General features: G+C 57.7%; 51 protein-coding genes and 6 pseudogenes (2 of these 57 only partly in view). 19 read left to right on the forward strand and 38 right to left on the reverse strand.

Annotation, left to right across the window (positions count from 1 at the left end):
- On the forward strand, positions 1-394 hold the 3' portion of the coding sequence (locus FHT28_RS08375; RefSeq protein WP_037191226.1) for a GNAT family N-acetyltransferase. The gene continues 44 nt to the left of window position 1, outside the view; the window shows 394 of its 438 coding nt (coding positions 45-438); its start codon lies beyond the left edge, outside the window; its stop codon occupies positions 392-394.
- Positions 391-1050: a 4'-phosphopantetheinyl transferase superfamily protein gene (locus FHT28_RS08380; protein WP_168595985.1), complete on the forward strand. Its 660-nt coding sequence runs from the start codon at positions 391-393 to the stop codon at positions 1048-1050. The genes FHT28_RS08375 and FHT28_RS08380 overlap by 4 nt, the downstream gene beginning before the upstream one ends.
- A 485-nt stretch (positions 1051-1535) precedes the next feature.
- On the opposite strand, the gene FHT28_RS08390 is transcribed toward FHT28_RS08380, so the two are convergent.
- The 3 genes from FHT28_RS08390 to FHT28_RS08400 all read right to left on the reverse strand — a co-directional run bounded on the left by FHT28_RS08390 (position 1536) and on the right by FHT28_RS08400 (position 5430).
- On the reverse strand, positions 1536-1895 hold the full coding sequence (locus tag FHT28_RS08390) for an SPW repeat protein (RefSeq protein WP_168595987.1): 360 nt from the start codon (positions 1893-1895) through the stop codon (positions 1536-1538).
- 171 nt (positions 1896-2066) lie between these two features.
- Entirely contained in the window at positions 2067-4160 is a 2094-nt protein-coding gene (locus tag FHT28_RS08395; RefSeq protein ID WP_092575253.1) for an ABC transporter permease, read from the reverse strand.
- 13 nt (positions 4161-4173) lie between these two features.
- A complete protein-coding gene (locus FHT28_RS08400; protein WP_246704814.1) occupies positions 4174-5430 on the reverse strand; it encodes an efflux RND transporter periplasmic adaptor subunit in 1257 nt (418 codons plus the stop codon).
- A gap of 507 nt (positions 5431-5937) precedes the next feature.
- On the opposite strand from FHT28_RS08400, the gene FHT28_RS08405 reads away from it, so the two are divergent.
- The gene (locus FHT28_RS08405; RefSeq protein ID WP_113134399.1) at positions 5938-6558 is read left to right on the forward strand and encodes a GAF domain-containing protein; all 621 of its coding nucleotides are present in this window, start codon (positions 5938-5940) and stop codon (positions 6556-6558) included.
- Between the two features lie 294 nt (positions 6559-6852).
- Here FHT28_RS08405 and FHT28_RS08410 read toward each other — a convergent pair whose 3' ends face one another.
- The 9 genes and pseudogenes from FHT28_RS08410 to FHT28_RS08445 form a co-directional block, all read right to left on the reverse strand.
- A complete protein-coding gene (locus FHT28_RS08410) occupies positions 6853-7644 on the reverse strand; it encodes an SDR family NAD(P)-dependent oxidoreductase (protein ID WP_168595988.1) in 792 nt (263 codons plus the stop codon).
- 211 nt (positions 7645-7855) lie between these two features.
- The gene (locus FHT28_RS36655; protein WP_281408431.1) at positions 7856-7981 is read right to left on the reverse strand and encodes a hypothetical protein; all 126 of its coding nucleotides are present in this window, start codon (positions 7979-7981) and stop codon (positions 7856-7858) included.
- A gap of 8 nt (positions 7982-7989) precedes the next feature.
- The gene (locus tag FHT28_RS08415; RefSeq protein WP_246704829.1) at positions 7990-9729 is read right to left on the reverse strand and encodes an alpha/beta fold hydrolase; all 1740 of its coding nucleotides are present in this window, start codon (positions 9727-9729) and stop codon (positions 7990-7992) included.
- A gap of 216 nt (positions 9730-9945) precedes the next feature.
- Positions 9946-10668 carry an acetoacetyl-CoA reductase gene (gene phbB / locus FHT28_RS08420; RefSeq protein WP_168595989.1) on the reverse strand — a complete coding sequence of 241 codons (723 nt, stop codon included), beginning with the start codon at positions 10666-10668 and terminating at the stop codon, positions 9946-9948.
- A gap of 188 nt (positions 10669-10856) precedes the next feature.
- Positions 10857-11288, reverse strand: coding sequence for a hypothetical protein (locus FHT28_RS08425; RefSeq protein ID WP_141694117.1), 432 nt, complete (start codon positions 11286-11288; stop codon positions 10857-10859).
- 277 nt (positions 11289-11565) lie between these two features.
- Positions 11566-11925: a hypothetical protein gene (locus FHT28_RS08430; RefSeq protein ID WP_246704815.1), complete on the reverse strand. Its 360-nt coding sequence runs from the start codon at positions 11923-11925 to the stop codon at positions 11566-11568.
- Positions 11926-12121: 196 nt separating this feature from the next.
- Positions 12122-12273 (reverse strand): annotated as a pseudogene (locus FHT28_RS08435) (IS6 family transposase); the annotation flags it as partial.
- A gap of 1030 nt (positions 12274-13303) precedes the next feature.
- Positions 13304-13465, reverse strand: a complete 162-nt coding sequence (locus FHT28_RS08440) for a hypothetical protein (protein WP_173411603.1) — start codon at positions 13463-13465, stop codon at positions 13304-13306.
- A gap of 320 nt (positions 13466-13785) precedes the next feature.
- Positions 13786-14658 carry a LysR family transcriptional regulator gene (locus FHT28_RS08445; RefSeq protein ID WP_047555620.1) on the reverse strand — a complete coding sequence of 291 codons (873 nt, stop codon included), beginning with the start codon at positions 14656-14658 and terminating at the stop codon, positions 13786-13788.
- 201 nt (positions 14659-14859) lie between these two features.
- Here FHT28_RS08445 and FHT28_RS08450 point away from each other — a divergent pair, with 201 nt between their 5' ends.
- The 7 genes and pseudogenes from FHT28_RS08450 to FHT28_RS08480 all read left to right on the forward strand — a co-directional run.
- On the forward strand, positions 14860-15810 hold the full coding sequence (locus tag FHT28_RS08450; RefSeq protein ID WP_202032860.1) for a TRAP transporter substrate-binding protein: 951 nt from the start codon (positions 14860-14862) through the stop codon (positions 15808-15810).
- Between the two features lie 56 nt (positions 15811-15866).
- Positions 15867-16331 (forward strand): TRAP transporter small permease subunit, encoded by a 465-nt coding sequence (locus FHT28_RS08455; RefSeq protein WP_246704816.1) that lies wholly within the window; start codon positions 15867-15869, stop codon positions 16329-16331.
- Positions 16328-17614 (forward strand): TRAP transporter large permease, encoded by a 1287-nt coding sequence (locus tag FHT28_RS08460; protein WP_037191200.1) that lies wholly within the window; start codon positions 16328-16330, stop codon positions 17612-17614. The genes FHT28_RS08455 and FHT28_RS08460 overlap by 4 nt, the downstream gene beginning before the upstream one ends.
- A 2-nt stretch (positions 17615-17616) precedes the next feature.
- The gene (locus FHT28_RS08465; protein WP_047555622.1) at positions 17617-18849 is read left to right on the forward strand and encodes an aminotransferase class III-fold pyridoxal phosphate-dependent enzyme; all 1233 of its coding nucleotides are present in this window, start codon (positions 17617-17619) and stop codon (positions 18847-18849) included.
- Between the two features lie 50 nt (positions 18850-18899).
- Positions 18900-19352: a type II 3-dehydroquinate dehydratase gene (gene aroQ, locus FHT28_RS08470; protein WP_037191196.1), complete on the forward strand. Its 453-nt coding sequence runs from the start codon at positions 18900-18902 to the stop codon at positions 19350-19352.
- The gene (locus tag FHT28_RS08475) at positions 19349-21271 is read left to right on the forward strand and encodes a sugar phosphate isomerase/epimerase and 4-hydroxyphenylpyruvate domain-containing protein (protein ID WP_168595990.1); all 1923 of its coding nucleotides are present in this window, start codon (positions 19349-19351) and stop codon (positions 21269-21271) included. The genes aroQ and FHT28_RS08475 overlap by 4 nt, the downstream gene beginning before the upstream one ends.
- A gap of 129 nt (positions 21272-21400) precedes the next feature.
- Positions 21401-21869 (forward strand): annotated as a pseudogene (locus FHT28_RS08480) (GSU2403 family nucleotidyltransferase fold protein); the annotation flags it as partial.
- Between the two features lie 139 nt (positions 21870-22008).
- On the opposite strand, the gene FHT28_RS08485 reads toward FHT28_RS08480, so the two are convergent.
- From FHT28_RS08485 to FHT28_RS08505, 5 genes are all read right to left on the reverse strand, one after another.
- Entirely contained in the window at positions 22009-22779 is a 771-nt protein-coding gene (locus FHT28_RS08485; RefSeq protein ID WP_047639821.1) for an ABC transporter permease, read from the reverse strand.
- Between the two features lie 4 nt (positions 22780-22783).
- Positions 22784-23566 (reverse strand): ABC transporter ATP-binding protein, encoded by a 783-nt coding sequence (locus FHT28_RS08490; RefSeq protein ID WP_168595991.1) that lies wholly within the window; start codon positions 23564-23566, stop codon positions 22784-22786.
- 7 nt (positions 23567-23573) lie between these two features.
- Complete coding sequence (locus FHT28_RS08495) at positions 23574-24620, reverse strand: ABC transporter substrate-binding protein (RefSeq protein WP_047555627.1); 1047 nt, start codon at positions 24618-24620, stop codon at positions 23574-23576.
- A gap of 49 nt (positions 24621-24669) precedes the next feature.
- Positions 24670-25110 (reverse strand): VOC family protein, encoded by a 441-nt coding sequence (locus FHT28_RS08500; protein WP_047555629.1) that lies wholly within the window; start codon positions 25108-25110, stop codon positions 24670-24672.
- A gap of 105 nt (positions 25111-25215) precedes the next feature.
- Complete coding sequence (locus FHT28_RS08505) at positions 25216-26079, reverse strand: AraC family transcriptional regulator (protein WP_168595992.1); 864 nt, start codon at positions 26077-26079, stop codon at positions 25216-25218.
- A gap of 359 nt (positions 26080-26438) precedes the next feature.
- On the opposite strand from FHT28_RS08505, the pseudogene FHT28_RS08510 reads away from it, so the two are divergent.
- Positions 26439-26695: pseudogene (locus tag FHT28_RS08510) on the forward strand (DDE-type integrase/transposase/recombinase); the annotation flags it as partial.
- Between the two features lie 180 nt (positions 26696-26875).
- Here FHT28_RS08510 and FHT28_RS08515 read toward each other — a convergent pair.
- The 4 genes from FHT28_RS08515 to FHT28_RS08530 all read right to left on the reverse strand — a co-directional run bounded on the left by FHT28_RS08515 (position 26876) and on the right by FHT28_RS08530 (position 30883).
- The gene (locus FHT28_RS08515; protein ID WP_047640945.1) at positions 26876-27898 is read right to left on the reverse strand and encodes an ABC transporter permease; all 1023 of its coding nucleotides are present in this window, start codon (positions 27896-27898) and stop codon (positions 26876-26878) included.
- On the reverse strand, positions 27882-29417 hold the full coding sequence (locus FHT28_RS08520; protein ID WP_037191175.1) for a sugar ABC transporter ATP-binding protein: 1536 nt from the start codon (positions 29415-29417) through the stop codon (positions 27882-27884). Before FHT28_RS08520 ends, FHT28_RS08515 begins: the two co-directional genes overlap by 17 nt.
- 156 nt (positions 29418-29573) lie before the next feature.
- On the reverse strand, positions 29574-30560 hold the full coding sequence (locus tag FHT28_RS08525) for a sugar ABC transporter substrate-binding protein (protein ID WP_037191174.1): 987 nt from the start codon (positions 30558-30560) through the stop codon (positions 29574-29576).
- Between the two features lie 107 nt (positions 30561-30667).
- Positions 30668-30883 carry a hypothetical protein gene (locus FHT28_RS08530; protein ID WP_168595993.1) on the reverse strand — a complete coding sequence of 72 codons (216 nt, stop codon included), beginning with the start codon at positions 30881-30883 and terminating at the stop codon, positions 30668-30670.
- Between the two features lie 11 nt (positions 30884-30894).
- Between FHT28_RS08530 and FHT28_RS08535 the strand changes: the two genes are divergently transcribed.
- On the forward strand, positions 30895-31905 hold the full coding sequence (locus tag FHT28_RS08535; protein WP_168595994.1) for a LacI family DNA-binding transcriptional regulator: 1011 nt from the start codon (positions 30895-30897) through the stop codon (positions 31903-31905).
- A 334-nt stretch (positions 31906-32239) separates the two neighbouring features.
- Here the strand turns inward: FHT28_RS08535 and FHT28_RS08540 are convergent, their stop codons facing one another.
- The 7 genes from FHT28_RS08540 to FHT28_RS08570 form a co-directional block, all read right to left on the reverse strand.
- Positions 32240-32974 (reverse strand): NYN domain-containing protein, encoded by a 735-nt coding sequence (locus FHT28_RS08540; RefSeq protein ID WP_037191166.1) that lies wholly within the window; start codon positions 32972-32974, stop codon positions 32240-32242.
- 225 nt (positions 32975-33199) lie between these two features.
- Complete coding sequence (locus FHT28_RS08545; RefSeq protein ID WP_037191163.1) at positions 33200-33949, reverse strand: ribonuclease activity regulator RraA; 750 nt, start codon at positions 33947-33949, stop codon at positions 33200-33202.
- A 21-nt stretch (positions 33950-33970) separates the two neighbouring features.
- Positions 33971-35134 carry a mandelate racemase/muconate lactonizing enzyme family protein gene (locus FHT28_RS08550; RefSeq protein ID WP_037191160.1) on the reverse strand — a complete coding sequence of 388 codons (1164 nt, stop codon included), beginning with the start codon at positions 35132-35134 and terminating at the stop codon, positions 33971-33973.
- A gap of 33 nt (positions 35135-35167) precedes the next feature.
- On the reverse strand, positions 35168-36265 hold the full coding sequence (locus FHT28_RS08555; RefSeq protein ID WP_037191157.1) for an ABC transporter ATP-binding protein: 1098 nt from the start codon (positions 36263-36265) through the stop codon (positions 35168-35170).
- A gap of 11 nt (positions 36266-36276) precedes the next feature.
- Positions 36277-37167 (reverse strand): carbohydrate ABC transporter permease, encoded by an 891-nt coding sequence (locus tag FHT28_RS08560; protein WP_168595995.1) that lies wholly within the window; start codon positions 37165-37167, stop codon positions 36277-36279.
- Positions 37164-38123, reverse strand: a complete 960-nt coding sequence (locus FHT28_RS08565) for a sugar ABC transporter permease (RefSeq protein WP_037191152.1) — start codon at positions 38121-38123, stop codon at positions 37164-37166. Before FHT28_RS08565 ends, FHT28_RS08560 begins: the two co-directional genes overlap by 4 nt.
- 74 nt (positions 38124-38197) lie before the next feature.
- On the reverse strand, positions 38198-39676 hold the full coding sequence (locus tag FHT28_RS08570) for a sugar ABC transporter substrate-binding protein (protein ID WP_037191149.1): 1479 nt from the start codon (positions 39674-39676) through the stop codon (positions 38198-38200).
- A 208-nt stretch (positions 39677-39884) separates the two neighbouring features.
- Here FHT28_RS08570 and FHT28_RS08575 point away from each other — a divergent pair, with 208 nt between their 5' ends.
- From FHT28_RS08575 to FHT28_RS08595, 5 genes and pseudogenes are all read left to right on the forward strand, one after another.
- Complete coding sequence (locus FHT28_RS08575; RefSeq protein ID WP_037191147.1) at positions 39885-40595, forward strand: GntR family transcriptional regulator; 711 nt, start codon at positions 39885-39887, stop codon at positions 40593-40595.
- A 52-nt stretch (positions 40596-40647) separates the two neighbouring features.
- Positions 40648-41814, forward strand: a complete 1167-nt coding sequence (locus FHT28_RS08580) for a mandelate racemase/muconate lactonizing enzyme family protein (protein ID WP_112441984.1) — start codon at positions 40648-40650, stop codon at positions 41812-41814.
- A gap of 67 nt (positions 41815-41881) precedes the next feature.
- Positions 41882-43243, forward strand: coding sequence for a mandelate racemase/muconate lactonizing enzyme family protein (locus tag FHT28_RS08585; protein WP_037191143.1), 1362 nt, complete (start codon positions 41882-41884; stop codon positions 43241-43243).
- Between the two features lie 17 nt (positions 43244-43260).
- Positions 43261-44460, forward strand: a complete 1200-nt coding sequence (locus FHT28_RS08590) for a mandelate racemase/muconate lactonizing enzyme family protein (protein WP_037191140.1) — start codon at positions 43261-43263, stop codon at positions 44458-44460.
- Between the two features lie 180 nt (positions 44461-44640).
- A pseudogene (locus FHT28_RS08595) lies at positions 44641-45069 on the forward strand (transposase); the annotation flags it as partial.
- Between the two features lie 478 nt (positions 45070-45547).
- Here the strand turns inward: FHT28_RS08595 and FHT28_RS08605 are convergent.
- A complete protein-coding gene (locus tag FHT28_RS08605; protein ID WP_156143616.1) occupies positions 45548-45706 on the reverse strand; it encodes a hypothetical protein in 159 nt (52 codons plus the stop codon).
- A gap of 325 nt (positions 45707-46031) precedes the next feature.
- On the opposite strand from FHT28_RS08605, the pseudogene FHT28_RS36075 reads away from it, so the two are divergent.
- A pseudogene (locus FHT28_RS36075) lies at positions 46032-46173 on the forward strand (histidine/lysine/arginine/ornithine ABC transporter ATP-binding protein); the annotation flags it as partial.
- Positions 46174-46316: 143 nt separating this feature from the next.
- On the opposite strand, the gene FHT28_RS08615 reads toward FHT28_RS36075, so the two are convergent.
- From FHT28_RS08615 to FHT28_RS08645, 7 genes and pseudogenes are all read right to left on the reverse strand, one after another.
- A complete protein-coding gene (locus FHT28_RS08615) occupies positions 46317-46778 on the reverse strand; it encodes a MarR family winged helix-turn-helix transcriptional regulator (protein WP_037191137.1) in 462 nt (153 codons plus the stop codon).
- A 110-nt stretch (positions 46779-46888) separates the two neighbouring features.
- A complete protein-coding gene (locus tag FHT28_RS08620; RefSeq protein ID WP_037191134.1) occupies positions 46889-47605 on the reverse strand; it encodes an SDR family oxidoreductase in 717 nt (238 codons plus the stop codon).
- Between the two features lie 68 nt (positions 47606-47673).
- The gene (locus tag FHT28_RS08625; protein WP_037191132.1) at positions 47674-48048 is read right to left on the reverse strand and encodes a hypothetical protein; all 375 of its coding nucleotides are present in this window, start codon (positions 48046-48048) and stop codon (positions 47674-47676) included.
- Between the two features lie 27 nt (positions 48049-48075).
- The gene (locus FHT28_RS08630; RefSeq protein ID WP_037191129.1) at positions 48076-48957 is read right to left on the reverse strand and encodes an NmrA family NAD(P)-binding protein; all 882 of its coding nucleotides are present in this window, start codon (positions 48955-48957) and stop codon (positions 48076-48078) included.
- Positions 48958-49312: 355 nt separating this feature from the next.
- Positions 49313-49429, reverse strand: a pseudogene (locus FHT28_RS08635) (transposase); the annotation flags it as partial.
- A 37-nt stretch (positions 49430-49466) separates the two neighbouring features.
- The gene (locus FHT28_RS08640) at positions 49467-50501 is read right to left on the reverse strand and encodes an aldehyde reductase (RefSeq protein ID WP_112441987.1); all 1035 of its coding nucleotides are present in this window, start codon (positions 50499-50501) and stop codon (positions 49467-49469) included.
- A gap of 28 nt (positions 50502-50529) precedes the next feature.
- On the reverse strand, positions 50530-51525 hold the full coding sequence (locus FHT28_RS08645; RefSeq protein WP_037191124.1) for an aldo/keto reductase: 996 nt from the start codon (positions 51523-51525) through the stop codon (positions 50530-50532).
- 100 nt (positions 51526-51625) lie between these two features.
- Here FHT28_RS08645 and FHT28_RS08650 point away from each other — a divergent pair, with 100 nt between their 5' ends.
- Positions 51626-52573, forward strand: a complete 948-nt coding sequence (locus FHT28_RS08650; protein WP_037191974.1) for an AraC family transcriptional regulator — start codon at positions 51626-51628, stop codon at positions 52571-52573.
- Positions 52574-52878: 305 nt separating this feature from the next.
- On the opposite strand, the gene FHT28_RS08655 is transcribed toward FHT28_RS08650, so the two are convergent.
- Positions 52879-53517 carry a glutathione S-transferase family protein gene (locus FHT28_RS08655; protein WP_168595997.1) on the reverse strand — a complete coding sequence of 213 codons (639 nt, stop codon included), beginning with the start codon at positions 53515-53517 and terminating at the stop codon, positions 52879-52881.
- A 260-nt stretch (positions 53518-53777) separates the two neighbouring features.
- Positions 53778-56841: the 3' portion of an efflux RND transporter permease subunit gene (locus FHT28_RS08660; RefSeq protein WP_112441993.1), read on the reverse strand. 74 nt of this gene lie beyond the right edge of the window; the window shows 3064 of its 3138 coding nt (coding positions 75-3138); its start codon lies beyond the right edge, outside the window; it ends in the stop codon at positions 53778-53780.

Here is a 56841-nt window from a genome sequence, read left to right on the forward strand (position 1 = left end):
TCAAGAGCAGGTGGATTTCGTCGCGAGCAATTCGGACTCTCTGGAAGAAGCCGATGACGATGTGGACGCGCAGCCGCGCGCTATCATGTTGGGGGATCGTATTGTCGGGTTTCTGATGTACGAGGCGCCGGCGGACGATTACGAGGCGCGAATCTACCGCTTCATGATCGACCGCGTCTACCAGGGTAGAGGTTACGGCAAGGCCGCGTTGCGCGAAGTGCTGGCGGAAATCGGGAGGCTCGGCCACATCAGGCACGTTTCGATCTGCTATGACCCTGAGAATAAAGGCGCGCGACACCTCTATCGCGCTGCCGGCTTCGTTGAAGAGGGACTCGACGAGGACGGGGAGATGATCGCCGACCTGGTCCTACCTGCACGGGCGGACAATCCATGACACGCCCGCCCTACGCTCCGCCAACCTTGCCCGAGGAAATAGCACTTTTGGAGGCGATGGCTGCCATTGCACCGAAAGGCGTTCGGATTGGATGCCGGAAGATACGCGATGAGGATGAGGCCCACTTGCTGCCGGAGGAAGCACGTGCCATCCCGGCACGCCACCCGGCCATCCGGCGGGCCAGCGGCGCGGCCCGGTGGATCGCACACGGTCTGCTGTGGGACATTGGCTTAAACGACTTCGCTGTCCTGCGTACGTCATCGGGCGCGCCGGTCTGGCCCGACGGGATGACGGGTTCGTTGGCTCACGACAACGAAATGGCCGTAGCGGCGGTGGCGCCTGTTTCCCACATCGGCTCTCTCGGTATCGATGTCGAGCCCGCCCAACCCCTCCCACATGACATTTTCGCGCTAGTTGCAACCCCTGCGGATACGACAGAAGCACTAAATCAAGACCTTACCGGTCGTATTCTCTTTTCAGCCAAGGAAGCAGTCTATAAGGCGGTGTATCCGCTTGATCGCGAGATATTGGGCTATGAGGATATCGCCGTGGACCTCAAAGCAGGTCTTGCAGTGACGACGACAGGCCATCGGGTCAAGCTCTTATACTGTGTTGCTCCACGCGTGGTCGTTGTGGCGTTTGTTCGCGGCAATTAGTTCCGGCATTCTGCGGGCACAAGTATCAGGAGCGCAACGGTGCCGACCACTGCGAAAACTGCTCCACAGATGAACACGGACTGATGGCCAAGGTGATCCCAAAGCAGACCGGCGATGACACTGGCAATGAGTTGAGCGAGCCCAACCAGGGAATTGTACCAGCCGATGCCGCCGGCACGCAGTTCCGGGGTACGAGGCTGGAAGCGAGCGCCTTTCTAGCGGCACGGAAGGTCCCCCGATAGGCGCCATAGCAGACGAACACTACGGCCACGATGACGACATTGACCGTGAGCGCAACCCCCGCATAAGCGGCAAAGAACACGGCGAACGCCGCGAGTAGAACATCACGGCGGCTGATCCGATCAGACAAGAAGCCCATGGGATAGGAGACTAGGGCAGCGACGAGATTGAACCCCGAATAGATGAGAATCGTGTCCTCGATCGAGGCACCTGCGGCCTGCGGTTCGAGGACCAGAAATGCGAGATTATGGTAATGGAGTTGGGGAGTGCCTGCCGAGCAATACCCATGCTGCAAGTATGATGAGCAGCAGGCCTGAGATAAGAGCATTCCATGTAAAGAGGGGATTCTCAGTATATCGAAGAGCCCAGGGGGAGACGATAAGCCAGCCGCCGAGCAGGATATCGGCTCGATCCTCCCAAAGATGGTATGACGCGTAGGCCGCTCCTCCCAGAACTGCGACGACGAGGCCGCAGACAAGAAAATTCCAAGCGGGCGCGCCAACGGGAAAGGAATCGGGGCCGTAGCTCCCGAATACCCATGGCGAGGCAATTAGCCACATGCCAATGATGAACACAATATGGTCCTGCCAGCGACGCTGTTTCATATCGCTTCTCCTTCATGCAACAAATAAAACTTATCGTGTCTTCAGGAGCCAATCATTGCGTTTGGTCAAATCCAATCGGTGTCTGCTTCAGCGATAAGCCGGCTGCGTACGGAACAGATGCCATAAGCTGCGAGATAGCGTGACGAACGATGCCCCCTGCTCGCAACACGCTCATTCGTACCGGAGCGCCTCGATGGGATCGAGATTGGCTGCCTTATGGGCCGGATAATAACCAAAGAAGACCCCGACCATTGCCGAGAACAGAAAACCTCCTGTCATTGCGGCCACCGAAAGTGGCGCCGGCCAGTTGAAGACCTGTGAAATCACCAGGGAAACAGCAATGCCCATGACAATTCCGGCAATGCCGCCACTGACGCTGAGAAAGATCGCTTCGGCCAGAAACTGCAATAGAACATGTAGGCGCCGGGCACCGATCGCCATGCGCAGACCAATCTCCCGAGTTCGTTCCGTCACCGATACCAGCAGAATATTCATAATGCCGATTCCGCCGACAAGAAGAGAGATCGATGCGACGACCGCAAGCAGGAGGGCCATAATCCGGCTGCTGCTTTTAGCCGCCTCCGCGAATTGGCTGAGGTTACGGACATCGAAATCCTTGTTTTGGGTCGCCTTGATATTGTGGCGTCGCGTCAGAATATCGTTAATGTCTTTGACCGCCTCGGGTACCTGGTCGGCGCTCTTTGCCTGAACGAACAGCATATTGGCAAATCCCGTCAGGCGGGGTTGCAGATTGTAGGGATTCGGTGCCGGCAAATAGACCCAGTTGTTGGGCGTTTGCACCTGGCTCGGTGCTGCAACACCCAGTACGCGTCGTTCGGCGGTCGTAAACGGGATCATGACAACATCGTCTTGATCTTGTCCCATTGCCGACTGGCCTTTGCCCGCCAGCAGGCCAACGACTCGCATCGGAACATTCCGAATTCTGATCGTCGCTCCGATCGGATTTTCGGTCGTAGCGAACAGCTGACGATAAACCGTCTGACCGATGACGGCGACCAGATCGCCATTGCGTTCGTCTTCGCCGCTTATCGGCGCGCCGGCGGCGATATGCCAATTGGTGATGGCCGGATAGGCTTCGCTGACCCCCTGAATATTCGTTGTCCAATTTTTGCTGCCATATTCGGCCTGGCCCTGCTGGCGGATGAGATAGCCGATATTCGCGACAGCTGTATCCTCTCCGATCGCCCTGGCATCCGCAACGGTCAGCGTGCTTGCGCTGCCATATCCTATCCGCGCGCCACCGCTTGTGAGCGCTCCTGGCAGAACCACCACGACGTTCGTTCCAAGGCTTTCGATTTGTCTCGCAACGGCGTTGTTTGCACCTTGTCCAACTGCCACCATCACGATAAGCGCCGCCACACCGATGAAAACGCCCAGCATCGTCAGTATCGATCGCATCTTGTTGCGACGGATAGCCTGCCCGGCTGCACCGAGCGCCATAAGCCCGAAGGCGAGGCCGCCACTGGATTCCGATCGCACTCTGCCATCATTGTCGGCGCTCGCCACTGGAGACACATTGGCCCGGTTGCGTTCGATCTTTCGTTCATCCGCAACGATCTGGCCGTCGCGCATGGTTACGATACGATCGGCATAGGCGGCGATGTCCGCTTCGTGCGTGATCAGCACTATGGTTACGCCTTGGTGGCGATTGAGAGCGACAAGGACTTCCATGATCTCATGCGAGGTCTTCGTGTCGAGGTTTCCCGTTGGTTCGTCCGCCAGAAGCAGATGAGGAGAGTTGATCAAAGCGCGCGCTATGGCGACCCGCTGCTGTTGGCCGCCGGATAGCTGACCGGGCGTGTTGCGTTCGCGATCTCCAAGCCCCAAGCGAGCAAGCGAAGCGCGCGCATGTTCTACCGCACCGGCACCGTCGACCGTGCCAGCTTTGGCATAGTAGAGCGGCAGGCGAACATTTTCGAGGGCACTCGTACGCGGCAACAGGTTGAAGCTCTGAAAGACGAAACCCAGTCGTTCGCTTCGAATAGCGGCAAGAGCCGGTTCTGTAAGTTTCGCGACATCGACGCCCTCAAAAAGATAGCTACCGCTGCTTGGGCGATCGAGACAGCCGAGAATCGATATCAATGTGGATTTTCCTGAACCTGACGACCCTACGATCGCAATGAATTCGCCCCGCTCGACCTTGATATTGACCCCGCGGATCGCCTTGACCTCCGTGCCGCCGACCACAAAAGTTCTTGTGACATCCTTCAATTCTATAACGGGCTGAGTTTCCTGAAATGTCATGGCAGAACCGCCTTTACAATCTGAGGAGGCGGGAGAGAGCCGACGAATTCGATGATTTGCTTTGTCCGACGATGACCTTGTCACCGACGGACAGGTCGCCCGCCTCGATCGCGGTGAAGGACTGGTCGCTTATACCTGTTCTTACGGGCACCAGGGTCAGCACACCGCTGCGCTGCACCCACACATGTGCCGCTTTCATATCTGCGGAGTAGGGTGTTATGGACGGAATCGAGCCCTCTCTTGGCTGGAACCGCAGAGCCTGGTTGGGAACGCGAAGGACGCTCGTCTGATGATCGGTAACAATGCTCAGTGACGCGGTCATACCCGGTTTCAGGGCAAGATCCGCGTTGTCGACGCCGAAGACCGCATCGAAAGTGACGATATTTTGAACGGTTTGCGGCGATTGCCGAACTTGTTTGACTTTACCTTCAAAGGCTCGTGCCGGAAAGGCATCGACACTGAAAGTGACCGGCTCGCCCTCTCGGATAGCCCCGATATCGCTTTCGCTGATGTTGGTATCCACCTGCATTCTGGTTAGATCGGTGGCGATAAGGAAAAGTGTGGGGGTCTGGAAGCTCGCGGCCACAGTCTGGCCCTGGCTCACATTGCGGGAAACTACGACGCCATTAACGGGTGAGCGTATGTTCGTATAGTCGAGATTGATCTGCGCGGCGGCAAGCTCGGCTTTGCGCTGCTCGATTACCGCCTGGTCAAGGGCCACCTGCGCTTCGGCCTGCTCGGCAAGGTTTTTGGCGATATCGACGGTGTCCTGAGAGACTGCTTGAGGCTCTATGAGACGGCGGCTCCTTTCATAGTTCAATTGCGCATAATCTAAATTGGCCTTATCTTTGCTCATCTGAGCATTGGCGACCGACAGATTTGCAGAGTCCTGATTGACCGTGGTCTGGTAGGGGCGTGGGTCGATAGTCGCACACACCTGTCCCGCCTTGACCACGGTATTGTAGTCGCAGCGGATCTCCGTGATCGGGCCGGATACATAGCTGCCGACGATGATGGTGAGTTCCGGATTGACTGTTCCGGTTGCTGTCACCTGCCGTACCACGTCACCTTTAGTCACGAGGGCGATCTCGAAGGACTGCGTTATAGGTTTTCCAATGCGCTGCCAGACAACGATGAACGCAAACGCCGACACGACCGTCATGCTTGCCAGCAACCAAGGCCAAAGCATCCGGCGTTTTCGCGCCTTCGGTATTGTCGCCGGCGCGGATACCTCACGCAGTAGCGGTCGCGCTTCGATTGAGCCATCCATGCGCCATACTCCTTCTGTGCTCCAACTCTGCCATCGCGAGACAGTCTGGACATTGATCTGGCGCAAAGGTCATAGAGTGGACGTGGCGGCTATCGCCCCTAAAACGTCGTGAGATCGATCTCATCTCCAAGAGCGATGCATCTACTGCACGCCGGCTGGGTATCCCCGGTTACGAAGGCTGTGCCAGAATGGCTGTGCTCCGCTGCGCCGCAGTAACTCCGCGCCGGCGGGCCACGATTATGTGGCGTGAGAGCCTCCGGTCGGCCAATCTGGAAGCGATGGCGTATCCGATATCGATTGATACGGCCATCCAGCCATCGATCGATCATTATGACGATATCCAGACGCATAAGCGCTAGATTTTGGTATTCACATTCCTCTTGCTGAAACAAGCAAAAGTAGAAATCCCTCCAATGATTCCGAAATCAAAAGCTGTTCTCAGCTGTACATGCGAAGATTTGGAGGTTAAGCTAATTTAGCCTTCTGCAAAGACTATGTGAGGGGCGGATGCGACGCTTCATCGTTCGGCAGAATATCGAGCGCTTCGAGCGCCTGCTTAGCGAAGGCTTGGACGATCATGAGCGCTCGATGTTTGAGCAACTGCTCGCTCAAGCGCGCAATGAATTATACTGGCTGGAGAATATTTGGTCACAAACCTGTCCGCATCTCGGTATTTCGGATTCCGTCGGGGCTAACGCCGAAAGATGTCTCGATCGCGTTGTCATGGCCCGGGGCGCCAACTTTGGAAGTTTGCAGCTGTTGGATATCGACACGGCTCATCTCTGCCTTATTGCCCACCACAATTTTGATCGCTCTTCCGTCGAACAGTTTGCAAGGGTGCGGAACGGAGAGGCGACGACCTGCGATGCCGCTCGCATTTTACAAGCATCCGTCTTCGTTGAAGATATCGAGAGTGCCGATGGGTTTGCTTCTTTAAGAGACTGGACTCGCAGGATCGGTATTCGAGCGATCCAGACAACACCGATATTCGGCCATTCCGGAAAGTTCATTGGCGCGTTTTCCACGCACTATGCGAGTCCACGTTCCTTTTCGAGCGAGGAAAGGGAAATGAATTCTGTCAGTTCTGAACAGTTTAGACGCTTGTTCGCTGACATGGGACGAACATAGGTTGCGAACCGGCATTAGTTTCCGATGCCGATGAGAGCGACGAATAGTTGTTGGCTGACGTGGCCAAAACGGCTGTTTTTGGAGATCCGTTCTGGTAGTGCGACTGCTATTTTCTAAAGGATTCCTAGAAATTGAACGCCCTCAGCGCTGCTCATCCGCAGTTTGTTCTTCTGAGGCAACGGAGTGATCGCCGTTTCAAATCCCAAGAGCCTCACCTGCGTTTATAGCCACGCAGGCATGGCGCGGATAGAGTTAAGGCTTCGGATGCAAGGACGGCGTTCTCTCCCGTGACAATCAGAACGCGCTCTTCACAACCCCGCCATCGACCCGCAGTGCCGCGCCATTGGTGGCCGAGGATAGCGGGCTTGCCACATAGGCAACCATGGTTGCGATTTCCTCAGGCGTCGTGAAGCGTTTGATCAGTGAAGTTGGTCGGATTTTCTCGAAGAACTCGGTCTCGAATTGCGCGAAAGTCTTCCCTTCGGACCCGGGCAACGCGGCGACAAAATCGATGACGCCGCGCGACTTCGTTGGGCCTGGCAACACGCTGTTGACCGTGATCGCGGTGCCAGCAACCGATTCGGCGATACCGCGCGCCGCTGCGATCTGGGCCGCCTTGGTCACGCCGTAGTGCACCATCTCGGCGGGAATATGTACGCCGCTTTCGCTCGATATAAAGATGATGCGGCCCCAGTTACGCTGGCGCATCGCGGGCAGATAAAGACGGGCGAGACGAACACCTGAAAGCACGTTGACATCGAAGAAATGCCGCCAGTCAGCATCCGGGATCTCTTCGAACGGCTTGGGTTCGAAGATGCCGAGATTGTTGATCAGGATCTCGACATTTGGAAAGCGTTTCGTAATCGCATCGGCGGCTGCTTCAGTTCCGAGATCGCCGGCAAATCCGTCAACGCGACCGCTTCCAATCGCGACAAGTTCGGCGACCGTGCAATCGACGGCATCTTGGGTCCGTCCATTGACGATGACATGGGCGCCCTCGCGAACAAGAGTTGCCGCGATTGCATGACCGATGCCGGCGGTGCTGCCCGTAACGAGAGCCAGTTTACCGTTGAGTTCGAGGTTCATGAGAATTCTCCGATGAGAGACACAACAGATCGATTGAGCATGAAAAGCGCGTTACCCGAGAGGAGGCGGCGTCGCATTGAGCTTCGCCACCCTACGGCAGATCCGGTTGGTAGACCAGTTTGCCTTCCTTGGTAACGATAGTCGATCCACAGGGCTCGCGAGACGCGACTGCCAGCGCATCATCGGAGTTCATTGCTGTGTAGACGACCTTTCATCCGCGCATCGACCTTACCTTGCGCTGCAAGTTCGACTGCTCGCGCGGCAGCGGCACGGCAGGCGCGGCCCGGCCCCTGGCGATGAAGTGTTCGTAACGGTTATATGGGAGGAAATCGGTCATGGGCCGGATCATCGCTGCATCACGTAGCTACCAGGCGCATCGCAAAGCGGAGGGTAGCCCTTGATCGGAGCGCCCATGGTGGGCGGCGTGACGGGTTCGCTATTTGTCTGCGCCGACAGCCACGCCTCCCAGGCAGGCCACCAAGATCCGTCACGAACCGGCGCAACCGAGTACCATTCATCCGCGCTAAGGCAGGGGTCGTCTGGCTTTTTCTCCAGCATTCGGAAATGCCGACCGCGATGGCCTGGCTCGCTGACAATACCCGCGTTGTGACCACCGCTGGTCAAAACGAAGGTTACGTCGGTATCGGTGAGATAGTGGATCTTATGGACCGAGCGCCAAGGGGCGACATGGTCACGTTCCGTGCCCACGGCGAAGATTGGAACACGAATGTTCTGGATGACGGCAGGTTGGCCATCAACCATATAGCGGCCGGAAGCAAGGTCGTTATGAAGAAAAAGGTTGCGCAGATAGTCGGACTGCATTTGGTAGGGCATGCGGGTGGCGTCGGCATTCCACGCCATCAGATCGTTCAGCGGCTCGCGTTCACCCATCAGATATTCGTGGATCATGCGGGACCAGATCAGGTCGTTGGACCGGAGCATCTGGAAAGCGCTAGACATTTGCGAGGCCTCGAGTGTGCCATGCTGCCACATCATGGCCTCTATAAAGGCGATTTGACTGTCGTCGATGAAAAGTTGCAATTCACCCGGCTCGGTGAAGTCGGTCTGTGCGGCAAAGAGCGTCACCGAGGCAAGACGATGGTCGCCGTCCTGCGCCATGGCGGCTGCCGCTAACGTCAGTATCGTTCCGCCCAAACAGTAGCCGGCTGCATGAATCTTACGATCCGGGACGATAGCCGCGACTGCGTCGAGTGCCGCCATCACCCCGAACCTGCGATAATCATCGAGCGAGAGATCGCGATCTTCCGCCGTCACATTGCGCCAGGAAATGCAAAAAACGGTGTGGCCGCGTTCCACGAGGAAGCGGATCAGGGAGTTGGCCGGCGAAAGATCGAGGATGTAATATTTCATGATCCAGGCCGGCACGATGAGTACTGGCTCGGCTTGAACGGCGTTTGTCGCTGGTGCATATTGTATTAATTCGATCAGATGGTTGCGGAAGACGATTTTTCCAGGCGTCACCGCGACGTTCCGCCCGACCACGAAATCTTCCGTCCCGACTGGAGGCTGTCCCATCAGGAGGTGGTGGCAATCTTCGGCCAAGTTTCGGGCGCCAAACAATAGATTTAGACCGCCGGTCCCCATTGTGCGCTGGATCGTTTCAGGATTGGCCCATAGCATATTGGCCGGCGATGCCATGTCGAGCCATTGCCGTATCGCAAACGACACGACGTCCTCATGATGCTGGGAGACGCCCGTGACATCGTGCGTGGCGTTGTGCCACCATTGCTGGGTCAAAAGGAACGCCTGCGCCCAGAAGCGATGGGGCCAACGCTGCCAGGCTTCATCCTGAAAACGCTCGTCGCCCGGGAGTGGCTCGATGCACCAGGGTGTGTCGGGATCTAGGATGGACTGTAGCATGTGAGTGAGGAGACGCATCGACTTCTGGTCCGCCTTTACGGCGAGTTCCGTTTGCTTACCGGGCGCCGCGGCGAGATGCGCCCCCCAATCGGCGAAGGCGAGCCAGAAAGCGGTCGGTGAAAACCCAAATGTCGCGCGGGCGATCGACGCACTTGTCATAAGATCGATTGCGCGGAAGCTTTCACCCAGGAACGAATTACTCATGTCGGGTTCCGACGGCGCGAGGAGCTGAGCTTCCGTGGCTTTCATTGGGAGTGTGTCCATAGCAACATTTCCTTTCGCGGCGAATGAACCATCTTCCTTCGTTCTCACGCGGTTTCGTCGCAAAGTGTGGGGCAGGTTTCCCAATCTGAGTCTGTTACCTCTCGGAAAGGGGCGAGTAGTCGGGCAATCCTGGGAGATGAGATTTCCCGCGTTAAGCTACGACATATATCTACCGCCGTTGATCGACAGTGTTTCGCCGGTAATGAAGCCGGCTTTGTCCGACACGAGAAAAATGGCGCCGCGCGCGATTTCCTCGGGTAGAGCCAACCGTTTGGCTGGAACCGCATCGACGATCATCTTCAGGATATCGGGCCGCACGGTCGCGACCATGTCGGTCTTCGTGTAGCCCGGTGCAATCGCGTTGACCGTGATACCGCGCGGGGCACTCTCAAGCGCCAGTGCTTTGGTGAAGCCGATCATCCCTGCTTTGGCCGCTGCGTAATTGGTCTGCCCCGCCTGGCCCATGAGGCCGTTGACCGAACTGATGTTCACAATACGTCCAAAATTTCGCTCGCGCATGCTCTCGATCACGGCTCGGCACATGTTGAAGCATCCACCCAGATCGATATCGATGACAGAACGCCATTGCTCCTTAGTCATCTTGTGCAGCATGGAATCTCGCGTAATTCCCGCATTGTTGACGAGTATTTCGACCGGACCCAGCTTGGCGGCAACCTCAGCAACGCCGTGTGCGCAGGCATCGAAATCGGCGACATCCCAGGCGAATGTCGGAATTCCGTTTGACCGACCGAAGGCCTCGGCCCCTGCTTCATTGCCGAGATAGTTGACACAAACCCGATAGCCGGCCGCCTTCAGCGCCAGGCTGGTGGCGGCACCTATTCCTGTGACACCCCCCGTGACAAGTGCGATACGATTCATCGATGCCTCTAATCTTGTTGATCCAGCCGAGCCGCAAATACCAAGCGCTCACGTCGCCTTTGCTTGTTTGTTCTGGACCAGCATCAATCCGGCTGCGGGTCAGACACCATTGGAATCCGACCACGAGCACCGGTTTCATCCAGCTTCCTTGCGTGCGTGGCGCGAGAAAATGCAATCCAGGAGGTTGTTTATTTCAGCGTTACAACAATGCCGCTTGCGGCAAGGTTGAGCTTCAGGCCCGACGTTTTTGAATGAAAATGGACGATGACCCCGTTTTGGTTTTCGAGCACCGCCACCGAGCCACCGCCGGCGATCGTCGCGCCGGCGCCAGCGGCGAAATAAGTGCCCGCGGCGTCGGCGGGATTCTTCAGATTGTAGACTGTTCCGGCGCCATCAATGCGATCAATGCCGATGTCAACAACACTCAGTCCCGAAACGGTGAAGGGATAGGGCTTGCCTTTGAACAACAGAGTTCCGTTGCCCCAGGTATATCCAACGCCAGCGGCGACACTGCCACCGGAGAATGCAATCGTAGCCGATGGGGCTTCTTGAGCGAAGCTGACAGCCGGTGACGCCAGAAGTGCGATGGTCATCAGACAAGTAGTTGACAAGCGTGACATGCGAACGTTCCTTCTTTGAGATAGAAATTTGGGAAATCAAGAAAACCGGCGTGGGCGCAAAACCGGCCTCGAAAAGCGCGACAATCTCGGAGCCATCGGTGGATGCTGAGTTGAGCGTGCCGCCCGCCAATTTCGTGATCGACCAAACCTCGGGTACTTTCCATTGGCATCTCGCTGCTATCTTCTAGCCATCAGCGGGCAAGAAGATTGCGGAATCACCGATGGTTAAGGAGGCGAGGGCACTCCCTTGCGCGTGACCGTGCTTACGGCTGCAGTGTTAAGCGTTTTTGGCCTCTTCTCGCACGATGCCGGCGGTATCGGACGCAAATCGCGCGTTGATCGCCAGGGTTTTGCTGATTTCTTTCGCATAGTCCGAAACCGCATCGCGCCAATAGTCGCCGATGACATCCAGGGTATCATTGGTTTTTTCCGCAGCTATGACGTCATCCATCAGCTTGATGTCGCGCTGAAAACGGTGCTGAAGGAATGATAGGCCTTCGACCTGATAGCGAAGCAATGTTTTCGCTATCGTTGTCGGTATCTTCAATACGGACCCAGTCGGGTTGTTGTCATCGCTCAAGGCCAGGAATGACGCCATCGGAAGCTCGAAAGCAGACTTTAGAACTTGTTTCTGCATGACACGTTTTCTCCATTGAACACGCAGAAGGCTACCGCGCCGAGAAGGAAGCCACTTTGATCGAAGTCAAGAACCGATCTTCAGTGTCATCGGAAGCCGGACCACGGTCGCACGATATCGGATATCGGATTTCCGGCAGCTCACATCGGTGGAAAGGTTTGTCTCTCGCGGAGATGAGCGTAATAACCATGGATCGGCGGACGACCCAGCGATGAACCGTGGAGTGGTCGACGTGAATCCGCGCTCGGCCATCATCTCTTCCAGATCACGCAGGCTGAGATTGTAAGCCAGACACCAACGTGCGCACAGCGGGATTACAGATCGGTCGAAGTGACGGCCATTGAACATCGACGAGCTCCCTGAAATGGAAGAGCCTATGCTCCAGCCAACGTTACCGTGCGGTTTGCGACAGAGCAGACGCAGGTGCCCCAGGTTCCGGCGGGTGAAACTTTCCGCAAGCGTACCGGTTCGAAAGAATGTGATCTTCCGGCTTTCGCTCATCTGCATTAAACACGCGTCGCAGCTCTAATATTTCCCGGAGCAGCATCAATTTAGCCTCACTCCGGTGGGGCTTTTCTTTGACTTCAATCGTGGCGGTCGTTTCGCAAATGGCGTCCTTGCGCGACATCTTGCAATGTCAGCGCCTTCGTCCTCTGGTCTGATGAAAATCGCTTGGGACTGCATGATGGAAACGTCCCGAGTCGAATCGATGACTTCGGTCGTCCCCGTCCTGTACAGCAATGCATGCTCAACCCCCGAGGTTGGCAATTTTGCAACACCGACTATGTCCGCTAAATTTCGAAGTTCTTATAGATGGACAACGGGAGAGGTTAGCGCTGATATGAAGTCGCAGGGTCCGGTCTTGGTTCGAAAGCAATGCAATGGGCTTTTTAAGCTGTTGGCACATGGGAATGATCAGATTGCGCAGCCGGCTCGATACTCGCGCCGTTGCCGGATCATACGAGCCGTGGGCCTGCGATGCGATTGATCGCTTCGAGCGTGAGATCGAGGCTTTCTGTCGACGATCGGGATTTTTCGTCGTGATGTGAGGGTCGAAACTTGCGCAGGCAGCAAATGTTTCAACCCAGACAATAAGTCGGTTGGAACGAGGAGACCAATTACGAAATGGCACTCTGGACGGCATAAGGCAGGTGCATCGAAGATGCTGGTATAGAATTCAGTCTGGAAGACGCCGATGGCTATGGAATCCGGATCAAGAAGCCGCAATTGCCGCCATCATAGGCTCGACTGCAAACAAGCTCGCGCGGCATGGGGACATATGTAGCGAGCATCATTGTCGTATGGCGGACCGCTTTAAAGCAGAGGATGGGGCAACTAGATCTCTTTTGATTGGGGGACAAAGACGCAAAAGCGGTGGTCAGGCCCGGTCTTGCTCGAATGCGTCGGCATCGAGCGCCTCGATCCGTTCGACATCGACGTCGTCCAATGCAGTGAACTCCTTCGTGCGTGCCGTCTGCGACAGCCGGCCGTCGATCCGTTCGAGGAATTTGTGCAGCAGTTCGACTTGAGCTGTTGGCATGTCGACGATCATTGCCAGGGCGCTGAAAAATGTCGCAATCAGGCTGGGCGAGCTATTTGGCCCATTGGATAATCTCCAGTGTCGCGACGACCTTCCTCAGACAACCATCGTCTTCGACCCTGCAGACCACACCATGCGATTGGCCAATTACAGCAATTGTACTTGTAATGCATCACGCTAGCACAGACGACCACCTTTCGTCTGTGCCCACCGTTAACGTTCATTCCTATCGAACGACGCGCTTTCCGGCGAAAAATCCGAAATGACGCTCTTAATGGAAGCAGGACCGCCGACCACGCCGTCACTTCGGGGCTGCCAGCCTAAGATGCCTGGAGCCGTTCAGCAGTGAGTTGAAATTCCGACCTTAGGAATGATGCAAGCTGGCGAACAGGAAGACGCGGTTGCATCGGCAGAATCATGGCAAGGCGCAGCAGAGGGAGTGTGGGCAGGCCGTCTCCTTCGCCGAGGCGGCGCCAATCGACCGGAACCGCGCTTTCCGGCAGCACTGTCAGAACATCTCCCGAAGCAACTGCCAAGCGAATGCCTGCGATGTCCGATGAGGAGTAAACGATACGCCAGTTTCGGGCCTGCTGGTCCAATGCCGCAAGTATCTGGGGTCGCGCGCGGCAGCCATCGGGAAAAAGTGCAAGGTGAAGATTGGTGGCCGTCTCCGGCGACCGGTTTGGGCCGCAACACCAGACCTGGCGCTCCTCGCGAATGATCTCCCCCTTGGGCTCGGAAACGCTCTGCGTCACGATCGCGACATCTAGGTCGCGCGATTCCACCATCTGTTCCAGCCGATGCGAAAAATCGTGCCGAAGATCGAGGCTGACATTGGGATGGCGAGGCACGAAACGATCCAAAAGGGCTGTGCCGAAAAGCGTGAGGTAGTCGTCCGGCATGCCGAGCCGAACCCGGCTTTCGTTTCGTCCTTCGAGGAGCATCGCGAGCGCCTCGTCCTCGATCGCGCGGATCCTGCGCGCATAGCCTAAGAGCCGCTGTCCCGTCGGGGTTAGTGAAACACGTCGATGCGCGCGCTCAAAGAGGCGCAGATCGAGCCGCTCCTCCCACTTCGCGACGGCCATGCTGACGGCAGCCTGCGTGCGGCCAAGCCTCTCGGCTGCGGCAGTGAAGCTCCCGGTTTCCGCTACGGCAAGAAACGCAGCCAAGGCATCGCTATCGAGGTTTCTCATGATCTATCGCACCAGTTTGATAGCGTTTCTATACGCCTGATGCAGCCTTTGTGAAAGATCAGTGACGCTTATGGATCAATAAGAAATCTCTGCTTTCGCCTCCGGCTGGCGCGATTATGGTTTCATCCCGTGCTTACCAATCCTAAGAAAAAGGGGAACAACGTGAAACACAAATTCCATGCCACGCTCATCTCGGCACTCCTGTCTGGCGCTGTACTTTCATGCGCCTTTGCCTTTCCGGCCGCAGCGGAAACTACATTGCGGCTCGCGCATGCATCGTCGCCGGACAGCCTGATCAACAAGGCGGTTGAAAAATTTGCGGCGGAGGTGAAGGAGGAGAGCAAGGGATCAGTCGTGATCCAGATCTTCCCGAACGGCCAGCTTGGCGACGAAGGCCCGATCGCGGACGGCGTCGGCGCCGGCGCGATCGACATCGGCCTGGGTGGATCGATCGACGCGATCGATCCGCGTCTCAACGTGCTCTCGCTGCCGTTCCTCTTCAAGGACGCCGCGAATGTGCACAAGTTCCTGGATAGCGAACAGGGGCAGGCAGTGCAGCATTTCGGTGAAAAACGCGGCTATCTCATGCTCGGCGCACTGGATTCAGGCTTCCGCCAGTTTGCCACCAGCAAAGCCATCGAAAAGCCCGCAGACCTCTCCGGCGTCAAGATCCGCACTCCGCCGAACCCGGTCATTCTCGCAACCATGAAGCAGTTCGGTGCTCTTGCCGAGTCCATTCCCTTCGGTCAGGTCTACACCGCCCTGCAGTCGCATGTCGTTGCCGCGGTGGAGCCCGAGATGCGCGATTACTACGATTCCAAGTGGTATGAAGTCGCAAAGCATCTGACCATATCCAACTATATCTGGACCGCGAATTGGTGGTTCATGAACAAGGACCGCTTCGACGCTCTGACACCTGATGAGCAGGCGGCCGTTAAGAAGTCGGCGACCGATACAGTTGCCTGGTACCGAAGCGAACTCGACAAAGCTTACGCCGACACCCAGGCATCTCTCGAATCCAAAGGCGTGACGGTAACGAAGGTCGACACAGCTCCATTCGCCGAGATGGTCAAGCCGGTTTATGCCCAGTTCGCTAAAGAATGGGGCGCCGATCTCGTTTCCGCGGTCGAAAAGTCCGCGGCCTCGAACTGAGGTCTAAGCCAATGGAACGAGTTCACAATTCTGCCTCGCCGCTGCGGCGGGGTCCGTTGACGCGCGCACTGGAGCTTCTGGGCGTTATCGCGTTCGTCGTGATGTTCTTTTCGACCTTGCTGGGCGTGATTGCGCGTTTCTTCGAATTCGGCGGCGTCGAGTGGTCGTTCGAGGTGGCAGGCATCGCCTTCATCTGGATCACCTTCATCGGACTGCTCAATGCAGAACTGCGGGGAGAAAACGTCGCATTTGAAGCGCTCAATCAGTCGGCGCCTCCCGCTTTGAAGCGGGTATTCGACCTGATCTCGATCCTTGCCCTTGTGACCATGGGCGGTGCATTCCTGATCAGTGGCTGGGCCGTCTGGCAGCGTTCCGCGATGGTTCCAACTGCCGTTCTGCGCATGCCGACGGGTGTCATCACAGCAACGGTGCTGATCCTCGGCCTCGGTGCGCTGGTGATTGGCATTAGACGCCTGCTTGTCCTCACTGGTTTCAAGCAACGGCAGGAGGAGCCGGTATGACCGTCGCTGTTCTCATCATCAGCTTTTCCTTTTTGCTCCTGATCGGCGTTCCGATCGCCTGGTGCATGGGCATCGCAAGTCTCATCACAATCTATGTCGGCGGTCTGCATCTTCCGACTGCATGGTTCGCACAGCAGACGCTGCGTGGCGCTGACGCGATCACGCTTGCCGCAATCCCGCTCTTCCTCTTTGCCGGTGAGTTGATGAACCGTGGAGGGTTGACGACACGCATCATGAGGGTCGCCGAGCATATTTTCGGCCGCATCACCGGAGGCCTCGGTCTCGTCAATGTCGCAACCGCTCTCGTCTATGGCGGCATCAGCGGTTCGGCGACGGCCGACACCGGCGCGGTAGGATCGATCATGATCCCCGCGATGGCGCAGCGTGGCTACCCTAAGGCCTTTGCGGCTGCAGTGACGGCCGCCTCCGGTACCCTCGGCATCATCGGCCCGCAGAGTGTGATTCTGATCCTTTACGGAGTCCTGACCAACACCTCGATCGGCGGTCTGCTGGTGGCGGCTCTCATTCCCGGCGCTTTCATCGCCGCAACTTTCATGATCACGTCCTACATCGTGGCGCGACGCCACAATTTTCCGAGAAACGAGGCCCCTGCGGTCTGGGGCGAGATCGGGCGTGACGTTATTGGCGCCCTGCCGGCACTTCTGATGCCGGTGCTCGTGCTCGGTTCGATCATCGGCGGCATTGCTACCGCGACGGAAGCCTCTGCATTGGCGGTGGTCTATTCCTTCCTGGTCGGTATCCTCGTCTATCGCGAGCTACCGCTTCGTTCCCTCTACGCTGCGGCATCCGCGGCAGTCGCAACAACCGGCGTCATTATGATGATCATGGCGTTGGCAACCCCATTCGGTTGGATTTTGACCGTTGAACAGGTTCCGGCCAACGCCGCGGCCTGGATCACAGGGCTCCATACGGGACCGATTGTAACGATCATTCTCGTTCTGGTCCTCCTAAAGGTCGTTGGCTTCTGGCTCGACCTCGGGCCGGCCCTGATCATTCTCGCGCCGATCCTGGTTCCGATTGCGCTGGCCGCTGGCATGACGCCCTACCAGACGGGGATCGTCTTCACCATGACGCTCGGCATTGGCCTTTTCACGCCGCCGATCGGCACAAACATCTTCGTGGTCTGCAACGTGGCCAAGCTCGACATGTGGTCGGTTTCTGTTTGGCTCGTCCCCTATTGGATCGCAAGCATCGTCTGCGTGGCGGGTCTCGTCGCGTTCCCGTCATTGACAGAATGGCTCCCGAAGCTTTTTGGAGTTTAAAAATGCAACATCTCGTCTGTGGGATATCCAGCGCGGGTCGGGTCGTGCCCGATGTGGATGGAGAGCCGTTTCTGGTCGAAAAAGCTCAGGGTCCCTACGTCTGGGACCAGAAGGGCCGAAGGTACGCAGATACGGCTCTCGGTTTCGGCGCGACGTTCTTAGGTCATACCGATCCGGACGTGACCGAGGCCGTGCGGGTTGCCATGGAACGTGGCTCGATGCCGGCCTACGCTCACGCTCTCGAGGAAGAAGCCGCCTCTAGTCTTGCCGCTCATACGAAAGACCTCAGTAAGGTGATCTTTCTAAATTCCGGCAGCGAAGCGGTTCATCTCGCCTGTCGTACCGCCCGTGCAGTCACGGGGCGGCGCAAGATCGTCAAGATGGCGGCTGGATACGACGGCTGGTTCGACGATGTTGCGTTCGGCAACGCCGGATCACAAGAAGCTCTGATGGGATCCAACGTCCGACCGAGCAACGGAGACACACTTCTGCTCCGCTTCAACGACGTTGCGGATGCGGAGCTTCTCTTTTCTGAATGCAACGACGTTGCAGCCATTGTCCTGGAGCCCATGATGGCGAATGCCGGGTGCGTCGTGGCCAAGCCCGGCTACCTCGAACACGTCGTATCGCTTGCGCGCAAGCGCGGTGCCTTGGTCATCATGGACGAAGTGCTCATGGGCTTCCGTCTCCATCCGGGCCTAGCCTCGCACCATCTTGGCATTTCTCCTGATCTTGCAACTGTCGGCAAAGCGATCGGTAACGGCTACGCAGTCGCAGCCTTGGTTGGCCATCCGGACATCATGTCCGCCTTCGAGGACAAGCGCGTCGCGCGCGCCGGGACCTACAACGGCAATCCGGTAGCCTGCGCTGCTGTAAACGCATCGATGAAGGTCGTCGATACGATCGATTACACTGCCTTGCGTCAGGCCGGCGACGCCTTGCGAGAGACCATCCGCGTGTCGTTTGAAGAAAACGGCGCAGATGTTGTTACCAGCGGATACGGCACTGTCTTCACCCTCTGGAGCTCGCGCAGCGCCCCAATCGACTATCGGGAGGCGGTCCAGAAGGCCGACCCGTCGTTTTCCGCCAACATGCATATCGCACTTCGCCGCGCCGGGGTGATGTCGATGTTCGGCACTTATGGCAGGCACTACATCTCTGCACGAAATAGCGCACCTGTCATGCAGCAGCTGGCGGAAGGTTTCGCCTCCGCCGCCCAGCAACTTGCAGTCTGAAGTTGTCGGCCGGAGCAGTTCCGGCCGTCTTTTGCTTTAAGGGAGAGAGAATGCCTGTGATCTATGTCCTCAACGGACCAAACCTCAACCTTCTCGGAAAGAGGCAGCCACACATCTATGGCGGCAAGACCCTGGCCGACGTCGAAACCGAAGTTCGCGGCCTTGCAAGCGAGCTCGGATTCGATATTCGCTTTCATCAGAGCAACCGGGAATATGAGATAATCGACTGGATCCACGAGGCCCGGGAGGACGGGGCCGCGGTCGTGATCAATCCGGCCGCATTCACGCATACTTCGGTCGCAATTCTCGACGCCCTTAACGCCTTTGAGGGGCCAGTCATCGAGATACATATTTCGAATGTGCACCAACGCGAGAGCTTCCGACATCATTCGTTCGTGTCGCTGCGCGCCGACGGCATCATCGTCGGAATGGGGACCGATGGCTACCTGCTGGCTTTGCGCGGCGCGATTTCAAGACTGAATGCGCAGCGTAGCAAGAAATGAAGACGTCGATCGCAACAGTCTCGATCAGCGGCGAGTTTCCGGAGAAGCTCGCGGCGATCGCCAAGGCGGGCTTCACGGGCGTCGAAATCTTTGAGAACGATTTTCTAACCTATGACGCATCGCCGCGTCAGGTCGCAGCCCAGGTCCGTGATCATGGGCTTGAGGTCACACTGTTCCAGCCATTTCGCGACTTCGAAGGCATGCCTGAGCCGATGCGCGCACGCGGCTTCGAGCGCGCCAAGCGGAAATTCGACGTCATGGGCGAACTTGGCACCGATCTGATGCTGATCTGCTCGAACGTGTCTCCGTTCGCGTTCGGCGGAATTGACCGTGCTGCTTCGGATTTTCAGCAGTTGGGAGAACTCGCTGCGGCACACGCGGTCAGGGTTGGCTTTGAGGCGCTCGCCTGGGGACGGCATGTCAACGACCATCGCGACGCTTGGGAAATTGTTCGACGGGCGGATCATGTAAACGTCGGCTTGATCCTCGACAGCTTTCATACGCTTGCCCGCAAGATCGACCCCAACACGATTAGATCGATACCAGGCGACAAGATCTTCATCGTCCAGCTTGCCGACGCGCCGTTGATCGATATGGATCTTTTGTACTGGAGCCGTCACTTCAGAAACATGCCAGGCGAAGGCGATCTCCCTGTTGTCGACTTCATGCGCGCCGTGGCGGCAACCGGATACGACGGTCCGTTGTCTCTGGAAATCTTCAACGATCAATTCCGAGGCGGCTCTCCGCGAGCGATCGCAGAGGACGGCCATCGTTCGCTGATCTATCTGATGGATTGCGTTGCGAGGCTAGAACCAGATCTGCGCACTGACGTCCCCGCTATGCCCAATCGGGTTCGTGCCGCAGGCGTCGAGTTTCTTGAATTCACGACGGACGAAGAGCAGAAACTTGAGCTCGAAGCACTGCTGTCGACGCTTGGATTTGCAAAAACCGGAAAGCACGTCAATCGCTCGGTCGACCTTTTTACACAGGGCGATATCCGGATCGTAATCAATACAGATACGAAAGGAGACACTTTCGCAAGTTCGTCATATGCGGTGCATGGTACCAACGCCTATGCGTATGGAATGAAAGTCGATGATGCGCGAGTGGCCGGCGACCGCGCCCGAAGCCTGGGCGCCGCTACGTTCTCAGAACCGCGATTTGGGGGAGAAGTCGCAGTGCCGGCGATCCAAGGGGTCGGCAATAGTGTGATTTATTTCCTGGATGATTCCGACGATCTGAAAACCATCTGGGATCGGGAGTTTGTTCGGGTACCCGTTGCTGATCCGGCAGACGATGCCCGCCTCACGCGGGTCGATCATATTGCCCAGACCACTCACTATGACGAGATGCTGACGTGGCTCTTGTTCTACACGTCGATCTTCGAGACCAGACGAGCGCCGATGATCGACGTGATCGATCCAGGCGGCCTTGTCAGGAGCCAAGCAATCGAGAGCCTGACCCAGCCGGGCTTCCGACTGACTATGAACGGTGTCGACAATCGCAAGACGTTCGCCGGCAAGTTCCTGGCCGAAGGCTTCGGAACGAGCATTCAGCACATTGCATTTGCGACTCAGGATATATTCGCAACGGCAGCTGCATTGCAGGCGCGCGGATTTCAGCCGCTGCCGATCTCTCGCAATTATTACGACGACCTCGAAGCACGTTTCGGGTTGTCGCCAGAGTTCTCCGACAGGCTTCGAGCGCACAGCATCCTCTATGACCGTGACGAGGCCGGCGAGTACTTTCAAATTTACAGCCGTACTTTGGGCCAGGGCTTCTTCTTTGAGATCGTTGAGAGAAGGGTCGGATACGCCGGCTACGGCGCTATGAACGCGCCGTTTCGCATTGCGGCACAACGCCGTCTATCTCGACCGGATGGTGTGCCAAAGGTGGGAGTGGGAAAAATGCGCGGGTAAGAGTCTTCCGGTACCCGCATGCGACGACCGGATGCTGCCGGCCTGGCGATGGACAGCTGATTTGCACGGCCCGGATCGAACTCAGGGATGCGTTACGTGACAGCAAGCCAGATGGAAATTAACCCGGTGGGTCGGTTCACCCCGGCGAACATCAAAGGGCGCAAATATTGGTACTTCGACATCCCGGACGGACACGGCGGTACGAAACGTCGTTACGTCGGTCCTGCTGAAGATCCGGTTATCGCGCAGCGCGTAGCTGATCATAAGCGGGACAAGGGTGACCTACGCGCTCGCAGGCGCTTGCCGATGGCGGTCTCTTTCGACTCTGGGGTGTTCTCATCGGGACGGTGACCTTTCAGTGCTATTCGGGACTACTTGGCGTCCGCCTTCCCATGGCGCGGATCCGTTACGCTTTCTCGACTTCCTCATAAGGGAGCCCGTCAGGACAATGCTGCTCCACCGAGGCGGTGTCCCAGTCGTCGTCCCTGACCCATCCCGGTATGCGGTCCACAAGCTCATCGTCGCCAGCCGCCGAAACAATGACGGGCAGGGGCCAGCGAAGCGAGAGAAGGACGTTCGTCAAGCTGCACTGCTCTTTGGGAACGGTCTATACCTCATAAGCTCAACGATCATTCGACGCTGCGGACTTGCGCAACCTGCTACGCAAAGTTTGGGACTGGTTGAGCGACGATAGTCGCCAAAGGCGTGAACGGCTGTCGCCACATTCAGCAGCCGGTTCAACCACTCTGTCCCTGTCGTCGATGGAAAATTCGCTCGATCTGGGCGACAGCTGTGAAGAATACGATACCCGATAACGACGCAAGGAGCACCGCAGCGAAGAGCCTCTCCGCCTGATAGTTGAATGTCGACTGGATGATGACGGCGCCAAGCCCTTCGTTCGAGCCGATCCATTCCCCGACGATCGCGCCAATGACGCATGTCGTCGCGGAGATGCGCAGCGAAGCAAAGAGGAGAGGGGTTGCGCGGGGCGCACGCAGGCGCCAGAACGTCTCCCAATCACTAGCCGAAAGCACATGCATCAGCTCGAGTTCGTTGGCAGTTGCCAAATTGAGGCCCCGCGTTGTGTTTACCAATGTGGGGAAGAAGCAGAGCAGAGCCGCGATAATAACCTTGGGGAGAATTCCGAGACCGAAGACGAGGATGATGATCGGCGCAAGCGCAAGCACCGGGATCGTGTTGAACAACAAAACGACCGGGAAATACGCCGTCCGAAGGCGAGGGTTGTAAACGAAAACAATGGCCAAAAGCACAGCGAGGATATTGCCGAGCAGGAAGCCAAGCAGCGCTTCGTACCAAGTCGGAACTGCGTTCAACAACAGAAAACGCCATTCCGTTGCGAAGGTACGCACTACCGCAGCCGGCGTCGGCAGGATGTAGGCCGGAACACCAAGCGCTGGGATTAGCCATTGCCAAGCAGCCAATAGCGAACCGGCACCGATAGCAGGAAGGCCGGTCATTTCGACGATAGAGAGACGGTGCTTTATCATCCGGTCAAGCTCCTCCATCCCGCAACAACTGGCGCAGATGGGTTGCCGTTTCCTGAACCTCGGGGCTTTCACGGCGACAGAACCCATTATCGTCCTTCATCGGCATCAGATCGATCAATGCCTGGACGCGTCCGGGATTGGCAGCAAGCACGAGCACCCGCCCGCCAAGATAGATGGCTTCGGTAATGCTGTGTGTCACGAAGAGGATGGTTGTTCCGGTGCGGTGCCAGATCGCCAGCAACTCATCGTTCAGGCGGTCGCGCGTGATCTCGTCGAGTGCGCCAAAGGGTTCATCCATAAGCAGGATGTCCGGCTCGCACTGCAGCGCCCGCGCGATGGCAACCCGCTGGCGCTGGCCTCCGGAGAGCTGATGCGGATAACGGCTGCCAAGATCCGAGAGGCCGACGAGGTCGAGCCAGTGGCTTGGCTTCGAATCCACCGATCGTGAAATGCTTTTCTTTCCGACCTGAAGCGGCAGTTCGACGTTTTGTCTGACCGTGCGCCAAGGTAGCAGGGTCGCTTCCTGGAAAACGAAGGCGACTTCCCTGCGCCGGCGCGCATCCGATGCCGTCTTGCCAAGCACGGTCAGCTGACCGCCAACAGGTGGGAGCAGGTCCGCCACTGCACGCAGGAAGGTCGACTTGCCGCAACCGGATGGGCCGAGAATTGTCAGGAATTCGCCCTTGCGGACAACCAGGTCGACGCCGGAGAGAACGCGGACTGTCTCGGTCGATCCTGCATATCCCAGATGCAATCTCTCCGCTTCGATAGCTATCGTGTCCCCCAACCTGTCCTCACGCAATCTTCGGACGGTCCGCAGCCGTCATCTCGAGAATCTTGGTTGAATAACAGTCCTCCAGCTTCGGAGCGCCAGACTTGAATTGACCGATTTTGTCATAGACGGTGATCTGTTCGGCAATTGCTGCCGGATCGAAGTCACCCCAGCCATCCCTGCCGGTCGCCGCGTCGAAGCTGAGCGACAGTATGCGCGACACCGTCTTCAGTTCGACGGCGAGATCGAGCTGCGGATAGGCCTCCACCGCGAGCTTGACTGCCTCGTCGGGATGTTGATGCGTCCATGCCCAACCCCTGGCAATCGCTCGTAGCACTTTTGCCAACGTATCGGCATGGTTTTCCAGGGCGTCGTCGGTCGCAAAATATACGTTGGCGTAGGAGGGCAATCCCGTATCTTTCATCATGAGATCGATCCTATCTGGTCCGATCACCGAAAGAGCCTGCGTGTTGGTGATCCAGCCGGTTACGGCATCGACCTGACCGGTGGTCAGAGGCGTCATATCGAAGCCAATGTTCGTAATGGTCAGGCTCGCAGGGTCGATGTTGTTCTTGAGAAGAATGGCATCCAGAACATAGCGCGCGGTTGGTTGAATGCCGATACGCTTGCCCACAAGGTCTTGGACTGTACGGATGGGGGACTTGGGAAGGGAGTAGAAGGCAAAAGGCGCCATACGGAAGCCGCAGGCGAAAATTTTGATCGGAACGCCAGATGCACGGGCGAGCAGGAGCTGAGCCGAGTCCGAGAACTGGCCGAGCTGCGCCTGGCCAGTCACAACCGGCGGTACTGTCGCCGAATTGGGGCCGCCGGGAGAAAATTCCACTTCCAGGTCTTCCGCTTGGAACAGTCCCTGTTTGACGGCGACGATGTCGCCGATTTGTCCGTTGCTCATTAGCCAATCATATTTGATGACGACCTTGGCCGGATCTGCCTTTGAAATACGTGGGGTGAAGATGCTAATGCCTGCTGTTGCTGCAGCAAGGGCAAAAGCGCCCCCCTTCAGGACCGAGCGTCTGTCCAGGATCGTTCGCGTTCCATGTTCTGTCATGGCTTTGCCTTTCTCCTCTTATGTTCGGATGGTTTGACGGCATGGCATGTCAGTCGCTCTGGTCGATGTCTCCGACCGGGCCGCCATCGGCCCATGCGTAGATTTCCCAGAGATTGTCGTCCAGGTCAGCAAAATAACAGCACCGTGCGTTCCAGTTGTAGTTCTGCGGCGGTGCCTGGAAGATCACGCCGGCGGCCTTGAGCTCCGCGTAGGCGGCGTCGACCTTTTCCGGGGAGGGGACTTCAATAGCTGCACAAGCCTTGTGCACACCGGGCGGTGCTTTGCGACCGGAGACGCCTGTATTCTCGGCAATATGGCCGATCTCCCAAAGCGCCAGCGTGATGCCCGCTCCTTTGAAATCGGCGAAGCCCGGAGCGCGACGGCGCGGTTTGAAACCGAGGCGATCGACGTAGAAGGCAGAGGCTCTTTCGACATCCTCGACCAGAAAGCAGATGTCCGTAATCGGATTGATTTGCGCAAAAGCAGCCATATGAACTCTCCTGATGCGAAGAGTGTTGCAGGCCGCCGCCGCCAGAGATTTCAAATTCTTGCGATGCTCTTACGCAAAACTGCTAAGTTTGTTTCGCTCATTGGATCAAGGGCGGACCGAGCGCCGATACTCTTTTGGTGTCATTCCCATCAAGCGGCGGAAAACGCTGGAAAAATGTGCTTGGCTGGAAAAGCCGGTCGCGTAGGCTATTCCGGAAAGCGTTTCCTTTCCATCGGCGAGATAGAGCCGGGCCCGCTCGATTCTGCGCTCAAGGATGAAACGATGGGGGGCCATACTGGCAGCCTTCTTGAACTCCCTGCTGAAGTGGAAGGGGCTCATATTTGCCACACCGGCGAGTTCTTCGACGCTGAGATCGGCTCGTCCCAGCAGGCTCTCGATGTAATCGATCACGTGTCTGAGATTTTGCGAGGTCATTGGACGATCGCTCGGCGGAGACGCCGCCCCCAAAAGCTTCACGACGCAGCAGGCGAGCGCCATGCCGAGATGTTCTATCAGCAACGGATCGCTGCGGTCTCTCTGCTCGATGGCGAGGGCGAGGGATAGCGCGACCTGCAATGTCGTTGGGTCCGTTGTCGCGCTAAGTGCGTCGCCGTCCATATGTTCGGGATCGAAATCTCCGTTGACGAGACTGCTATAGAGCTTCGGCGATTGAAAGATGGAGATATAGTCGGCTTCGTCGCCGTCCACTTCAAGAGAAATGGTTGCGGGCTGAAAGCCCAAGGTAAAAGGTGCCCTAGTGATCCTGTGGAAGCTTCCTGTGCCAAGGCGATAGGCATATCTGCCGTGGGCTGTGCGGTTGATGGAGATGCGGTGGAGCGAACCTCTTGAAATCATCTGACCCGCTGAGCTGCGATAGGTCTCGACGATCATGTCGTGCTGAATGAACGCCCGATAGTTCTCAAGCGACGGCCGGCTTATCGAAAATATCTGCGGATCGATGTCGAGCATTCTGTGTTCTCCATCGAGGAGAGAAGCAAATTTCGCGCCAAACTTCCAGCTCGGCTATGTCAGGCTGATTGGACAGTACTACGGGCGCGATGCGGTTTGCCTAGCCCAGCGAGTGTTGGCGCAGAATTCAACGTTGGAATATCGGAGCGATTGCGTAGGTTTATTTTCGATATCACTGCAGCGCATACAAGTTAGTGAGACTAACTCTTGGCGGAGCGAAGGTTGGCGGGAGTTTGATAAATCGTTGGGCATCGTAACGTTAACCTGTCGGCGATCGGCCCCTGCGATTTTGTGGCATGCACCGACGCTCTCGTGATCGCCTTTATCGCCGCCACCGTTTCCGAGCTGAAGTGATTGGCCACGCCGTCTGGCTGGCTGTCGATCAGGGTGGCTTCGTTCTCCACGTGCCGGTGCAAAGCCGCCGCAATACCAAGGCCGCCAAGCGTCTGATGCGAAAGCTTATCAAAGGCAGGGCCACTCGCCGCGTGTGATGATTACCGATAAGCTGCCTTGCTACGGTGCGGCAAAGCGCAACATTACGCCCGGCGTCGAGCATCGCTCGTACAAAGAACTAAATAACCGTGCGGCGAATTTCCATCAACCCACACGACGGCGAGCGCGGCCGGCAAGATGTCTTACCCGAGGTCGGTTAACTTTACGATGCCGGGCCGAATGTTCAAATCCGCTCAAGGTACAAATCGGCTCAGAAGTTTCGCCCCGTTACTATCCGCGACAGCCATAGAGCCAGCCAGTAGTTCGGCAATGGCTTGATATGGCGTTGACGCGACGTTGCCAATCACCGCGTCTCGAGCATCCGCATTAAGCGGCCTCGATAGCTGTCGAGGATAACGGCCAGCACGATGACGGCGCCAATGACGATCGGCTTGATGTTGTCGTCGGCGCCCAACAGCTGCAAGCCCGTCGACAGCACCTGTAGGATACAGGCTCCCACCAGCGTTCCGACAATCGAGCCCTTGCCGCCCGAAAGGCTGGTGCCGCCGATAATGACCGCTGCGATGGCATTAAGCTCATAGCCAACGCCTGCAACCGGGCTGCCGACATTGAGCCGAAGCAGATAAACCATGGCTGCGATACCCGCCGTCAGCCCGGAAATCGTGAAGACCGCGATTTTGATCTTTTTTGGCTCATGCCCCGACAGCCGGACCGCCTCCTCATTGGTGCCGACCGCGAAAACAAATCGGCCGAACACCGTGTAGCGCAGGACAAACCAGCCGATGAGGACAACGACGATCGCAATCAGGAAGATCGATGGGAGTATGTCCCAGAAGATAAGGTTGCCGAAATCGACGAAAGGCTGCGGCAGGCCAGTGATGGTGGAGTTATCGCTGACGACGCGCGCCAGGCCGCTTGCAACATTTAGCATGCCGAGCGTGACGATGAAGGAGGGAAGCTTCCACTTCTCGCATACCCACCCGTTGACGGCTCCAAGGACCGCACCGGTGCCCATCGAAGCTAGCGACGCCAGCACGATCGCCTGCCAGGGGGAAAATCTGGGGTCGACCATGATCGTCGCACCGATGACGGTGCAAAGGGCAAGCAGCGAGCCGACCGAGAGATCGATGCCTCCAACGAGAATGACGAAGGTCATGCCCGAGGCAAGCACCGTGTTGATGGCGATCTGCACGAAGATCTTCAGAAAGTTCTCCGGCGTTGCGAAATATGGCGCCGTCACCGAGAAGAATATCAGGATCAGAACGAGAGCGATGGCAACGCCCGCTTCCTTCATCGAAATCCGGATGAGCTTGTCCCAGACGGTGCTCTCTTTCGCCTCGGCCTTGTTTTCAATGTTGCCGGACACGACTGTACTCCTTGTAGGCGAGTGAGAGGATCCTGCTCTCTTCGAATTGGTCCCGGGCGATCTCGCCGGCTATCTTGCCGTCCGAGAAAACGATGATGCGATGACAAATGCTAATGAGCTCGGGAAGGTCGGAGGAAACGACCAAGACACCCTTTCCTTCAGCGGCAAATTTCCACAGAAGATCGTAGATCTCAGCCTTTGCGCCCACGTCGATCCCCCGGGTAGGCTCATCGAAGATCAGCACCTTTGGGCCGCGGAACAGCCATTTGGCAATAACCACCTTTTGCTGATTGCCGCCGGAAAACGTCCGGACTACCTGATGAACGGACGGCGTTTTTATATGCAGTTCCCGCACGAGGCGTTGCGAATGCTCGTCCTCGATCGTTCGACTGATCAAGCCTCTGCGAGAAACTTTGCCAATATCCGTGATGGTGGTGTTTTCGGCACAGCTCATGTCGAGCATCAAGCCCTGCATCTTGCGGTCTTCGGTTGCCAGGCACAGCCCTGCCGCAACCGCATCCTTAGGCGAATTGATCTGGACCGGCTCGCCATCTATGCGAATTTCCCCGGCCGCTTTCACATCGGCTCCGAATATGGCGCGAACTGCCTCCGTTCGACCACTGCCCACCAGCCCCGCAATGCCGACGATTTCACCCTTGGCGACGGAAAATGACAGTCTCGGGCCGTTTCGTGTCACCTTCAAGCCGGAGACACCGAGCGCTTCGCCCGATACGACGCTGTCGCCGCGAAAAGCACTATGATGCGAGAGCGTTCGTCCGACCATAAGTTCAACGATCTGCGGAATGGCTAGTCCTGCGAGTGACCGTGTAATCACATGCTGGCCGTCGCGCAGGATAGTGACATCGTCACCCACCTCGAAAATCTCCTCGAGCCTATGGGAGATGTAAAGCGTCGTGACACCCCGCGCTTTCAACCGCTTCAGAATTTCGAACAGGCGATCGACCTCCTTGGAGGTCAAGGTCGCCGTCGGTTCGTCAAGAACCAGAAGCTTGCTTTCGTAGCAGAGCGCCTTGGCTATCTCGAGCAACTGCAACTGCGCGATGCTCAAGCGACTGGCAGGCGTCGTCGGGGCTACGTCGAGACCGACTTCTGCCAGGAGTTCCGCCGCCCTGGTGTTCATTTGCGTGTAGTTCACCAGGCCGTATCGGCGAGGCAGATGTTCAAAGAGCAGGTTTTCGGCAACGCTAAGATTGGAAAGAGGATGCAGTTCCTGGTGAATGACGCGGATGCCTGCCTTGAATGCCTCCAACGGAGAGGCTGGATCATAGCGCTCGCCGTCAAATAGGATTTGACCGTCATCAGGCCTGAAGACACCGCCGAGCAGGTTGATAAGGGTGGACTTGCCCGCGCCGTTTTCACCCAGAAGAACATGTCCCTTGCCGCGACCGATGCGTATCGAAACATCCCTGAGCGCCACGACGCCCGGGAATCGCTTGCCTATCCCTTCCAGCTTCAAGATGTAGTCATCTGCCGCGTCTGACACGTCCACCTCATGCATGGTCTATTGAAATGGGAAATGGCCGCCCGCCCGTTACTACGCCAAGGCGGCTCGAAAACCAGCTTTACCCGGCATTCCACGGGAAAGCGATCCGGCAGCGGATAGCGCCGGCCGAGCAGCCGGCGCTTTGTTTAGCCACTAAGCCAATGGCTCGGACTACTTGATGTCCTTGGCGGTAATGAGCGTGACGTCCGTCTTGACCCAGCCGCTGAATTTTTCGCCGGCGTATTCGCGAAGACCATACTTGATACCCAAGGCCGCCATCTCGGCACCGTATTGCTCAACAGTGGCAAGCATTTTTCCGTCCTTGATCAACGGCTTGACAGATGGAATATTGTCGAAGCCGACGACCTTGATTTTGCCGCTCTGGCCGGACGCATCGAGAGCCTTGACGACGCCGAGCGCCATGGAGTCATTTGCGGCCATGACGCCCTGAATATCCTTATACTTGGTCAGGAAATTCGTCATGACGGTGTTGGCTTCTTCCGTCTCCCAATGGGCCGTCTTGCTGTCGAGAAGTTCGAGCTTGCCGTTCTTGATGGAGTCCATGAAGCCCACCTTGCGCTCCTTGGCGTTGTCGGCCTCAGGATTGCCTTCCAGGATTACGACCTTCGCGCCCGGCCCCAGCTCCTTGGCAAGAGCATCGCCCGAAAGCTTGGCGCCCTCAGTGTTGTCCGGCCCGAAGAAAGCAAGATCGACCCCGGCTGCCTTCTTCGCGTCCGCATCCAGGGGCACGTCGATGTTGATGACCTTGACGCCGGCCTTCACTGCCTTTGCAAGCGGAGTGACCATCGCCTTCGAGTCGGCCGGCGCAACGACGATGATGTCGTATTTCTGCGTCACGAAGTTTTCGACGGCATCGACCTGTGAGGCGAAATCACGCTCGTCCTTCATGCCGACGGCCTTGAAGTCGAACTTTTCCTTGTTCTCAGCCGCATACTTGTCGGCGCCTTCCTTCATCTGCTTGAAGAACTCATTGGACAAGGACTTCATGATGAGACCGACCTTGGGCTTGCTAGCCGCGAAGGCGGGCGACACGCCGCAAGACAGCGCAAGCATCAACGTGCCTGCAAGGCCAAGCTTCAACGCCGCACGGCGCGGCGCGCTGATCAAGACGGATTCATGCTTTTTGGAATTGGACATTTCTCTCCTCCCGAACGGTCCTGGGCTCAGCTCCACCTGAGTTGTCAACGACAATGAACCGTTTCCAGATACAATTGGGTAGCATGCTCTCAACAATTGTCAAGCCGTCACAAATTAGAGCTAAAGTCGGCGTGGATTGCAATTTTCTCCATATGCTGCAGTATATGCGGTGAACCGTTTCCATCAGTCGCATGCGCTTTCCACTGCATGACGTCGCCGGCAGTCGAATTTGGATGCGTCGCTTCGATTAAGACGGTAGAGAGCACTTGCTGAAGCCCCGGATCACGCGACTTTTGGCCGCTGACGGCGAAGATGAAGGACATACGTTTCTGTTATGCCAAAGGTCGGAATTCGAGACGTTGCCAAGCTCGCGGGAGTTTCCACCGGGACCGTTTCGAGAGTTCTGAACAATCATCCCTCGGTCACACGGGATTTGAGGGCGCGCGTCAGCGGCATCATAGAAGAACTCGGCTATATGCCCGATCCGTCCGCAAGAAGCATGCGCAGCAAGGTTAGCCGCCTGATCGGCATCGTCATCCCTGATCTGACCAATCCCTTCTTCTCGGAACTCGTCCAATCAGCCGAGCAAGCTGCCGCAAGACGCGGCTATAACATCATCGTCATGACGTCTTTCGATCATGCGGCAAAGGAAGCAGACCGCATCGGGCAACTGACAAGCCGAAAGGTGGACGGCATCATTCTCGTTCCGAGCAACGATTTCCATACGATCAAGCTGCCGAAAGGGCTGCCGATCGTCGTGGTCGACCGTCTTATGCCCGGATATTCGGGCATCGCCTCCGACCACCGCAGCGGCGTTCGACTGGGTGTCGAATACCTTTTGAAACTCGGCCATCGTCGTATCGGCTTCATTTCAGGCCCAAAACATTCGGTCCCCGCCAGTGATCGTTTAAAGGGTTATCGGGATGCGATGGAGCAGAACGGCGGCAAAGTGCAAAATGCCGAACCGTCGCTGATTGCCGAGGCGGCATTCGACTACGAGAGCGGGCGAGCGGCGGGAAACTATCTCCTCGCGCGTGCGCGTAGCGAGCGCCCGACAGCCATATTCGCGAGCTCGGACCAGCAGGCGATCGGTTGCATGCGGGCGGCATATGATTTGGGTATCCCGATACCCGCAGCCCTTTCCATCGTAGGCTTTGACGGCATCCCGCTGTCAAGCATGACAATCCCACGCCTGACGACAATGAAGCAGCCGATCCAAAAAATCGCGGCAGCAGCCGTGGCGGTCCTGTTGAATGAGCGGCCCGCACCAAGCGTCGACCATCCGATCTTGTTCGCCTGCGAGCTTTCTGAGGGCGAAACAACTGCGGCTCCTCAACCAGACTAAGATTTTGGCATAGTCGCGCGGCCGCTTTATCGCAAGGAGCGCGATTTCTGACGCTCGCGGGCAGGGCGACGAGCGTTTCGACCACGGCAAATTCCACCACAACACAAAGTGAGGAAGCCCCCGTTCAAATGCAAAGCGACCGCGCAACCTGCAGCACCAAGGCTACCGTCCCTTGGGGTGGAAAGGACCGGTCAGCTCAGGCTTTTCTAAATTCCTCAAATGGAACAACTTGATTGCGGGGTAGGGAGCGCTTGCCCAGCTTGCGAAATAGTCAACGCTGACGTCGTTACCCAAGCCGCGGAGATTGCCCTTTGTCAGCCGCGGTTCGGTAGAATTACTTTTTGTCTCTTCGTTTCAAACGGATACTGATTGGACCGCCCTCATCCTGACTGAGCTCGAACTGATTTGTCTTGCGAACAAGGTCGCTGAGTTTTCGAAAGCCGAATGTGCGTGGGTCGAAATCCGGCGCGAGATTCAGGAGCTGCTTGCCGACTGTGCCCAGATTGACCCAGCCGTCCTCGCTGTCCTCCTGCAATAGGACTCTCTTGATCAGTGGGACGGCGGTGCTCGCCGGCTGCAGCGGTTTGTCGGCAGACGCGATGGCCTGGCCGTCCTTGGCCCCGCCGGGCAGCAGGTTTTCGGTATAGATGAACCGCCTGCAAGCCTGACGAAAACTCTCCGGTGTCTTCTGTTCGCCGAAACCGAATACATCCACGCCCTGTTCGCGGATACGAGCGGCAAGCCGGGTGAAATCGCTGTCCGATGACACGAGGCAGAACCCATCGAAACGGCCGCTGTGCAGCAAGTCCATCGCATCGATGACCAAAGTAATATCCGAGGCATTCTTTCCTGTCGTATAGGCAAATTGTTGCTGCGGAATAATTGCGTGTTTGGCTAGCACATCCGCCCACCCTTTCGAGCGCGTACCGGAAAAGTCGCCATAGATCCGGCGGACGCTCGCCTCGCCGATCTTGGCGACTTCTTCAAACAAGCCGTCGGCGATCTTGGCCGATGTGTTATCGGCGTCGATCAGCACGGCGAGGCGCGGAGAACGTGTTTCAGATGGCATTTCGCTCCTCATAGGTGAAACGGACCCGAACCTCACACAGGGTACTCGTTTGAAACCGACGCGTCAGCCGCTGTCACCAGAATTGGCCGTATTTCGTGCTCTCTCTCTTCGGCGGCAGGATCAATTGGCATAGACGGCGAGACGCTCGCGTCTCGCGTCCGTTGGACGTAAGCCTACGATTTGTTGCTGCTGCTCCACCTGCTTCCATAGATGCTGCAATATAGGCTAACTTCGGTTCACCAGGTGGTTTGTTTTGCGCCATTCTTCGTACTCTCCACGGGCATCGTCATGCAGCGGATAATATCGCTGCAACGACCCACCCTCCATAAGCTTCACTCGCGAAAACTCCTCCCAATCGTGATGCTTTTGCGACTCTTCGATTACTTTAGAAGCCATGGCGACTGGAAGCACCACCACCCCGTCGTCGTCGGCGACGATGATGTCGCCGGGGATTACCGTGACACCGCCGCAGGCAATCGGAACGTTGACGGCATTGGGATAGATGCTGGTCTGCACATGATAGTTGGGCGTCCAGCCGCGCAGCCATAGGGGGAGATCCAGCTTTTCAACATTGGGCCGATCGCGCATGCACCCGTCGATTACGATACCAGCGCCGCCTCTGCCTTTGAAATACGTCGACATCATATCGCCAAAGACACCCGAGCTCATGTCGCCGCGCGCGTCGACCACGACCACATCGCCCTCCTGCGCGTGATAGAGCACGTGCCGGTGCAACTGCGTCTCCGGATCGGCATATTCTCCCTCGGTGAAGAGGTCCGGCCGCTGCGGCATGAACTGGAGGGTCAGCGCCGGCCCGACGATCGACTTCCCGCGGTTCTGCGGCACGGGACCGACCATGTGCGGATTGCGGAAGCCCATGTGGCCAAGGGTACCGGCAACCGTCGCGGCGCCGATTTCCTGCAGTGCGTCGATCAGGTCTTTAGGCGGTCGCGTAATATCGGGAGTATGCGTCATTTTAGCCTCCGGTGGATGGAACTACCAGTTCGTAACAGAACCGTCGCGGCGCTTCAGGTGAGGTGCTTCCCAGAAACGAAAACTCTCCGCCTTGACCACCTCTTCATTGACCTCGACGCCGAGCCCCGGCAGATCGCTCACCGGATAGTGGGGGCCGTCGAGCCGCGGTTGCACTGGGAAAAAGTCGGCATTGTCAAAGCCCAGCTTTGTTTCGGGCGCCCTGGTCTCGAGCCAAGCGAAATTCGGTACCGCAGCGGCGAGATGGATGGTCGCGGCCGTGCAGACCGGGCCGAGGGGATTATGCGGCATCAGGTCTACATAGTGCGCCTCGCTCCAACCAGCGACCTTCATCGCTTCGGTGAACCCGCCAACATTGCAGATATCGAGCCGGTTGAACTGATGGATGCCACGCTCGATGTAGGGCAGGAATTGCCACTTGCTGGAAAATTCCTCACCGATGGCGAACGGGATGTCGGTCATCGTGCGCAGGGATTCGTAGGCCTCCGGCGTCTCGTCTCGTATCGGCTCCTCGAGGAAGTCGAGTACGCCACGACCGAGCTTGTTACAGAAGCTTGCCGCCTCTGCCACCGACAGCCGGTGATGATAGTCGATACCGAGTACGACGTCGTCGCCCAGCGCCGCGCGCGCCTTGTTCAGCATAGTTGCGGTGGCACCAATCGACTCCCGCGGCTCAAAGATGTCCTTGCTGTTTTGCCCGACGGGGAAGAAGCGGATCGCCTGCCACCCCTGTGCGCGTAGTTCGCGGGCTCGTTCGATGGCAACATCGCCCTCGGCCTCGTCGCCGGTCGAGGCGAAGGTGGGAATTCGGTCACGCTGCTTGCCTCCCAGCAGTTCATAGGCCGGCACCCCCAGCGCCTTCCCCTTGATGTCGTGAAGGGCAATGTCGATGGCGGAAATCGCCGCCTGCAAAACGCGCCCGCCTTCGAAGTATTGGCTGCGATAAACTTCTTGCCAGATCCGACCAATCTGCATCGGGTCGCGGCCGATGAGAAACTCGCGATAGTGCTCGATCGCGCCGGCCACGGCCTTCTCGCGACCGCTCAAGCCGCTCTCGCCCCAGCCAAAGATGCCGTCGTCGGTCTCGACCTTGACCAGCATCTGGTTGCGCGTTCCTACCCATACCGGATAGGGTTTGATAGCGGTGATTTTAAGCTTCGCAGTCATCCACACCCTCGTTTCACACGCATCCGCTCTGTCTCAGTTGGCCTTGAGGGCCATTTCTGTTTCGCCATCGAACAGATGCATCCGCTCCTGATCGAACTCGAGCCAAATTGGCTCGTCGGGCGCGACGGCAATGGTCGGCGGGACGCTGACATTGACGATGGCGCCGGACAGGAACGCCTGTACGAAAGTGACGTCTCCGGTCGGCTCCACGGTGTAGGCCTTTGCAGGGACGCTTCCTGGCACCGCACTCTTGTGCAGTTTGATCGTCGAGTGACGTGCGCCGAGCACGATTTTCTTGGTGGTTGCCCGCGCGACCTTCCGGGCGTTTTCTGACGAGAGCTCGAGGCGCCAGCCCTCCGCGCTGGTCAACACTATGTTGCCGCTTGCCGTTGACGCCTCCAGCGGAACAAGGCTCATCGCCGGGCTGCCGACGAAGCTGGCGACGAACATGTTCACCGGATGGGCAAAAACCTGCGCTGGTGAATCGTATTGCTGCAGGTAGCCGCCGTTCATCACCGCCATCCTGTCGGCCATGGTTACCGCTTCGAGCTGGTCGTGCGTCACATAGATGATCGTCGCCTTGAGGTCCTGGTGGAAACGCTTGATCTCCGACCGCATCTGCACGCGCAGCTTTGCGTCGAGGTTGGAGAGCGGTTCATCCATCAGGAATACCGCCGGATCGCGAACGAGGGCACGGCCCAGCGCCACGCGCTGCTGTTGCCCGCCCGAAAGTTCGCGTGGCTTGCGCTCGAGCAGTTGCGTCATGTCGAGCACTCGCGCTGCTTCCTTGACCTTCCTGTCGATCTCGTCCCTTGGCAGTTTGCGCATCTGCAGGGGGAACGCCAGATTTTTGTAGACCGATTTCTGCGGATAGAGCGCGTAGTTCTGGAACACCATTGCGATGTCCCGGTCCTTGGGGTCGAGGTCGTTGACCATCCTGTCGCCGATGACGATGTCGCCAGATGTGATGGGGATGAGCCCCGCCACAAGGTTGAGTGTGGTTGTCTTGCCGCAGCCTGAAGGGCCGACGAGCGCAACAAATTCGCCGTCGTTGACCGTCAGCGAAACGTTGTTGACAGCTTTGAAGCTGCCATAGGTCTTGACTAGATCTTTGAGGACCACGTGGGCCACCGGCTACTCCCCTAGTGCTTGACTGCGCCTTCCGTAAGGGCGCGTACGAAGTATCGTTGCAGTACGAGGAACAGGACCACGACAGGCACGCTCATCATGAAACTGGCCGCCATCAGGCCCGGAAAGTCCGTTGTATTTTCCGAGAAGAAGCGCTGGATGCCGACCGGCAGAGTCAATTGCTCGTTCTTGGAGAGGAAGGTGTAGGCGTAGATGTACTCGTTCCATGCGCCAATGAAGGAATAGATCGCCGTGGCGATGATTCCCGGCGCCGAGAGCGGCATCACGATCAGGACAAAGGCCTGGAACCGCGTTGCCCCGTCGATGCGCGCCGCCTGCTCGAGTTGCACCGGGATGTTGTCGTAGAAGCCCTTGAGGAGCCAGATTGCCAGCGGCAGCCCGAATGTGAGGTAGGTGAGGATGAGTGACCCATGTGTGTTCACCAGCCCGATCGCGCGCATCAGGATAAAGAGCGGCACGAGAAAGATCACTGCCGGGAACATGTTGCGAAGCAAGACGGCGAAGAACAGAAAGTTCCGGCCCGAGAAGGTGAAGCGTGAAAACGCGTAGGCCGCAGGAACAGCCACGATTACCGAAAGGATGGTCGTGGCGGTGGAGACGAAAAGGCTGTTCCAGAAGAAGCGCAGGAAGTCCCGGCCGACGCTGTTTTGCGGATCGAGCAGCTTCTGGTAGCTGGCGAGAGTGGGATGGTCCGGCCACCATTGTGGCGGGAATTGCATGGCCGCGAAGCCGGACTTGATCGAGGTGATCAGCATCCAGATCATCGGCAAAGCGGTGTAAAGGAGCATGAAAACAAGGAAGACGCGTCCGCCCCACCGCCAGCCATCGATGCGCATGCGGCGACGCGCCCGGCCCCGATGAGCAGTTTCGACGATCGCGCTCATTCGCTTCCATCCTTCTGTTCGTTGCCGCTCAGCGCCCGGACGTAAAAGTAGCCGAACGACATAAGGATCAGGAACAGCAGCACCGAATAGGCCGATGCCACCCCCCAGCGCTGGCGACCGAAGGCAAGTTCATAAATGTGGGTGATCCAGATGTGCGAGGCGTTCGACGGCCCGCCGCCAGTCATGATCCAGGGGATGATGAAAGAATTGAAGTTGGCCACTGCCAGCAAGAGGATCGTCACCGTCGAGACGTTTCTCAGGTGCGGAAAGGTGACGTGCCAGAACCGCTGCCATGCATTGGCTCCGTCGACTTTTGCCGCGCGCAGCAACTGATCGGGAACCGTCTGCAGGCCGGCCATCATCATGATCATGGCAAACGGAAACTCTCGCCAAATATTGACGACGATCAGCGAGGGCAACACTGTGCTGACGCTGTCGATGAAATTCGGCGGCCTGTCGGCCAACCCGAGGCCGACCAGCACCGCGCCGATGATCCCAAAGTCCGAATGGTAGATCCACTTCCAGATATAGGACGCGGCGACCGCGCTGATAACCCAGGGAATGATCAGGATGGCCCGCAGGATGCCGCGGCCGATAAAGTCGCGATGGAGCGCCAGGGCGCAGGCAAACCCCAGGACAAATGAGATGAGAGTGGATCCCAGTGTCCAGATAAGAGTGTTCGAGGTAACCGTCCAGAACACCGGACTTGTGAGGATGGCGATGTAGTTGTCGAGGCCGACGAAAATCTTGTCCCGGAGTTGCAGGCCAGGCGGTGTGTTAAAGAACGACAGCTCGATCGTGTAGTAGATGGGATAGGCAATGACGATGAGCATCACGGCGATCGCAGGAAGCACGTATGCGTAGTCAGCGCGATGCTCCCAAATCTTTCGCAGCACGCCGGACCTGTCGGTCTGCAGTCTTCGGCGCGCCTCGGCCTTGCCAGTCAAGATCGTCACTGTGCCCTGCCCTTATTCTTTGGAGGAAAACCGGTTGCTATCGGGGCGCAGCCGGTCAGATCGGCAGGCTCGGACTAGAGTCCGCCACCCATCAGCTCTTTTACCCTCTTGGCTGCGTCGTCTGCTGCTTGATCGACGGTCATGGCTCCTGTCAGGGCATTCTGCAGCATATCGGGAACGATGATGTTCATGATCTCGGGCGATTGTGGCAGCGCCGGGAACGGGATGCCGTATGGCAGCATCGAGGTCGTGACATCAAGGAACTTGATGCTGTCCAGGCGTTCCTTCATCCATTTGGTCTTGAAGCCGTTAAGGTTTCCGGGGTTCGAGCCGGCGTAGGCCATCTTCAGCGACCATTCGGGGCTCGCCCACATGCAGCCCAGAGCCTTTGCAGCCGGCTCATCGACCTTGCCGCCCTCGACATATTCGGGCTTCAGGATGTGAATGTTGGAGCCGCCAAACACCACGGCACGCTTGCCGTCGGGACCAGTCGGTATCAGACCGTAGCGCATGTTGTCGATGACGGTCTGCGCTTTGTCCTTGTCGCTGCCCGTCGTCTTCTTCTGCAGGTCGAGCATGACGTTATAGTCGGAAGGGTGCGATACCATCATGGCGAGCTGGCCAGCGAGGAAGAGGGGCTGGTTATCCGCCTGCTGATTGGTGAGTGCCGAAACCGGAACCGACTTGTCGCGAACATACATATCGTACGAGGCTTGCAATGCCGCCTTGCTCTGCGGGCTATCCAGCTCGACCTGCTTATAGGTCGGGCTCGCGGTAGCTTCGTCGAAGACGCCGCCGCCATAGGCCCACAGCTGCGGCATGAAGCGATAGGGCGTATTGCCGGCGTTCTTGCGCGCCACGAGGCCGTAACCGGCAATACCGAGCTTGTCGTGGATCTGCTTGGAATATTTGACGACGTCGTCCCAGGTCGCCGGAGCCTTGTCTGGATCGAGGCCTGCACGCTTGAAGATGTCGGCGTTCCAGATGAACGCCATCGTCTCGTTGTTGGTTGGAACGCCGTAGGTCACCCCCTCCCAGGTTACGGCCTTCATTGCACCGGGCCAGAAATCCTCGGTCGAATACCCTACATCCTCAGGTTTGAGCGGCTGCAGATAGCCCTTTGCGGCGAACTCGGTGCCCCCCAGGATTTGCAGGCGCACCGCCATGGGCGCTGCATTGCCCAGAAGTGCGGTCCGAAACTTATCCAGAAGGTCATTATAGGTGAGGGCTTGTTCCTCAAGCTGGATGTTTGGATAGGTTTTGCGGAAGGTCTCGAAGAACTCCTTATAATACTGGCGCAGGAGGTCGGGGTCACCCTCGAAGACCCCCTGATACCAGAAAGTCAGTCGCCCCTTATAGTCGAGAGGGGTGACCTTTGCGCAATCGCCCGCCGTGTCAAATTCCTGTGTGCCGGCAATGGAGCGCACATATTCCGGCGACCACTTGCTCAAGTCGACCGGCGCACCCAGCGCAGACGCTGACATCAAAGATAGCGTCAAAGCGGTGGATAAAGTTCCGCGCACGACGGCACCGCCGAGTGAAATCCTCGTCATAGGTATCCTCCAGGTTCTCTCCCAAGCCGCTCTGCGTCGAGGCGAACGGTCTTTGCTCCCCGGCCACGGGACTTTCCACCCAATGTATCCCTTCGACCGGATTATACGTTTTCAGATTGTAGATTGCCTGTCAATTGAAGAAATCGTACATTGTTTATGGAAAATTTGCGTGATATTGGAGCAGTGTGTGTATTAACTGGGGAAAGTCTTGGCCGAAACGAGCGATTTTAGAGCAAAGCCACCCGAAGGGATCGACGCTATCGGAGCCTCCAGCGAGGGCGCCTCGGTTTATCGACTGATCAGGGACGACATTATCGAAGGGCGGCTCGCTGCCAACGAGCGGCTTGTGGTTACCGACCTCGCCCGGCGCCACGGCACCTCAACCAACCCCGTGCGCGAGGCTCTGCAACTGTTGCGCGGGGAGGGCTTTGTCACCCTCATTCCCAATCGCGGAGCGCGCGTGCGGCCCATAGATCAGGATTTTGTTCGGGACATCTACGAGATCGGAGTCTTGATCGAGCCGGCACTGACGCGATGGTTCGTGAATATGGCCACCGTCGAGGACATTGCTGAACTCGAACGCATCCAAAGCCTAATTGAAGAGAACAACTTCGCCGACACGTTCAGGCACAGCGAGTTGGACACCGCCTTTCATACCGTGATGTATCAAAAGCACTACAACCGCCATGCGGCCGAGCTCTGGTGGAAGCATCGCGAAGTGCTTCGAGCCGTGAGCCGGCGTTTCAACTTCACGCTCGCACGGCGTGCCGCGGTCCTTGGCGAGCATCGCGAGCTTATCACGCATGTTAAAGCGGGAAATGCGAACGAGGCAGCCGAACTCATTGCACGCCATGTCGAGGGCTCCGGCCGCCACATCCTGGAACATATGCGTGCCCGTAACGCCGCCCGGGCGGGATAGAATACTTAGTCTGAATATCTTTATACCGACCACTTCAGCAAAGGCATTTGAGATGAAAATCACCAGCGTCCGGCCGTGGCTCATCAGATCCGATGCATCCTATTGGGGAGAGTATCTGTTCGTCGAAGTGACCACAGATGAGGGGGTCAGCGGCTGGGGAGAGATCACCACCACGACAAGGCTCGCCAATCGCGCCCTCTGCACGATCTTGCGGCAAATCGGGGTCGCTTTGACAGGCGAGGACCCGGCGCGTATCGAGTATCTGTGGCACAAGATATTCCGCAGCTTCACCTACATGGGCAGTCGCGGCGCTGCAGTCGAATGCGTAAGCGCCATTGACATAGCTCTTTGGGACATCCGAGGCAAAGTTCTTGGCAAGCCGATTTACGAGCTGTTAGGCGGACCGGTACGCGACGAAATCGCGCTCTACACCCATCCCAACCAGGCCAAGTTTACCAGTAATGAAGCTGTGGTCCGGGAAATTCGAGACATTGTCGAGTCCGGCCACACTGCGCTCAAGTTCGATCCTTTCCCCCATCAAGGCCGCGCCGTCGATGGACAGCCTCGCGAACAGCGCGACGGCTACCTCGATGGTAGCATGACCCGCAAGGATGAGCGTGAAGCCGCCGAACTCACGGCCCTGATCCGAGAAACGGCGGGCTCTGATGTTGATATCCTCATCGATGCGCATGGCCGGTTCGACGTTCCCACCGCCATTCGCCTTTGTCGGAGCCTTGAGGAAGCTGGTAAGATCGACTGGTTTGAGGAGCCCTGTCCGCCTGAGAGCCTCAACGCGCTCAAACAGGTCCGTGAGAAGGTCAGTACCGCTATCTCCTGGGGCGAGCGCGGCCACACGAAGTGGGATTTCGTGCCGGTGCTCGAAAACAAGCTCGCCGACTACATCATGCCGGACGTCACCTGGACCGGCGGCATTACCGAACTCAAGAAGATTTCTGCCCTATGCGAAGCCTATTACATCCCGGTTTCGCCGCATGACGCAGCAGGGCCGATCAACGTGGTCGCGGGAGCGCAGGTGATGATGACCGTTCCTAATTTCTACAAACTTGAAACGTCAGAGTGGAACTTGGGCAAATACGATCATCTCATCGACAGGCCACTCGATGTTTCGAACGGCAGCCTCAAGCTTACGCCCAAGCCTGGCCTCGGCGTTGAAATGAACCGCGACTACCTTCAAAACCACGAGATAGAGTTGGCCTAGCCAGCAACACTCTGCGCCGCCTCAGCGTGCGCGACGACGAGCCCGCCGACCAGAACGAGGATAAATCATGGCAGAGGCAAATGGAGCCGACCAGGCGCTCAATCGGGTGAACACGCATTCCAAGCCGTCCGACCTTCGCATCACCGACATGCGGGTAGCCGAAATTGTCGGCGCGCCGTTTACCTCAACGCTACTCAAGATTTACACCAACCAGGGTATCGTCGGGCTTGGCGAGGTGCGCGACGGCGCCAGCGCCACCTACGCACTGATGCTCAAGAGCCGGTTGCTTGGCGAGAACCCTTGCGACATCGATCGCCTGTTTCGCCGGATCAAGCAGTTTGGCGGGCACGGCCGGCAAGGCGGCGGCGTATCGGCGGTTGAAATCGCGTTGTGGGATCTTGCCGGCAAGGCCTATGGCGTCCCTATCTACCAGATGCTCGGCGGCCGGTTTCGGGAGAAAGTGCGCGTCTACTGTGATACCGACGCCACCGTGCCGAGCGGTACCGAGACCGGCAAGCGCCTCAAGCAGCGCATGGAGCTCGGATTCACCTTCCTCAAGATGGATTTGGGATTGATGCAGATCGCGGATGTGCCCGGTGCGGTCGTGTTTCCTGCCGGCTCACTAGAAGGATACCGCGACGGTCCCCGTCGCGGGCCGCTGAAGACCATTGAGGAGCGGCGTGTCCGCAATGCCGCGTACGATTTGCATAACGTCCCGCACCCGTTTACCGGCCTGCACTTTTCCGAGAAGGGCCTCGACCTGCTTGAGCAATATATCGCCGAGGTTCGTGAGGTCATCGGCATGGATGTGCCGCTTGCGATCGACCATGTTGGCCATATCTCTGTGCAGAACGGCATTCGCCTTGCCAGGCGAATTGAAAAATACGTGCCAGCCTGGCTCGAGGATGTGATCCCATGGCAGTATACCGAGCAATACCGACAACTGCAGCACGCCACCACGGTGCCGATTTGCACGGGCGAGGATATATACCTCAAGGAGGGCTTCGAGCCTCTGCTCAATAGTGGCGGCGTCTCCGTTATCCACCCGGACCTGCTCACCAGCGGGGGCATCCTCGAGACCAAGAAGATCGGCGACATGGCGCAGGACCGTGGCGTCGCCATGGCCATCCATATGGCAGAAAGTCCGATCGCCGCAATGGCCGCGGCACATGTCGCGACCGCGACCGAAAATTTCATGGCGCTCGAATACCATTCCGCCGATGTTGACTGGTGGGACGATATTGTCACGGGCCTTCCCAAGCCGCTGGTGAAGAACGGCTTCATCACTGTTCCCGACAAGCCGGGTCTGGGGATTGACGATGTCGTGGACGAGGTGATTTCGGGGCATCTGCAGCCGGGTGTCACCGGCATTTGGCAGCCTACGGATCGCTGGGACGATGAGTATTCCTGGGACCGCACCTGGAGCTGAGACGAAAAGGAACGAAGATGAAGATCGCCGATCTCCGCTGCGCCGTTATCGGTAAACACCCGATCGTTCGCATCGTTACGGACGAGGGCCTCTATGGCTTGGGTGAAGTCGAATTCACTAAGCCCTACCTCAAACCCTTTGTGCTGCATTTCCGCGAGGCGCTGATCGGCGAAGACCCGACCGACGTCGAGAGAGTGATGCTGAAGATCCGTCAACGTGGTTCTTTCAAGCCGTACGGCGCGGCGGTGAGCGCTATTGAGCATGCGCTGTGGGATATTGCTGGCAAGGCCGCGGGCGTGCCCGTCTATAAACTGCTCGGCGGCAAGGTGCGGGACAAGGTTCGCGTCTACAACGGCTCGATTCGCCAAAAACGCATGGGCGACCGGCCGGAGGATTACGCCGCTGACGTCAAATGGATGATGGAGCAGCCGCAGAACTTCTTCATGGTCAAGCAAGGAATCTCGTTCCACTCCAACATGAAGGACACCATCGACGACTTCCACTACGGCGTGACGCAGAAGAAGGCCGGCTATCACGGTGCCATGGATCAGGGCGTGATCAGCGAGCGCGGTTTCAATCACATGCTCGATTGCGTGATCGCGATGAAGGAAGTGCTGGGCGACAAAGTCAGCCTGGCGCTCGACTGCGGCCCGGGCTGGATGCTGCCCGATGCAATCAAGTTCGCTCGGGCGGTCGAGAAGTACAATCTGATGTGGCTCGAGGACATGCTCACTGGCGACTATGTGCCTTGGGTCAATCCGCAAGCCTATCGGGAATTGACGACCTCCACCTCGACGCCAATCCACACTGGCGAGCAGATCTACCTGCGGCACAACTTCAAGGAACTGATCGAGACGCAGGCGGTACGCGTCATCGGCCCCGATCCAGCCGACGTTGGCGGCATCGCCGAACTCAAGTGGGTCGCCGAGCACGCCTACATGCACTCGATCCTGATGGCACCGCACGGCACCGCTAACGGCCTGCTGGGGCTCGGCGCGTTGATTAACGTCTGCGCCACATTGCCGGCAAATTACATCGCGTTCGAATATCCAACCGCCTCCGACCCCTGGTGGGAGGATCTGGTAATCGGCCTGCCGCCGCAGATCGTGAAGGACAGCATGGTGGACCTACTGGAAGCGCCGGGGCTTGGCCTCGATATCGACGCCGAAGGAGCCAGAAGATATCTCAGGGAAGAAGATGCGGGCTTTTTCGACTGAACCCTCCACCTCCCTGCCCATCTTGTCAGGCGCCAGGCAATAGTGTGCGGCCTGACGTATCGTCCGCATTCTGGGCATAGGAAGATAGACCGACGCCTGTATGGCGCTTCTCTGATCGAACAGTCCTGCAACCCGAATTCGAGCGTCCTTCGTTTGGCGACCTCCCGGCGCGGCTGACGAAAGCTGCATCTGGCTGTTGATGCCGGCCGTGGCGAGATCATCGCACATAGCCTGACAAATCAGGAAACCGGCGGTGTCTCGCAGCTGGCGCCGTTGCTTGATCAGATCAATGATGAGATCGACCAGTTCACTGCCGATGGAGCCTATGATGGCCATCCAACCTACGGTGCGATTTTCCGTCATACCATGGACGCAAGGGTCGTCATTCCACCGCCAGCGAACGCGGTTGGACGGCCTAACGCCCAAAAGTCCTGCCAGAGAGATGTCCACATAGAAACCACGCAGGCAGATGGCCGGCTGAAATGGCAGACGTGCATCGGCCGTGGCAAACTGATCGAAACGGCAATGGGTCGATGCACAGGCGTCATTGGACAGCATATGCGTGCTCGCTCATTCCTTGCTCAACAGACAGAGGCTGCGATCGGTGTCGAAAGCAGTGCCCGGGATAAGCAGCGCATAGCGAACGCCTATCGAGACGCACGTTCACTCATGGCAGCCTTGGATCTTGATGGCGGCTCAGCTCGTCCCGGCAACCTCGCCTGCCTGGAGTACTTCAATAGCTATAAGAATGATGACGAATAGCGGCCGCCGGCTGGATGCTGACCGCAATTCAGGAGCGTGTGGCCGAGCGTAACCTTTATGGGTGGCAAAAGCTCCAGGAGATCATAGATGCGGCGGTGCATGAATTGCACCTATCCGAAAAGGCGTTTCTCCATTGGGGCGTGACCTAGTTCGAAGAACTTGGGCCGTGTAGTGCTCCCGCAAATGTCGGACGCGTACTTTTTAGGTATGCCTTTGCGAGGGTCGCGTCGCGCGAGCTCATCAAAAAGCGGTTCGCGCTGCGCCGTACTGTAGCGTCCTTCGTGCAGCGCTCGCTGGAGCGCTGCCATTTTGTGCTGAGATCAACTTATGCAGCAAATCCCGTTTCGGGCTCAATAATAACGATGATGCCGATAATGGGGACGGTGCCGGTGATGGTCGTACCAACCCCGGTGATAACCACGCCAGTAGTGGCTCCGATAGCTGCGATGCGGTCTCCAATGATGCCGATGATGCCGTGGACCATGCCAATGGCGGTGATGACGATAGTGGACCGTCTGAACGGACGATTGAACTTCCGGCTTTGTCATATTCATCATCGGCGCGGCCGATGCAGCGCCAGCTCCGATAAGCAAGCCGACACCTAGGATTCCAGCAAGTAGCGTTTTGAAGACTTTCATAGTGAACCTCCCTGATATCTTCCTCATCCTGAAACCTAAAGACTGAATGGGGGATGAATGATCGTCGGGCATGCAATTTGACGCGATGGACGGCCTACTTCTCGTCGGGAGGTTCAGTATCGATGTTGAAAGCGAGCCGCTCGTCCAAAGCTGCACGGTTCATCAACCGGCGTGCCGCGACTTTCCGTTCACAATGTTCGCAAGAGCTTCGGCAGTCATGAGTTCACTGCGCGGCATCTCGCTAGAGGCTCGTCAAGGTGACGTCGTCTCACTCCTTGGTGGATACAGCTCCGGAAAATCAACGCTGCTGCGGCCACCGCATGTACACTTTTCGAAAATGCAGCCGAAACTCAGCGAACCAAACAAGGCGCTTGCGAGAATTTTTTCGCTCACAGAACCGAGGCGGGAACGTTGTGAGTGACCTTACTCGCTCAAACCGGACGGCTTTTCGAAGGCTCAGTCTCCGGGCGAGACGGCCGGCAAGTCGCCAACGACGATCTCTCTCAGGCTGTGCCGGAGCGTTGCGACGTTGGTGCTACCGTTCAGTCGCTCGAATTCTCGCTGCGCATCCTGCCAGAGAGGAGCCGCTCTCTCATGCAAGCGTCGGCCTTCGTCCGTGAGTTCAATGATACGAACTCGGCCGTCCACGGGTGATGGCTTGATCGTGACGAAGCCGTCGCGTTCCAGAAAGCCAACCATCTTTCCCATCGCCGTCCGCTCGATATCGAGCCGTTCCGCGAGAGCGTTGACAGCGGCACCGTCGGCTTCGTCGAGCGCCGCCAGGGTCAGGAACTGCGTGATACGAAGCCCGACGGGCTCAAGATGGGCATCGTAGAACCGCGTGATCTGACGGCTCGCCTTTCTCATGGCAGAGCAATTGCATTGATCGATCCCCAGCGGTTGGTTCGCCGACAACATCTCGTTTTCCTTTCGAATCCTACTTATCGTCCGCAGGCTATATGGCGCAAAGTCCAAGGCCTCCGCATCACATAGCCTGCGGCTTGGCTGTTTCTCCACCATCTTAGCGCTTAGAACAATCCTGGCGGCGGCGTGATATAACCGGGCACCTCGGCTGAAAGCGTGCTCTTCAGCAGTGTCGTTCCCTGATCGGCCATGATCTCGCTCTTGCCGGCGGCGAGCGCGTCATAGGTTTGGCGCACCACATCCCGCGGGCTGGCTTTTGGCACATCGATGCCATTGGTCAGGTCGGTATCCACGAAACCGACATGCAGACCGAGAACCTGGATGCCACGATCTCGAAGGTGAAAGCGAAGCTGGTTCGTGAAGCTCCAGGCCGCCGCCTTTGATGCAGCATAGGGTGTCAAAATGGGCCGCGGAAGCCACACGATGTCGGATAGCACGTTGATGATGGCAGCACGCGGCTTGGCCGACAGGATCTGCTCGAAGGCCTCCGTGACGCGGACGACGCCATAATAGTTGACGTCGAACAGACGCTGCGACTGCTCTTCGACATCGGTTGCCAGAGGTCCGTCGATAAGAGCAGCGATGCCCGCGTTGTTGATCAGCAGATCAGTATCCGCCGCCAGTTCCGCTGCCGCGGCGATCGATGCTTTGTCCGTGACATCGATCCGGACGGGGATGATGCCCGGTTCGTCGAAGCCGTTCGTATTGCGCATGCCGGCATAGACCTTCTTCGCTCCGCGACGATGGGCCTCGCGCGCAAACGCTAGGCCCAGGCCACGATTGGCACCGGTGATAAAGACGGTGGTGTTGGTGACATCCATGACAAATTACCTCTCTAAAGCCACAGATCAGGGCATCCAATATCGATACCCGCCTGCGGGCGTTGGGTTTAAAGAAAAAGGTCTTCCGGCAACTGGCCGGACAGTGCCTCGCGAAGATTGGTGGCGAGAGACAACACAGCACCAAGCGGGCTCATCCGCACGCTGACGCGTGGCACCGAACCATCGGGGTTGCGGTCGACAACTACGACGGCGTTCAGGCTCTCCCCGCTTGTCAGGACCGCCTCGTATTCGAGAAAGAGGCGCGAGCCGACAGTCTGGAGAAACGTGGGATTCTGCGAAGCGTAGAAGGTCCCGACCGTGTTGACGGCCAGCTTGATCTCGTCCCGTCCGATGACCGCGCCTCGCAGCACGGAGCTGGTCAGTTCCGCGTCGACGGACAGGTCGTCCAGAAACGGGTGACGTTCGCCTTGAGTATTCGACATTGTTCAAACTCCTTGCCTCGACGGCTTTCACGCAAAGGCGGCACGATTGTTGGTGATGAATTGCTGGACCGAGAGGGCCGGCGTTCCGGTGATTTTCTCGACGGCATCGTTCGTGCCCGCGAAGACGCCATCACGATAGTTCTGAGCGACTTCGACCAGGTGCTGCACGAGGAAAGGCGGAAACTTGTAGAGATTTTCCATCTTGTCCTTGAATACCTCGATGGAGGTTGGCGCGTAGTCGATCTTCGCGCCAAGCACTTCGCTCATGGCGGTGGCGATCTCGGTGTGGTTCATCTCGAGTGGTCCATGGAGGGGATAAACCTTGCCTTCATGTCCCAGCGGATCGGCAAGAAGATGCGCGATCACCCGTCCTTGATCATCCGTCGCGATCGGTGCATGGCGCCCTTCGGCAAAGGGGAACTCGATCTTTTTCGTGGCCCATATTTCCTTGGCAAAATGCGGATAGACGAGCCAGTCGGCAAAGAAGGTCGGGCGCAGATGCGTAGTCGGAACACCGGACCAGTCGAAGACTCGCTCGGAAACCCAATGGTCCTGCGCAGCGTGGCTCGCCGATTCACGACGCGCCGAAATCTGCGACATGTTGACGATTGCCGTGACGCCTGCTTCCTTTGCGGCCTGTGCGAAATAGGCCGCAGCACCGATAATGCCCGGCGCGATCGGATGCAGGAAATAGGCCGACCGAATGCCTTCCATGGCGGCGCGGATGTCATCGATGTCGGTGAAGTCCCCGACAGCGATATCAACTCCCCGCCGCCTAAGGGCCGTCGCCCGCTCGTCATCTGAGCGCACGTAGGCGCGCACCGACTTGCCCATCTTCAGTAATTCATCGATCGCCGCACCCCCGGTCCGTCCGGTTGCTCCGCTTACAAGTATCTCAGCCTCACTCATGATCTCGCTCCTTTCGTTGGTGAGAGCATATGCTCCTATACGGACAAAAATAGGAGCATATGCTTTTATCGTCAATAGGAGGCATTTGCATTTTTTGGGAGGCTCGTTTTTGGATCGACTGTGAACCGGCACCGAGGTCGCCGAATGTCCGGTAGTTAAGCTAATTTTGGACACTCTGCGTCATTGCTGTGTCGCAGACCACGCAGCGCGACATTTTTCTTTGATTGAGGAGGACCTCTGCATGGTTGTTTCTACAAGTTCGTCCATTGCCCGGCGCAGGGTTGTCTACGCGGTCGACACGGGGTCGCTGCATGACGGGTTTTCGCGGGGTGGATCTTCCTGTGTTCAAGGCGCAGTCTCGATCGAGCTGCGACGGATTCGAGAGGGCGGTCGCTGCCTCGTAAAGTAACGCCCGTAGCTGACTGTCGCCTCGTCGCGAGATATGGTCTTCATAGTCGATCTCGCCGGACTGATCGGCATATAAAGTACGGTGTGGCAGTCGCCGGTCTCTATTCTGTCGTGTTGACCAACCCCAGCTTTATGAGGCTTTCGGCCGTGGCGACGATTGCGTCTTCGCGTGAGCGTGGCGCCCAACCAAGCAGGCGCTTGGCTTTGTCTCCACTGGCATTCATGTTGACGCCGAGATGCGGCACGATCCCCTTCATCGCCGGATTGAAAAGCGCGACGACGCGGATGAACCAGTTGGGTAGCACGCGGGTGGAGACCTTTTTTGCGCCTTTCCCGAGACGTTGATTCAGCAGCCTGGCGATCTCGACCATCCACAGGCTCTCACCCGATGCGGCAAGGAAGCGCTCGCCGTTGGCGGCCGGATCGGTCATTGCGCGCAGATGCAGGTCGGCGACGTCGCGCACGTCGACAACGCAGGTGTTGATCTTGGGACAGCCCGGCTGACCATCCAGCAGGTTCTTGATGAGCCGGATCGAGTGCGAGTAATCGGATCCCAGCGCCGGTCCGAGAACGGTCGTTGGGTTGACGGTGGCCAGCTCCAGCCCGCTGCCTTCACGCGCGATGAAGTCCCATGAGGCTCGCTCGGCCAGTGTCTTCGATCGCTGATAGGGCGCGACGTTGCCGTTCAGGTCGCTCCAGTCGGTTTCGTCGAAGGGACGGCTTCGCGGCTTGTGGCCGACGCCGATCGCACCGAAGGCCGAGGTGAGCACCACCCGCCTTACACCGGCATCGCGTGCCGCACGCAGCACGCGCAGGTTTCCATCGACCGCAGGCCGGATCCAATCCTCTTCGCGCACCTGATCGCCGGACGGCGTCGGTGAAGCACCGTGGATGATATAGGCGCAGTCTGCGGCGGCCTCCAGCCAGCCGTCGTCGGCTGTGAGGTCGGCGGCGGCAAATGAAAGGCGATCGCCCGGCTCGGCACCCCCAGTCCTGAGGTTGCTGAGAACCTCTGCCTCTCGCGACAGTGACCTGAGCGTAGTCCGCACGCGATAGCCCGCCTCCAGCAGCGCCAGAATGCAGTGCTGCGCGATGAACCCGCTTCCGCCGGTTACGAGTACCAGCTCTTCACTCATAATGATCTCCAGTGTTGTTTGTCGCGCATCAGCGGTCGATCCCTGCCATGATCCAGGCGGGATAGCGATTGCCGGAGACGGTGCCGGTCGCCAAAGCCTTGTCGAGTATCTGCATGTCGGCAGGCGTCAGCCGGACAGCGTCTGCCGCCACATTCTGCTCGAGGTAGGCGCGACGCTTGGTGCCGGGGATCGGCACGATAAAATCGCCCTTGTGCAGCAGCCAGGCGAGCGCGATCTGCGCAGGCTTTGCACCATGGGCTTCAGCGATGTCGAACACCGCCTGTGCGGCACGCACGTTTGCGTCGTAGTTCTCACCCTGATACCGCTCGTCGATGCGGCGGGTATCGCCCTCGGGATAATCTTCCGCGCGCTTCACCCCGCCGGCCAAAAAGCCGCGTCCGAGCGGACAGAACGGCACAAGACCGATGCCCAGCTCGCGCAAGACGGGGATCACGTCGGTTTCGAGATTGCGTTCCCAAAGCGAATATTCGCTCTGCAGCGCCGCGACTGGATGGGTGGCATGCGCGCGGCGCAGCGTGGCAGCCCCCACCTCAGACAGGCCGAAGAAGCGCACCTTGCCTTCCTTCACCAACTCGCCGACCGTGCCGGCCACATCTTCGATCGGCACCTTGCGATCGATGCGGTGCTGGTAGAGCAGGTCGATGTGGTCGGTTTGCAGTCGCCGAAGCGAGCCCTCGACCGCCTGGCGGATTGCGGCGGGGCTGCTGTCGGTCTCGGCGCCGAGCTGGCGTCCATCCACGAATCGGAAGCCGAACTTGGTGGCGAGGATCACTTTCTCCCGACGGTCGCGGAAGGCGCGGCCGAGCAGCTCCTCGTTGGTGTATGGCCCATAGCCTTCCGCCGTATCGAAGAAGTCGCAGCCGAGCTCGATGGCTCGATGAAGGGTGGCGATCGACTCCGCCTCGTCCGCCGGACCATAAGACTGGCTCATGCCCATACAGCCCAGGCCAATTGCGCCGACCTGCGGGCCTTGGGTGCCCAACTTCCGCTTGCTCAATATCATGGGCCTAATCCCTCTTGTGTTTGCATGGCCCTGAACATAGATGCGGCAGATCGGACGTTGAATGCTTGAGAATACGCAATACTTGCGCGATAATACGAAAATGATCATCGATCCCTTCTCGCAAATTCTCAGACTCGTGCGTGCCGAAACGCTGGTCACGGGTGGCTTCACGGCTGGAGGCCCTTGGGCGATCCGATTCCCGGCCCCGAAGACGATCAAGTTTTTCGCCGTCGTGAAGGGGAGTTGCTGGGTGGCGCTTGACGGCGAGGCGCCCATCCGGTTTGCAACGGGTGATGTAGGGCTGCTCTCGGCGCCGCGAGCCTTCGTGCTCGCCAGTGATCCGGATGTCACTCCCGTCGACGCGATGACGCTGTTCTCAGGGGTTGGGCGAACGACGGCCCAACTCGGCGACGGTGGCGACTTCGCGCATATCGGTGGGCACGTCCTGCTTGATCCGGCCAGCGGCCGCCTGTTGGCGGATGCGCTGCCGCCCTGGATCCACGTGCGGGCGAACTTGCCCGCGGCCGCGACGTTCCGGTGGCTGCTCGATCGGCTCGTCGAGGAGCGTGCTTCCGATCTACCCGGCGCCGAACTCGCATCCGCTCAATTGGCGCAGTTGCTCTTCATCCAGATCCTGCGAGCTCACCTGGCCGGAGCGCAGGACGAAAGCGGAGGTTGGCTAAGGGCGCTCAGCGATCCACGCATCGCGCCGGCCCTGCGTTTGATGCACCAGGATCCGGCGCGGGCATGGCGCCTTGAAGATTTCGCCGCCGCCTGCGCCATGTCGCGGACGACCTTCGCCGAGCGGTTCCGCAGCGTCGCTGGCATCGCGCCGCTGGCCTACCTCACTGAGTGGCGCATGCGACTGGCCGAGCAGGCGCTCCGGAATGAGGATGGAAAATCGGTGGCGTTGATCGCGCACTCCGTCGGCTATGCATCCGAAAGCGCCTTTAGCAATGCATTTAAGCGGGAAACCGGTAAGTCGCCAAAATCTTACCGGAACAATAATATGCACAAACGCAGTTTGACACAGCTGGAGGATGTCTGATGCGGCTCGGATTTGTTCCAACCATGTGCTTGATCCTGAAAAGACCGGAAATTCATATGCCAATGTTTTGACGGCCCGTAGCGGCGTAGGATCAATCGATCCTGGTTCAGGCTCACATTCTTTCAAGACCGCCGGGTCGAGCGTGACAATCAAGCGGGAAGCCAGGCTCGATGGCATTTGCCGCATTCAAGCACAAAACCTTCGGCGCTCTACCCCTCGAAATGGAACGGCGGCCTTTCACTCCGACAGATATCCTAGAGCCCTGCACCTTTAGCATCACCATCGCCCAGCAGAGCAGGCCTATTTCAGTTGGGAAGCGGTGGCGGACACGGCGCGTCCAATCCGCGAAACGGATCGCGCCAGGCTTCGATCTGATCCAGGCGATCAGACCAGTGTCTTATGGCGGGATAGTCCTCTATCGGAAGGCCCGCAGCGTCGTTGAACGGCAAGAACGTCGCCATGCGAAAATCGGCGAACGAGATTGTCTCGCCAAGGATCCACGGTCGACCGGACAATTCACTTTCGAGAATGACCGCTGCTTTGTGGAATTGACTTAGACCCTCTGCAACCATCGTGTCGTCACACGGCCCAATACCGTAACGCAGCTTCGTGCCGCGCTCCCAATGAACGATATCACATGCCTTCATGAAGTTCTCCTTCGCCCAACTGATCCAGCGGATCATGTCCGGTTCTTCGTCATCGGTTCTCCAGAAGTTCGAGCCGGCGTGCCTGGACAGCCAGCAGGCAATCGCATCGCTCTCCCAAAGCGTTCGACCGGAGTGCTGCAAAATCGGCAAAAGAAGGTTTGGGTTGAGCGGCAGATATCGCTCCGATTGCCCCGGAGCCATCGGTGCGGCGAACTCGAACGCGATATCTGTTTTCAAGAACCGCGCAACGGCAACTGCAAGGCGTGGATTGGGGTTTCTGCTGAAATACAACTTCATTCGGTTTTGCCTCCGGTGTCCTCGTCGTAGAAGACGAACGAAGGCTCATCCTTTCGACAATCGCGGATCAAAAATCTTTCCCGAGGCTCTCGCCGAAGGTCGAACTCTTCGCGCGCCAGATGAGTGACGCCTTACTCAATTCAAACAATCTCCAATGGGCGCTCAGCCGATGGACGCTTGATGACGACTACAGGGAGGTCTAAAGCCTGTGCAATCGTCGCAATGCCGGCAAACCCTACCAGCAGACCAGCCAGCATTTGTCATGAAGCGGATCCATGTGACGGTCGGCGGCGCTCATTTTCTTTGATGATGCCAGCTTCCACGCGTGGGGGCTCCCCATGCTGTCCTTGATTGTGGCCGAAGAGCCGCCTCAGGAAGCTCACCAAGTCATCTACGAATGTGAAGATCGTCGGTATGACAAGCAAGCTCAAGAATGTCGAGGTGAGCAAACCGCCAATGACGACGATCGCCATCGGTTGGCGAAAACTGGAATCGCCACCACTCAGGCTCAAAGCGACCGGCAACATACCTGCGCCCATCGCGATTGTTGTCATGACGATCGGCCGGGCCCGCTTATGGCAGGCATCCACCAACGCGTCAAAGCGCGAGAGACCCTGTCGCCGGGACATAATCGCGTATTCGACCAGGAGAATGGAATTTTTCGACACCACTCCCATAAGCAATATCAGTCCAATAATGGCTGGCATCGAAAAGCTGGTGCCTGTGATGGCCAAGGGAAGCAATGCCCCGCCAAGTGCAAGCGGAAGCGCCATCAGGATCGTGGCAGGTTGGAAAAAATCATGAAACAGGAGTACGAGGACGGCATAAATACAAAAGACCCCTATAGCCATCGCCGTTCCAAAGCTCTGAAATAACTCCGAACTGCGTTGCAGCTCCCCCTGTTCTACCTGATATACACCTTGTGGTAGTTGGCGCAGTGCGGAAAGGGCTTGAGCTTCCTTATTCACATCCCCAAGAACGCGTCCATTGAGTTCTACCGACAGCGTGATATTTCGGGCACGATCGATCCGATCGATTTCGGACGGGCTGCCTCCAATCGTGATCGTTGCTACGCTTCCAAGCGACACCTTGCCATTTGTACCTGCGACCTGCAGCTGCGATATGGCATCGATGTCCCTGCGAGAACGGGGGTCAAATCGCACCCGAATGGAAATCTGTCTCTGTGGCAGATTCAGTTTCGACAGCTCGCTGGAATAGTCTCCATTCGTCGAAACCCGCACCGCCTCGGCGATCGATTCAGACGTGATACCAAGTGCTGCGGCCTTAGTGAAATCCGGCCTTATCTGGATCTCAGGGGCTTGTAGCGAAGCGCTGGACGTGACCGCTCCAACACCTTTGAGTGTTCGCAACTGGTTTTCAAGCGCGCTTGCGGCCTGTTCCAAGACATTGGAATCGTCACTTGCGAGAGTGAGCTCCAGTTTGGTGCCATTGCCTCCGGTCCCGACCTCCACGCGTACGCCGGGCAGCACGGAAAGAGCGTGACGGATATCGTCTTCGATCGCAGACTGTTTACGGCTGCGCTTATTAATGTCTTTCAGGTCGACGACAAGAGTGGCCTTTGTCACATCCGTCGTTGTCGTTGAATCGAGTCCGCTACCGCTTGAAGAGGTTCCGACGGCGCTGAAGACCTGCGTGACATCGGGGAGTTTGGAAATAATGTCGCTTGCGCGCTTCGATATGGCATCCGTCTGATCCAGGGCGCTGCCCGGTTGAAGTGTCAGACTAACCTGCGTCTGAGCATCGTCAGAGGCAGGAAAGAATCCAGTCCTCAGAAATGGAATAGTTGCCAAAGACAAGACGAGTAGAGTGCTCGTGGCAAGCAAGGTCAATTTGCGGTGGTTGAGGCAAGCTTTGACCATCGCAATGTATCCTCGCATGACCAGACCGTCCTCCTTCTCCACATGATGAGGTTTCATCAAATATGCGGCCATCATTGGGGTCAGAAAGCGCGCAACCAGAAGAGAGGACAACACCGCCACGGAAGCCGTTATGCCGAATTGCCGGAAGATGAGGCCGGGAATCCCGCTCATGAATGCAGTTGGGAGAAACACTGCAACCAAGGTGAACGTTGTTGCGATCACCGCCAGCCCGATTTCGTCAGCCGCCTCCAGCGCCGCATTCATGGGTGTCTTGCCCATCTGAATATGACGAGTGATATTTTCCACCTCGACAATTGCGTCGTCCACGAGAATGCCGACAACAAGCGATAGCGCGAGAAGCGTAACCGTATTGAGGCTGTAGTCAGTCAAATACATGACCAGGAACGTCGGTATGATGGAGAGTGGGAGAGCAAGCGCTGAGAGGCAGGTCGCGCGAAAGTCGCGCAGAAATATCCAGACAACGACGATGGCGAGAATGGCACCTTCATAAAGCATGTGCATCGAGCCATCATAGTTCTCGATGACGGGATTTACCGTTGTATAGGCTTCAACAAGCTCGACCTCCGGATGCGCAGATGCGAATTCCTTCATTTTCTTCTGGACGTCATCAGCAACCGCCGTATCGGAAAAGCCCTTTGATCGCTTGATCTCGACGGCTATCACGCGCTCTCCATCGAAATAGGCAAGAGAAGAACGGTCAGCGAAGCTGTCAGTGACGCTGCCTATTTCATCGAGCCGGACGCTTTTTCCGTTGGACAGCGGAATTGCCAACTTTGATAGATCTTCAATGGAGGGAAGAGCACCGAGGGTCCGTATGGTTTGACGGGCAGAGCCGATTTCGCCACGACCACCGGATTTGTCTGATTGAACAGACTTCACGCGGGAGGAAATATCCGAGGCGGTGATACCGAAGGATGTCATGAGGTTGGGATCGAGATCGATGTGGACCTCGCGGTCCACGCCGCCCAATCGATCGACTTCTCCTACGCCCCCCACCGATAGCAATGCCTTGGTCATGTCGTTGTCGACAAACCAGGAAAGCTCCGTCTCGTCGAGGTCTTTGGAGCGCACCGCGTAGGTTACGAGAACGGAAGATTGCACCGTCACCTTGGAAACCGTCGGCGATTCCATTTCGGACGGCAAATCGCTCTTGGCGCTATCAACAGCGTTGCGTACTTCGTTAAGTGCGGTTTCGCTGTTCTTTTCGAGCTTGAACGAGACGCTGATCGATACCGATCCGTCGGTGATCGTCGTTGTAATATGATCAAGAAGGCTGAGAGAGGCGAGCTTGTCCTCAATCTTACGTGCAACCTCAGTTTCAAGCTGGGTTGGCGCAGCACCTTCAAGCGATGCGGAAATTTTGATGGTCGGCAGATCCATGTCGGGAAAATTCTGGACCTGGAGCTTCGAAAAGGCGAGCAAG

The sequence above is a fragment of the Rhizobium sp. SG570 genome (assembly GCF_012275345.1).
Lineage (GTDB): Bacteria > Pseudomonadota > Alphaproteobacteria > Rhizobiales > Rhizobiaceae > Rhizobium > Rhizobium lusitanum.

What these genes read in the sequence shown, in the direction of transcription:
- FHT28_RS08380 (WP_168595985.1), top strand. Translation starts at nt 391, where the DNA reads ATGACACGCCCGCCCTACGCTCCGCCAACCTTGCCCGAGGAAATAGCA.
- FHT28_RS08390 (WP_168595987.1), bottom strand. Translation starts at nt 1,895, where the DNA reads ATGAAACAGCGTCGCTGGCAGGACCATATTGTGTTCATCATTGGCATG.
- FHT28_RS08395 (WP_092575253.1), bottom strand. Translation starts at nt 4,160, where the DNA reads ATGACATTTCAGGAAACTCAGCCCGTTATAGAATTGAAGGATGTCACA.
- FHT28_RS08400 (WP_246704814.1), bottom strand. Translation starts at nt 5,430, where the DNA reads ATGGATGGCTCAATCGAAGCGCGACCGCTACTGCGTGAGGTATCCGCG.
- FHT28_RS08405 (WP_113134399.1), top strand. Translation starts at nt 5,938, where the DNA reads ATGCGACGCTTCATCGTTCGGCAGAATATCGAGCGCTTCGAGCGCCTG.
- FHT28_RS08410 (WP_168595988.1), bottom strand. Translation starts at nt 7,644, where the DNA reads ATGAACCTCGAACTCAACGGTAAACTGGCTCTCGTTACGGGCAGCACC.
- FHT28_RS36655 (WP_281408431.1), bottom strand. Translation starts at nt 7,981, where the DNA reads ATGACCGATTTCCTCCCATATAACCGTTACGAACACTTCATCGCCAGG.
- FHT28_RS08415 (WP_246704829.1), bottom strand. Translation starts at nt 9,729, where the DNA reads ATGAGTAATTCGTTCCTGGGTGAAAGCTTCCGCGCAATCGATCTTATG.
- phbB (WP_168595989.1), bottom strand. Translation starts at nt 10,668, where the DNA reads ATGAATCGTATCGCACTTGTCACGGGGGGTGTCACAGGAATAGGTGCC.
- FHT28_RS08425 (WP_141694117.1), bottom strand. Translation starts at nt 11,288, where the DNA reads ATGTCACGCTTGTCAACTACTTGTCTGATGACCATCGCACTTCTGGCG.
- FHT28_RS08430 (WP_246704815.1), bottom strand. Translation starts at nt 11,925, where the DNA reads ATGCAGAAACAAGTTCTAAAGTCTGCTTTCGAGCTTCCGATGGCGTCA.
- FHT28_RS08440 (WP_173411603.1), bottom strand. Translation starts at nt 13,465, where the DNA reads ATGCCAACAGCTCAAGTCGAACTGCTGCACAAATTCCTCGAACGGATC.
- FHT28_RS08445 (WP_047555620.1), bottom strand. Translation starts at nt 14,658, where the DNA reads ATGAGAAACCTCGATAGCGATGCCTTGGCTGCGTTTCTTGCCGTAGCG.
- FHT28_RS08460 (WP_037191200.1), top strand. Translation starts at nt 16,328, where the DNA reads ATGACCGTCGCTGTTCTCATCATCAGCTTTTCCTTTTTGCTCCTGATC.
- FHT28_RS08465 (WP_047555622.1), top strand. Translation starts at nt 17,617, where the DNA reads ATGCAACATCTCGTCTGTGGGATATCCAGCGCGGGTCGGGTCGTGCCC.
- aroQ (WP_037191196.1), top strand. Translation starts at nt 18,900, where the DNA reads ATGCCTGTGATCTATGTCCTCAACGGACCAAACCTCAACCTTCTCGGA.
- FHT28_RS08475 (WP_168595990.1), top strand. Translation starts at nt 19,349, where the DNA reads ATGAAGACGTCGATCGCAACAGTCTCGATCAGCGGCGAGTTTCCGGAG.
- FHT28_RS08485 (WP_047639821.1), bottom strand. Translation starts at nt 22,779, where the DNA reads ATGATAAAGCACCGTCTCTCTATCGTCGAAATGACCGGCCTTCCTGCT.
- FHT28_RS08495 (WP_047555627.1), bottom strand. Translation starts at nt 24,620, where the DNA reads ATGACAGAACATGGAACGCGAACGATCCTGGACAGACGCTCGGTCCTG.
- FHT28_RS08500 (WP_047555629.1), bottom strand. Translation starts at nt 25,110, where the DNA reads ATGGCTGCTTTTGCGCAAATCAATCCGATTACGGACATCTGCTTTCTG.
- FHT28_RS08505 (WP_168595992.1), bottom strand. Translation starts at nt 26,079, where the DNA reads ATGCTCGACATCGATCCGCAGATATTTTCGATAAGCCGGCCGTCGCTT.
- FHT28_RS08520 (WP_037191175.1), bottom strand. Translation starts at nt 29,417, where the DNA reads ATGCATGAGGTGGACGTGTCAGACGCGGCAGATGACTACATCTTGAAG.
- FHT28_RS08525 (WP_037191174.1), bottom strand. Translation starts at nt 30,560, where the DNA reads ATGTCCAATTCCAAAAAGCATGAATCCGTCTTGATCAGCGCGCCGCGC.
- FHT28_RS08530 (WP_168595993.1), bottom strand. Translation starts at nt 30,883, where the DNA reads ATGTCCTTCATCTTCGCCGTCAGCGGCCAAAAGTCGCGTGATCCGGGG.
- FHT28_RS08535 (WP_168595994.1), top strand. Translation starts at nt 30,895, where the DNA reads ATGCCAAAGGTCGGAATTCGAGACGTTGCCAAGCTCGCGGGAGTTTCC.
- FHT28_RS08540 (WP_037191166.1), bottom strand. Translation starts at nt 32,974, where the DNA reads ATGCCATCTGAAACACGTTCTCCGCGCCTCGCCGTGCTGATCGACGCC.
- FHT28_RS08545 (WP_037191163.1), bottom strand. Translation starts at nt 33,949, where the DNA reads ATGACGCATACTCCCGATATTACGCGACCGCCTAAAGACCTGATCGAC.
- FHT28_RS08550 (WP_037191160.1), bottom strand. Translation starts at nt 35,134, where the DNA reads ATGACTGCGAAGCTTAAAATCACCGCTATCAAACCCTATCCGGTATGG.
- FHT28_RS08560 (WP_168595995.1), bottom strand. Translation starts at nt 37,167, where the DNA reads ATGAGCGCGATCGTCGAAACTGCTCATCGGGGCCGGGCGCGTCGCCGC.
- FHT28_RS08570 (WP_037191149.1), bottom strand. Translation starts at nt 39,676, where the DNA reads ATGACGAGGATTTCACTCGGCGGTGCCGTCGTGCGCGGAACTTTATCC.
- FHT28_RS08580 (WP_112441984.1), top strand. Translation starts at nt 40,648, where the DNA reads ATGAAAATCACCAGCGTCCGGCCGTGGCTCATCAGATCCGATGCATCC.
- FHT28_RS08585 (WP_037191143.1), top strand. Translation starts at nt 41,882, where the DNA reads ATGGCAGAGGCAAATGGAGCCGACCAGGCGCTCAATCGGGTGAACACG.
- FHT28_RS08590 (WP_037191140.1), top strand. Translation starts at nt 43,261, where the DNA reads ATGAAGATCGCCGATCTCCGCTGCGCCGTTATCGGTAAACACCCGATC.
- FHT28_RS08605 (WP_156143616.1), bottom strand. Translation starts at nt 45,706, where the DNA reads ATGGTCCACGGCATCATCGGCATCATTGGAGACCGCATCGCAGCTATC.
- FHT28_RS08615 (WP_037191137.1), bottom strand. Translation starts at nt 46,778, where the DNA reads ATGTTGTCGGCGAACCAACCGCTGGGGATCGATCAATGCAATTGCTCT.
- FHT28_RS08620 (WP_037191134.1), bottom strand. Translation starts at nt 47,605, where the DNA reads ATGGATGTCACCAACACCACCGTCTTTATCACCGGTGCCAATCGTGGC.
- FHT28_RS08625 (WP_037191132.1), bottom strand. Translation starts at nt 48,048, where the DNA reads ATGTCGAATACTCAAGGCGAACGTCACCCGTTTCTGGACGACCTGTCC.
- FHT28_RS08630 (WP_037191129.1), bottom strand. Translation starts at nt 48,957, where the DNA reads ATGAGTGAGGCTGAGATACTTGTAAGCGGAGCAACCGGACGGACCGGG.
- FHT28_RS08640 (WP_112441987.1), bottom strand. Translation starts at nt 50,501, where the DNA reads ATGAGTGAAGAGCTGGTACTCGTAACCGGCGGAAGCGGGTTCATCGCG.
- FHT28_RS08645 (WP_037191124.1), bottom strand. Translation starts at nt 51,525, where the DNA reads ATGATATTGAGCAAGCGGAAGTTGGGCACCCAAGGCCCGCAGGTCGGC.
- FHT28_RS08650 (WP_037191974.1), top strand. Translation starts at nt 51,626, where the DNA reads ATGATCATCGATCCCTTCTCGCAAATTCTCAGACTCGTGCGTGCCGAA.
- FHT28_RS08655 (WP_168595997.1), bottom strand. Translation starts at nt 53,517, where the DNA reads ATGAAGTTGTATTTCAGCAGAAACCCCAATCCACGCCTTGCAGTTGCC.